This is a genomic window from Bradyrhizobium sp. BLXBL-01 (assembly GCF_051853025.1).
Classification (GTDB): Bacteria; Pseudomonadota; Alphaproteobacteria; order Rhizobiales; family Xanthobacteraceae; genus Bradyrhizobium.
Genome location: NZ_CP182471.1, coordinates 7,626,397 through 7,681,480, shown reverse-complemented (window position 1 = coordinate 7,681,480; position 55,084 = coordinate 7,626,397). Strand labels below are relative to the sequence as shown.

55 protein-coding genes and 1 tRNA gene (2 of these 56 running past the window's edge) are annotated in these 55,084 nt (G+C 64.8%); 21 read left to right on the top strand and 35 right to left on the bottom strand.

Annotated elements, in window-relative coordinates:
- Window positions 1-657: the 5' portion of an SDR family NAD(P)-dependent oxidoreductase gene (locus ACNJYA_RS35560; RefSeq protein ID WP_439401629.1), read on the bottom strand. Its footprint begins 45 nt before the window's first position; the window shows 657 of its 702 coding nt (coding positions 1-657); the start codon lies at window positions 655-657; its stop codon lies off the left edge, out of view.
- A 221-nt stretch (window positions 658-878) separates the two neighbouring features.
- Here ACNJYA_RS35560 and ACNJYA_RS35555 point away from each other — a divergent pair, with 221 nt between their 5' ends.
- A complete protein-coding gene (locus tag ACNJYA_RS35555) occupies window positions 879-2,663 on the top strand; it encodes an acyl-CoA dehydrogenase family protein (RefSeq protein WP_439401628.1) in 1,785 nt (594 codons plus the stop codon).
- Between the two features lie 201 nt (window positions 2,664-2,864).
- Window positions 2,865-3,953, top strand: a complete 1,089-nt coding sequence (locus ACNJYA_RS35550; protein ID WP_439401627.1) for a Zn-dependent alcohol dehydrogenase — start codon at window positions 2,865-2,867, stop codon at window positions 3,951-3,953.
- Window positions 3,954-4,025: 72 nt separating this feature from the next.
- Here ACNJYA_RS35550 and ACNJYA_RS35545 read toward each other — a convergent pair whose 3' ends face one another.
- The 8 genes from ACNJYA_RS35545 to ACNJYA_RS35510 form a co-directional block, all read right to left on the bottom strand.
- Window positions 4,026-4,379 carry a nuclear transport factor 2 family protein gene (locus ACNJYA_RS35545; protein ID WP_439401626.1) on the bottom strand — a complete coding sequence of 118 codons (354 nt, stop codon included), beginning with the start codon at window positions 4,377-4,379 and terminating at the stop codon, window positions 4,026-4,028.
- Between the two features lie 163 nt (window positions 4,380-4,542).
- Entirely contained in the window at window positions 4,543-6,015 is a 1,473-nt protein-coding gene (locus tag ACNJYA_RS35540; RefSeq protein WP_439401625.1) for an amidase, read from the bottom strand.
- 242 nt (window positions 6,016-6,257) lie between these two features.
- Window positions 6,258-7,229, bottom strand: coding sequence for an iron exporter MbfA (gene mbfA, locus ACNJYA_RS35535; RefSeq protein ID WP_439364736.1), 972 nt, complete (start codon window positions 7,227-7,229; stop codon window positions 6,258-6,260).
- Between the two features lie 65 nt (window positions 7,230-7,294).
- The gene (locus ACNJYA_RS35530) at window positions 7,295-8,443 is read right to left on the bottom strand and encodes an alpha/beta fold hydrolase (RefSeq protein ID WP_439364735.1); all 1,149 of its coding nucleotides are present in this window, start codon (window positions 8,441-8,443) and stop codon (window positions 7,295-7,297) included.
- 212 nt (window positions 8,444-8,655) lie between these two features.
- Window positions 8,656-9,525 (bottom strand): MBL fold metallo-hydrolase, encoded by an 870-nt coding sequence (locus tag ACNJYA_RS35525; RefSeq protein ID WP_439364734.1) that lies wholly within the window; start codon window positions 9,523-9,525, stop codon window positions 8,656-8,658.
- A 16-nt stretch (window positions 9,526-9,541) separates the two neighbouring features.
- Window positions 9,542-10,153: a glutathione S-transferase family protein gene (locus tag ACNJYA_RS35520; protein WP_212260054.1), complete on the bottom strand. Its 612-nt coding sequence runs from the start codon at window positions 10,151-10,153 to the stop codon at window positions 9,542-9,544.
- Window positions 10,154-10,318: 165 nt separating this feature from the next.
- A complete protein-coding gene (locus ACNJYA_RS35515) occupies window positions 10,319-11,161 on the bottom strand; it encodes a fumarylacetoacetate hydrolase family protein (protein WP_260381086.1) in 843 nt (280 codons plus the stop codon).
- 207 nt (window positions 11,162-11,368) lie between these two features.
- The gene (locus ACNJYA_RS35510) at window positions 11,369-12,220 is read right to left on the bottom strand and encodes an MBL fold metallo-hydrolase (RefSeq protein ID WP_439364733.1); all 852 of its coding nucleotides are present in this window, start codon (window positions 12,218-12,220) and stop codon (window positions 11,369-11,371) included.
- 127 nt (window positions 12,221-12,347) lie between these two features.
- On the opposite strand from ACNJYA_RS35510, the gene ACNJYA_RS35505 reads away from it, so the two are divergent.
- Window positions 12,348-12,824, top strand: coding sequence for a DUF3775 domain-containing protein (locus ACNJYA_RS35505; RefSeq protein ID WP_439364732.1), 477 nt, complete (start codon window positions 12,348-12,350; stop codon window positions 12,822-12,824).
- A 184-nt stretch (window positions 12,825-13,008) separates the two neighbouring features.
- On the opposite strand, the gene ACNJYA_RS35500 is transcribed toward ACNJYA_RS35505, so the two are convergent.
- Together ACNJYA_RS35500 and ACNJYA_RS35495 are read right to left on the bottom strand one after the other, a co-directional pair.
- Entirely contained in the window at window positions 13,009-13,791 is a 783-nt protein-coding gene (locus ACNJYA_RS35500; protein ID WP_122405833.1) for an SDR family oxidoreductase, read from the bottom strand.
- A 126-nt stretch (window positions 13,792-13,917) separates the two neighbouring features.
- The gene (locus ACNJYA_RS35495) at window positions 13,918-14,430 is read right to left on the bottom strand and encodes a CvpA family protein (RefSeq protein WP_439364731.1); all 513 of its coding nucleotides are present in this window, start codon (window positions 14,428-14,430) and stop codon (window positions 13,918-13,920) included.
- A 121-nt stretch (window positions 14,431-14,551) separates the two neighbouring features.
- On the opposite strand from ACNJYA_RS35495, the gene ACNJYA_RS35490 reads away from it, so the two are divergent.
- A complete protein-coding gene (locus tag ACNJYA_RS35490) occupies window positions 14,552-15,313 on the top strand; it encodes an SDR family oxidoreductase (protein WP_439364730.1) in 762 nt (253 codons plus the stop codon).
- A gap of 116 nt (window positions 15,314-15,429) precedes the next feature.
- On the opposite strand, the gene ACNJYA_RS35485 is transcribed toward ACNJYA_RS35490, so the two are convergent.
- Entirely contained in the window at window positions 15,430-17,022 is a 1,593-nt protein-coding gene (locus tag ACNJYA_RS35485; protein ID WP_439403511.1) for a GMC family oxidoreductase, read from the bottom strand.
- Between the two features lie 421 nt (window positions 17,023-17,443).
- Here ACNJYA_RS35485 and ACNJYA_RS35480 point away from each other — a divergent pair.
- A tRNA-Met gene (locus ACNJYA_RS35480) sits at window positions 17,444-17,520 on the top strand.
- Window positions 17,521-17,598: 78 nt separating this feature from the next.
- Here ACNJYA_RS35480 and ACNJYA_RS35475 read toward each other — a convergent pair.
- The 5 genes from ACNJYA_RS35475 to ACNJYA_RS35455 are packed head-to-tail and all read right to left on the bottom strand — an operon-like array spanning window position 17,599 to window position 21,569.
- Window positions 17,599-18,366: an ABC transporter permease gene (locus ACNJYA_RS35475; protein ID WP_439401624.1), complete on the bottom strand. Its 768-nt coding sequence runs from the start codon at window positions 18,364-18,366 to the stop codon at window positions 17,599-17,601.
- Complete coding sequence (locus ACNJYA_RS35470) at window positions 18,363-19,127, bottom strand: ABC transporter permease (RefSeq protein WP_212260065.1); 765 nt, start codon at window positions 19,125-19,127, stop codon at window positions 18,363-18,365. Before ACNJYA_RS35470 ends, ACNJYA_RS35475 begins: the two co-directional genes overlap by 4 nt.
- Window positions 19,124-19,930, bottom strand: a complete 807-nt coding sequence (locus ACNJYA_RS35465) for an ABC transporter ATP-binding protein (protein ID WP_212260067.1) — start codon at window positions 19,928-19,930, stop codon at window positions 19,124-19,126. The genes ACNJYA_RS35470 and ACNJYA_RS35465 overlap by 4 nt, the downstream gene beginning before the upstream one ends.
- Window positions 19,927-20,631, bottom strand: coding sequence for a GntR family transcriptional regulator (locus ACNJYA_RS35460; RefSeq protein ID WP_212260068.1), 705 nt, complete (start codon window positions 20,629-20,631; stop codon window positions 19,927-19,929). The genes ACNJYA_RS35465 and ACNJYA_RS35460 overlap by 4 nt, the downstream gene beginning before the upstream one ends.
- Before the next feature lie 11 nt (window positions 20,632-20,642).
- A complete protein-coding gene (locus ACNJYA_RS35455) occupies window positions 20,643-21,569 on the bottom strand; it encodes an ABC transporter substrate-binding protein (RefSeq protein WP_439401623.1) in 927 nt (308 codons plus the stop codon).
- 112 nt (window positions 21,570-21,681) lie between these two features.
- Here ACNJYA_RS35455 and ACNJYA_RS35450 point away from each other — a divergent pair, with 112 nt between their 5' ends.
- Window positions 21,682-22,671, top strand: coding sequence for a fumarylacetoacetate hydrolase family protein (locus ACNJYA_RS35450; protein ID WP_439403510.1), 990 nt, complete (start codon window positions 21,682-21,684; stop codon window positions 22,669-22,671).
- A gap of 73 nt (window positions 22,672-22,744) precedes the next feature.
- On the top strand, window positions 22,745-23,521 hold the full coding sequence (locus tag ACNJYA_RS35445) for a cyclase family protein (RefSeq protein ID WP_172787055.1): 777 nt from the start codon (window positions 22,745-22,747) through the stop codon (window positions 23,519-23,521).
- A gap of 356 nt (window positions 23,522-23,877) precedes the next feature.
- On the opposite strand, the gene ACNJYA_RS35440 is transcribed toward ACNJYA_RS35445, so the two are convergent.
- Both ACNJYA_RS35440 and ACNJYA_RS35435 read right to left on the bottom strand, forming a co-directional pair.
- Entirely contained in the window at window positions 23,878-24,789 is a 912-nt protein-coding gene (locus tag ACNJYA_RS35440; RefSeq protein ID WP_439401622.1) for an NmrA family NAD(P)-binding protein, read from the bottom strand.
- A gap of 346 nt (window positions 24,790-25,135) precedes the next feature.
- Window positions 25,136-25,831 carry a DUF899 family protein gene (locus ACNJYA_RS35435; protein ID WP_212260072.1) on the bottom strand — a complete coding sequence of 232 codons (696 nt, stop codon included), beginning with the start codon at window positions 25,829-25,831 and terminating at the stop codon, window positions 25,136-25,138.
- A 215-nt stretch (window positions 25,832-26,046) separates the two neighbouring features.
- On the opposite strand from ACNJYA_RS35435, the gene ACNJYA_RS35430 reads away from it, so the two are divergent.
- The 5 genes from ACNJYA_RS35430 (at window position 26,047) to ACNJYA_RS35410 (ending at window position 31,494) form a co-directional block, all read left to right on the top strand.
- Window positions 26,047-26,943: an alpha/beta fold hydrolase gene (locus ACNJYA_RS35430; RefSeq protein WP_172787058.1), complete on the top strand. Its 897-nt coding sequence runs from the start codon at window positions 26,047-26,049 to the stop codon at window positions 26,941-26,943.
- Window positions 26,944-27,131: 188 nt separating this feature from the next.
- Window positions 27,132-27,521 carry a hypothetical protein gene (locus tag ACNJYA_RS35425; RefSeq protein ID WP_439401621.1) on the top strand — a complete coding sequence of 130 codons (390 nt, stop codon included), beginning with the start codon at window positions 27,132-27,134 and terminating at the stop codon, window positions 27,519-27,521.
- A 477-nt stretch (window positions 27,522-27,998) separates the two neighbouring features.
- On the top strand, window positions 27,999-29,210 hold the full coding sequence (locus tag ACNJYA_RS35420; RefSeq protein ID WP_439401620.1) for an OpgC domain-containing protein: 1,212 nt from the start codon (window positions 27,999-28,001) through the stop codon (window positions 29,208-29,210).
- A gap of 41 nt (window positions 29,211-29,251) precedes the next feature.
- Window positions 29,252-29,740, top strand: coding sequence for a DUF2059 domain-containing protein (locus ACNJYA_RS35415; RefSeq protein WP_212260076.1), 489 nt, complete (start codon window positions 29,252-29,254; stop codon window positions 29,738-29,740).
- Between the two features lie 140 nt (window positions 29,741-29,880).
- A complete protein-coding gene (locus ACNJYA_RS35410; protein WP_439364727.1) occupies window positions 29,881-31,494 on the top strand; it encodes an acyl-CoA synthetase in 1,614 nt (537 codons plus the stop codon).
- Window positions 31,495-31,531: 37 nt separating this feature from the next.
- Here ACNJYA_RS35410 and ACNJYA_RS35405 read toward each other — a convergent pair whose 3' ends face one another.
- Both ACNJYA_RS35405 and ACNJYA_RS35400 read right to left on the bottom strand, forming a co-directional pair.
- Window positions 31,532-32,482: a helix-turn-helix domain-containing protein gene (locus tag ACNJYA_RS35405; RefSeq protein ID WP_439401619.1), complete on the bottom strand. Its 951-nt coding sequence runs from the start codon at window positions 32,480-32,482 to the stop codon at window positions 31,532-31,534.
- 203 nt (window positions 32,483-32,685) lie between these two features.
- Window positions 32,686-33,885 carry an MFS transporter gene (locus ACNJYA_RS35400; protein ID WP_439401618.1) on the bottom strand — a complete coding sequence of 400 codons (1,200 nt, stop codon included), beginning with the start codon at window positions 33,883-33,885 and terminating at the stop codon, window positions 32,686-32,688.
- A gap of 186 nt (window positions 33,886-34,071) precedes the next feature.
- Here ACNJYA_RS35400 and ACNJYA_RS35395 point away from each other — a divergent pair, with 186 nt between their 5' ends.
- The 3 genes from ACNJYA_RS35395 (at window position 34,072) to ACNJYA_RS35385 (ending at window position 37,000) form a co-directional block, all read left to right on the top strand.
- Entirely contained in the window at window positions 34,072-34,875 is an 804-nt protein-coding gene (locus tag ACNJYA_RS35395; protein WP_439401617.1) for an MBL fold metallo-hydrolase, read from the top strand.
- Between the two features lie 145 nt (window positions 34,876-35,020).
- Window positions 35,021-36,037 (top strand): alpha/beta fold hydrolase, encoded by a 1,017-nt coding sequence (locus ACNJYA_RS35390; RefSeq protein WP_439401616.1) that lies wholly within the window; start codon window positions 35,021-35,023, stop codon window positions 36,035-36,037.
- Between the two features lie 15 nt (window positions 36,038-36,052).
- Window positions 36,053-37,000: a fatty acid desaturase gene (locus ACNJYA_RS35385; RefSeq protein WP_260381070.1), complete on the top strand. Its 948-nt coding sequence runs from the start codon at window positions 36,053-36,055 to the stop codon at window positions 36,998-37,000.
- Window positions 37,001-37,056: 56 nt separating this feature from the next.
- On the opposite strand, the gene ACNJYA_RS35380 is transcribed toward ACNJYA_RS35385, so the two are convergent.
- Both ACNJYA_RS35380 and ACNJYA_RS35375 read right to left on the bottom strand, forming a co-directional pair.
- Window positions 37,057-37,305, bottom strand: coding sequence for a hypothetical protein (locus tag ACNJYA_RS35380; protein WP_027574962.1), 249 nt, complete (start codon window positions 37,303-37,305; stop codon window positions 37,057-37,059).
- 137 nt (window positions 37,306-37,442) lie between these two features.
- Window positions 37,443-38,423, bottom strand: a complete 981-nt coding sequence (locus ACNJYA_RS35375; RefSeq protein WP_260381069.1) for a helix-turn-helix transcriptional regulator — start codon at window positions 38,421-38,423, stop codon at window positions 37,443-37,445.
- Window positions 38,424-38,509: 86 nt separating this feature from the next.
- On the opposite strand from ACNJYA_RS35375, the gene ACNJYA_RS35370 reads away from it, so the two are divergent.
- Complete coding sequence (locus ACNJYA_RS35370; protein WP_439401615.1) at window positions 38,510-39,154, top strand: glutathione S-transferase family protein; 645 nt, start codon at window positions 38,510-38,512, stop codon at window positions 39,152-39,154.
- A gap of 9 nt (window positions 39,155-39,163) precedes the next feature.
- Here ACNJYA_RS35370 and ACNJYA_RS35365 read toward each other — a convergent pair whose 3' ends face one another.
- The 4 genes from ACNJYA_RS35365 to ACNJYA_RS35350 all read right to left on the bottom strand — a co-directional run bounded on the left by ACNJYA_RS35365 (window position 39,164) and on the right by ACNJYA_RS35350 (window position 43,146).
- A complete protein-coding gene (locus ACNJYA_RS35365) occupies window positions 39,164-39,949 on the bottom strand; it encodes an enoyl-CoA hydratase/isomerase family protein (RefSeq protein WP_260381067.1) in 786 nt (261 codons plus the stop codon).
- Between the two features lie 15 nt (window positions 39,950-39,964).
- Window positions 39,965-41,071, bottom strand: a complete 1,107-nt coding sequence (locus tag ACNJYA_RS35360; RefSeq protein ID WP_439401614.1) for a cyclic nucleotide-gated ion channel — start codon at window positions 41,069-41,071, stop codon at window positions 39,965-39,967.
- A 160-nt stretch (window positions 41,072-41,231) separates the two neighbouring features.
- Window positions 41,232-41,450: a hypothetical protein gene (locus ACNJYA_RS35355; protein ID WP_035997220.1), complete on the bottom strand. Its 219-nt coding sequence runs from the start codon at window positions 41,448-41,450 to the stop codon at window positions 41,232-41,234.
- Between the two features lie 250 nt (window positions 41,451-41,700).
- Entirely contained in the window at window positions 41,701-43,146 is a 1,446-nt protein-coding gene (locus ACNJYA_RS35350; RefSeq protein ID WP_439401613.1) for a TAXI family TRAP transporter solute-binding subunit, read from the bottom strand.
- A gap of 398 nt (window positions 43,147-43,544) precedes the next feature.
- Here ACNJYA_RS35350 and ACNJYA_RS35345 point away from each other — a divergent pair, with 398 nt between their 5' ends.
- Complete coding sequence (locus ACNJYA_RS35345) at window positions 43,545-43,892, top strand: DUF3307 domain-containing protein (protein WP_439403509.1); 348 nt, start codon at window positions 43,545-43,547, stop codon at window positions 43,890-43,892.
- 193 nt (window positions 43,893-44,085) lie between these two features.
- Entirely contained in the window at window positions 44,086-44,481 is a 396-nt protein-coding gene (locus ACNJYA_RS35340; RefSeq protein WP_172787073.1) for a hypothetical protein, read from the top strand.
- On the opposite strand, the gene ACNJYA_RS35335 is transcribed toward ACNJYA_RS35340, so the two are convergent.
- The gene (locus ACNJYA_RS35335; protein WP_172787074.1) at window positions 44,478-44,792 is read right to left on the bottom strand and encodes a YkgJ family cysteine cluster protein; all 315 of its coding nucleotides are present in this window, start codon (window positions 44,790-44,792) and stop codon (window positions 44,478-44,480) included. The two genes, ACNJYA_RS35340 and ACNJYA_RS35335, sit on opposite strands and share 4 nt — an antisense overlap.
- 5 nt (window positions 44,793-44,797) lie before the next feature.
- A complete protein-coding gene (locus ACNJYA_RS35330; RefSeq protein ID WP_025033709.1) occupies window positions 44,798-45,496 on the bottom strand; it encodes a helix-turn-helix transcriptional regulator in 699 nt (232 codons plus the stop codon).
- A gap of 127 nt (window positions 45,497-45,623) precedes the next feature.
- Here ACNJYA_RS35330 and ACNJYA_RS35325 point away from each other — a divergent pair, with 127 nt between their 5' ends.
- A complete protein-coding gene (locus tag ACNJYA_RS35325; RefSeq protein ID WP_212260088.1) occupies window positions 45,624-45,917 on the top strand; it encodes a hypothetical protein in 294 nt (97 codons plus the stop codon).
- 38 nt (window positions 45,918-45,955) lie between these two features.
- Window positions 45,956-46,684 carry a glutathione S-transferase family protein gene (locus ACNJYA_RS35320; RefSeq protein ID WP_172787076.1) on the top strand — a complete coding sequence of 243 codons (729 nt, stop codon included), beginning with the start codon at window positions 45,956-45,958 and terminating at the stop codon, window positions 46,682-46,684.
- 256 nt (window positions 46,685-46,940) lie between these two features.
- Here the strand turns inward: ACNJYA_RS35320 and ACNJYA_RS35315 are convergent, their stop codons facing one another.
- The 6 genes from ACNJYA_RS35315 to ACNJYA_RS35290 all read right to left on the bottom strand — a co-directional run bounded on the left by ACNJYA_RS35315 (window position 46,941) and on the right by ACNJYA_RS35290 (window position 53,456).
- Window positions 46,941-48,092, bottom strand: a complete 1,152-nt coding sequence (locus ACNJYA_RS35315; RefSeq protein ID WP_260381064.1) for an ABC transporter substrate-binding protein — start codon at window positions 48,090-48,092, stop codon at window positions 46,941-46,943.
- Between the two features lie 90 nt (window positions 48,093-48,182).
- Entirely contained in the window at window positions 48,183-48,602 is a 420-nt protein-coding gene (locus ACNJYA_RS35310; RefSeq protein WP_172787078.1) for an acyl-CoA thioesterase, read from the bottom strand.
- Window positions 48,603-48,786: 184 nt separating this feature from the next.
- The gene (locus tag ACNJYA_RS35305) at window positions 48,787-49,548 is read right to left on the bottom strand and encodes an SDR family NAD(P)-dependent oxidoreductase (RefSeq protein WP_439364721.1); all 762 of its coding nucleotides are present in this window, start codon (window positions 49,546-49,548) and stop codon (window positions 48,787-48,789) included.
- A 233-nt stretch (window positions 49,549-49,781) separates the two neighbouring features.
- On the bottom strand, window positions 49,782-51,665 hold the full coding sequence (locus tag ACNJYA_RS35300; RefSeq protein ID WP_439401612.1) for a feruloyl-CoA synthase: 1,884 nt from the start codon (window positions 51,663-51,665) through the stop codon (window positions 49,782-49,784).
- A gap of 10 nt (window positions 51,666-51,675) precedes the next feature.
- The gene (locus tag ACNJYA_RS35295; protein WP_172787081.1) at window positions 51,676-52,485 is read right to left on the bottom strand and encodes a crotonase/enoyl-CoA hydratase family protein; all 810 of its coding nucleotides are present in this window, start codon (window positions 52,483-52,485) and stop codon (window positions 51,676-51,678) included.
- 125 nt (window positions 52,486-52,610) lie between these two features.
- Window positions 52,611-53,456: an SDR family NAD(P)-dependent oxidoreductase gene (locus ACNJYA_RS35290; protein ID WP_439401611.1), complete on the bottom strand. Its 846-nt coding sequence runs from the start codon at window positions 53,454-53,456 to the stop codon at window positions 52,611-52,613.
- A 180-nt stretch (window positions 53,457-53,636) separates the two neighbouring features.
- Here ACNJYA_RS35290 and ACNJYA_RS35285 point away from each other — a divergent pair, with 180 nt between their 5' ends.
- Window positions 53,637-55,084 carry the 5' portion of an aldehyde dehydrogenase family protein gene (locus tag ACNJYA_RS35285; RefSeq protein WP_439401610.1) on the top strand. Its footprint extends 49 nt past the window's final position, so 1,448 of the gene's 1,497 nt are visible here — the first part of the coding sequence; it begins with the start codon at window positions 53,637-53,639; the stop codon falls past the right edge of the window.

The window sequence follows — 55,084 nt, the reverse complement described above, 5'->3', positions numbered from 1 at the left end:
GGCGCTGCGCGGCTGCTGCAGCACGTTCCAATAGCTCTGTGCGATCGCGTCGGGATCGAGCATCGAATCCGGCTTGTCCGCCGGCTCGCTCCGCGTCGCGCTCCTGATGCCGCCATCGATGACGAAATGCGCGACATGGATGCCCTGCGGCGACAATTCGCGCGCCATGCTCTGCGCAAGGCCCCGCAGCGCGAACTTGCCCATCGCGAAGGGAGCGGACTGCGCATAGCCCTTGACGCTGGCGGAGGCGCCGGTGAACAGGATCGCGCCGTGCTGGTTCGGCAGCATGCGCCTGGCCGCCTGCTGCGCCACCAGGAAGCCGCCATAGGCGCTGACCGCGATCGCCTGCGCGACGTCGGCGGGAACGAGGTCGACGAACGGTCCGCGCGTGCGGCCGGAGGCATTGTAGACGACGAGGTCGGGCGTGCCGATCTCGCGCTCGACCAGGCCGAACAGCCGCTCCACCTCGTCGGGCTCGGTGGCGTTGCAGGCATAGGCCTTCGCTCCGGTCTCGGTGCAGAGCGCGCCAAGCTTCTCGATCTTGCGTGCGGCGAGCGCGAGGCGGATGCCCTGCGCCGCAAGCAGGCGCGCCAGCGATGCGCTGAGGCCTTCGCCGGCACCGACGATGAGGGCGATCTTGTATTTCGGATGTTCCATTTGGTGATCTCTCGCAGACAGGAGCCGTTGATCTAGGCACGGTCCGTGCGGACAACCAGCCGGCGCGGCCACAATTCCGCAGGGCGAATTGCTCCCGCGCGGCGATCATGCCGCCCTGATATTTTGCGGCTTTATCGCTGTCCGCGACGGGAGCATGATCGACATCATCCAAAGCGGCAAGCGCAAAGAATTGCCGTGGGACGGAAACGAAGAGGACGATCATGCCCGGACCGGTCACAGCGCAGCCAAAAGATGTCGCGGCCGCACCATCCGGCCTGCTGGCGCCCGATACATCAGGCATGAATTTCTACCGCGCCGATCCTACGCTCACGGACCTGCTCCGCATTCATCTGCCGGAGAATCTGTTCCGCCACATCGAGCCGCATCTCGATCGCCTCGGCGAGCTCGCCGGCGGCCATCTCGACGAATGCGCGCGGCTTGCCGACCGCCACACGCCCATCCTGCACCAGCGCGACAAGTTCGGCCGCGACGTGCAATGGATCGAATATCACCCGGCCTATCGCGAGCTGGAGAACGCCGCGTTCGGCCAGTTCGGCATCCACGCGCTCTCGATCGCCAAGGGCATCATGGGCTGGCCGGACAAATACCCTGTTGTCGCCAAGCATGCCTTCACCTTCCTGTTCAATCAGACCGAATTCGGCATGGGCTGCCCGATCAACGTCACCGACGGCTGCGCCAAGCTCCTGGCGAATTTCGGCAGCGAGGCGCTCAAGGCGAAATATCTCGACGGCCTGACCTCGACCGACATGAGCAAGCTGACGCAGGGCGGCCAGTTCATGACCGAGAAGGAAGGCGGCTCCGACGTCGGCACGCTGACCACGCGTGCGGTGCAGGAGGGCGACCATTGGCGTCTCTATGGCGAGAAATGGTTCTGCTCGAATGCCGATGCGAAAGTCGTGATGCTGCTGGCGCGCCCCGAAGGCGCCGGTCCCGGCACGCGCGGCGTCGGCCTGTTCCTGATGCCGCGCTTCCTCGACGACCGTTCGCAAAACCACTACCGGATCGTGCGCCTCAAGGACAAGCTCGGCACGCGCTCGATGGCCTCGGGCGAGATCAAGCTCGAAGGCGCGATCGCCTATGCGGTCGGCAAGCTCGACCGCGGTTTCGCGCAGATGGCCGAGATGGTGAACTCGTCGCGGCTCTCCAACGGCGTCAAATCCACCGCGCTGATGCGCCGCGCCTATCACGACGCGATGACGGTGGCGAAGAATCGCGTGGTGTTCGGCAGCCGCATCATCGACCTGCCGCTCGGCCGGCGACAGATGCTGAAGATCATGCTCCCGGTCGAGCAGGCGTTGTCGATGAGCTTTCTCACCGCCGACGCGCTCGACCGCGCGGAAGCCGGCAGCCAGGATGCGGCGGCGCTGCTGCGCATCCTGACCCCGACGCTGAAATTCCGCGCCACGCGGGATGCGCGAAAAGTCTGCGGCGATGCGCTCGAGATGCGCGGCGGCATCGGCTACATCGAGGAATTCGCCACCGCCCGCCTGCTGCGCGATGCGCATCTCGGCTCGGTCTGGGAAGGCACCGGCAACATCGTCGCGATCGATGCGCTGCGGCGGGCGGTCGGTCGTCACGGCGCGGAATCCGCGCTCGCGGCCGATCTGCACGCCCGGCTCGACGACAGCGCCTCGGTGCCGCAGGCCTGGCGCGATCATCTGCGTGGCCTCACCGACCGCGCCGTCGGCTTCGCGCGCGAAGTCGCGGCCAAGTCTGAAAACGAGGCGGATGCGCGCCGCGCCACCAGCGTGCTCTATCACGTCGCCAGCGCAGTCGCCCTCGCCTGGGAAGCACACCGAATCCACGACATGCGCGGCGATGCGCGCCGGCTGCTGCTGTCGCGCCTCGTGATCGACCATCGCGTGACGCCGAGCGATCCGTTCCGGCTGACGGAAAATGCCGCGCAGGCGAAGATCGCCGAACTTCTGCTCGGCGATCGCGCAGCCAGCATGAGCGAGGTTGGCGAACTGGTCCTGGCGGCGTAGGCTAACTGTGGCAGCGAGCGCAGTTCACCTCTCCCGTAGGGAGAGGTCGGATCGCGTAAGCGATCCGGGTGAGGGATTACGCGCTCACGTGAGACCCGAACCCCTCACCCGGAATCGCATCTTCGATGCGCTTCCGACCTCTCCCTTCGGGAGAGGTGCAGAGTCGACGACGAGTGAAACAAAAACAACGAGGAAACACCGATGAAGGCCGCCGTCCTCTACGAAGTCAACCAGCCGCTCGTCATCGAGGACATCAGCCTGCCGAAGCCTGGCCCGCGCGAGGTGCTGATCCGCACCGCGGTCGCTGGCCTCTGCCATTCCGATCTACACTTCATGGAAGGGCTCTATCCGCATCCGCTGCCTGCGGTACTGGGGCACGAATCTGCCGGCGTGGTCGAGCAGGTCGGCTCCGACGTCACCTACGTCAAGCCGGGCGACCACGTCGTCACGTGTCTCTCCGTCTTCTGTGGCACCTGCGACAATTGCACCACCGGCCGCACCGTGCTCTGCACCGACGCGACGGTGAAGATGCTGCCGGGCGTCTCCAACCGCATGCAATGGTCGAAGCCGGAGAAGCTGCACCAATTTCTCAATCTCTCCTCCTTCGCCGAGCAGATGCTGGTGCACGAGAACGCCATCGTGAAGATCCGCAAGGACATGCCGCTCGATCTCGCCGCGCTGATCGGCTGCGGCGTGATCACCGGCTATGGTGCGGTGGTGAACACCGCGAAGGTGACGGCCGGCGAGACCGTCGCCGTGATCGGCTGCGGCGGCGTCGGCATGGCCGCGATCAACGGCGCGCAGATCGCCGGCGCCGGCCGTATCATCGCCATCGACACCAATCCGGCAAAACTCCAGCTCGCGACCAAGCTGGGCGCGACCGACATCATCAACCCGGCCGACGGCGATGTCGTGAAGCAGGTCCGCGACCTCACCAATGGCGGCGTGCATCATTCCTTCGAGGTGCTCGGCCGCAAGGAGACTGCCGAGCAGGCGTTCGGCATGCTCGCTTCCGGCGGCACCGCCACGATCGTCGGCATGATCCCGTTCGGCCAGAAGATCGAGCTGCACGGCTTCGACTTCCTGCGCGAGCGCAAGATCCAGGGCTCCTCGATGGGCTCGAACCATTTCCGCGTGGACATGCCGCGCCTGGTCGATTTCTACCTGCGCGGCCGGCTGCATCTGGAGGACTGGATCTCCGCCAAGCTGAAGCTGAGTGAGATCAACGAAGGCTTTGCCAACATGAAAGCCGGCAAGACGCTGCGCAGCGTGATCGTGTTCGATAATTAGCGGCCGTGACGGTGTCATCGCCCGGCTTGACCGGGGCATGACAGCGGAGAGTGTGTGGTCAGTGTGCCTTCTTCACCGCGACACGTGCGCCGACACTGCCAGCCACGTTCCGTTCGTCTTTGCCCAGCAATCGGTGTACCGCCCGCTCGCCTGCTGACCGTCCGTCGTCGTGTAGCTCGTCGCGGCGTGGATGATCGCGAAGTCACCCATGATGCGGATCTTGACGTCGTGTGCATGCAAATTGCGGATCGCGATCGGCCGCGCCGTCTGCTCCAGGAAGGCGGCGCGGTCGACCAGCGTCTTGTCGGGATTGGAGCAATAGAACTCCGGCGCCAGGATCTCGTCGAAGCGCCTGACGTCGCAGTTCTGCACGGCGGCGACGTAGTCGCGATTGAGTGCGGTGAGCTGCTCGAGATCCTGACTCATGGTGCTTCCTCCCCCTCATTCCAGGGCGCGCGGAGCGCGAACCTGGAATCTCGATTGTTATCTTACTCCGTCATTGCGAGCGAAGCGAAGCAATCCAGAAATGTCTCCGCGGACGCAGTCTGGATTGCTTCGTCGCAAGAGCTCCTCGCAATGACGGGAAGGACTAATCACCAAATAGTGGCGGCGGCACGAAGCCGCCGAACTCCCGCTCGATCAGCTCGGCGAGCTTGAGCGGCGTCCTGTCCTCGAGGAAGGGACCGACGATCTGCACGCCGACGGGCAGGCCGCCTTTCGACAGGCCGAGCGGAACCGCCGTCGCAGGCAAGCCCGGAAGCGTTGCGATGCCCGGCCAGGCGAGTTGGTCGGAATAGGGGTAATCCTTGCCGTCGATGCTGATCGTTCGCAGGCGCTGCTCCGGCGAATGATCGTGCGGAAAGGCCGGCGTCGGCATGATCGGGCAGATCACCGCGTCGAAGCTCTTGAACAATGCCCGCCATTGCGCGCGGAGGACAGCGCGGCTACCCGCATCGAGCACCCAGGCGCGGTGGCTCGCGGTGATGCCGCGCAGTCGCTCGGCGCCGAGGCTCATGTCCTCCGGCGAGAGCTGGCTTGCCCCTGCCTGCGCATCCGCCAGTTCGTCGGGAGGTAAGAACGCGCCGAGGAAGCCCAGCAGCATGCGCATGTAGAGCCGCGACGTCTCCGCGAAGTCCGGAAGCCGCGCGCTCTCGCGTGCGACGGTGACGCCGGCCTTCGCAAGATCGGTTGCAAGCTTGTCGATCGCGCCGCGGACATCCTGGTCGCTCGGCAGCAGCGGATGGCTGTCGATCACCAGGACACGAAAATCCCGCAGCGATTGATGCCGTGCGGCAGGCAAGTCGAGCTTGTAGGCGATCCCCCCGTCGAGCGGATCGGGTCCCGCCATGACGTCGAGCAGCAAGGACAGGTCCGCCGCCGTGCGCGCCATCGGTCCGATGACGGCGAGGTCGCCCTCGCGCGGAATCGCTGGAAACGGCGGCGGGGTCTCGCCGCGCGCCGCGCAGAGATTGATGGTCGGCTTGTGGGCGAAGACGCCGCAATGAAATGCCGGCGCACGCAGGGAGCCGCCGATGTCGGATCCGGTGGCGAGCGCGCAATAGCCTGCGGCGAGGGCTGCCGCCGATCCACCGGACGAACCGCCCGGCGTGCGGCCGAGATCGTAGGGGTTGTTGGTGGTGCCGTAGATGTCGTTGTAGCTCTGCCAGTCGCCGAGCCCGACCGGCACGTTGGTCTTGCCGAGGATCACGCCGCCGGCCTGCTTGATGCGGGCCACCGCCAGCGCGTCTTCCACGGGCTTGAAGTCCTTCTGCGGCACGAATCCCCAGGTCGTCGGCAGGCCGGCGATGTTGAAGGATTCCTTGATTGTCGTGGGCAGGCCGAGCAGCGGCTTGCGCTCGCCGCGCGCCAGCGCCGCATCCGCCTCCCGCGCCGCGACGAGCGCGCGATCGAAATCACGCACGCAGATCGCGTTGACCTTGCCGTCGTGCCGGTCGATACGCGCGATCGCATCCTGCGTGATCTCGACCGCCGAGACCTTCTTCGCATTCAATGCGGCCGACAATTCGACCGCGCTCTTGAAACTCCATTCCGATCCGGCCACGCGCTTCTCCCGCTCTGGTTGTTGAGGGATGATGCGCAGTTTGGCCCAACCTCGCAACGGCTGTTTGATCGAGATTGATATGCTGCTAGCCCTTAGCGGCACGGCCAACACCAAGTCGGTGTCATCGCCCGGCTTGACCGGGCGATCCAGTACTCCGCGGCGCCAGTTGTGTGAGTGAACTGCCGCCGCGGAATACTGGATGCCCCGGTCAAGCCGGGGCATGACAGCGAATGTGATGCGAACTACGCCGCCCCGATCACGATCCCCACCGCCAGCACGATGGCGCCGCCGAGCACGATCTGGAACACGGCCTGGAGGAACGGCGTGTCCATGTAGCGCGAGCGGATGAAGGCGATCGCCCACAATTCGAAGAACACGACGACGCAGGCGATCGCTGTTGCAATCCAGAACGCATTGGCCCAGCTGTCGGGTACCAGATAAGGCGCGGTGTGGCCGAGCCCGCCGAGCGTCGTCATCGCGCCGCAGGTGATGCCGCGCAGCCAGGGCGAGCCGCGCCCCGTCAGCGAGCCGTCGTCGGACAGCGCTTCCGCAAACCCCATGCTGATTCCGGCCCCGATCGAGGCGGCAAGGCCGACCAGGAATGTCTGCCAGTTCTGGTGCGTGGCGAACGCCGCCGCAAACAGCGGTGCCAGCGTCGAGACCGATCCGTCCATCAAGCCGGCGAGGCCCGGCTGCACATATTGCAGCACGAACATGCGCCGGCGCGTGCGGTCCTCCTCGGCGCGCACGTCGGGCTTCAGGATCTCGTCGGTCAGCCTCGCCGCGGTGTGCTCGTGGCTCTTCTCGGCCTCGGCGAGATCGCCGAGCAGCCGGCGTACGTTGACGTCCTCGGCCTGCTCGGCGGCCTTGGCATAGAAGCGCTCGGCCTCGAGCTCCATGGTCTCGACTTCCCGGCGGATCGTGTCGAGCGGCAGGTTCTTGGTCAGCCAGATCGGGCGGCGGCGCAGGAAACCCTTGACGTCCTCGCGGCGGATCGGCGGCAGGTGCTGGCCGAAGCGCTGCTCGTACATTTCCAGGAGCATGTGGCGATGGCCGCGCTCCTCCTCGGCCATCTGCTCGAACAGTTTTGCCGAGTCCGGATAGCGCTCCTTCAGATCCTCGGCGAAGGTCATGTAGATGCGGCTGTCCTCCTCCTCGGAGGAGATCGCGACCGCCAGCACCTCGCGCTCAGTCAGATCGGCAAAAGTCTTCACGGCGGCCCTGTCACTATAGTTTAGAATAGTTCTAAACTATAGAGCGCTGCCGGTTCCGGGTCAAATCAGGCCGCGTGGGCCTTTGCAAGGAAGTCGAGCAGCAGCCGGCTCACCGCGGCCGGCTGCTCCTGTTGCACCCAATGGCCGGCGCCGTCGACGAGATGGCAGCCGAGCATCTTGGTGCAGCCGCGGCCCTGCATCGCCTCGAATACGCCCGGCCGCTGATAAGTGCCCCAATCCTGCTTGCCCGAGATGAAGCAGGAGGGCACGTCGATGCTGCGGCCGGCAAACAATTGCATCTCGTTGTTGAGCATGCCCGACGTGCCGTAGCGGTACCATTGCAGCCCGCCCTGGAATCCTGTGCGGCTGTATTCGGCGCTGTAATAGGTGAGGTCGCTGTCCGGCAGCCATAGGTTCGCGGCGATTGCGGCGGGCGAGGGCATCTCCTTCGCGACCGTCTCCGCCATGGTCTCGTGCAAGTCCATCACGTAATAGGTCGGCAGCTTCGCCAGCTCCTGCGCCGACCATGCTTGCAGCGGAAAGGGCTTGTTGTCGGTCCAGTCCGCGCTCTTGTGATGATAATAGGCGCGCAGGAAATCATGCACGCCTTGCGGCGCGAGCTGCATGTCGGCGTTGGCCGGACGGGTCGCGTAGTACCATTGATAGTGCTTTCGCGGCCGCGGCAGCGCGGCGAGCTCGCGATGCACGGGGTCTTCCACCGCGGGCTTTGCCGGATTGTCGACTGTGCCGAACGGCAACGGCGGCGGTCCGCCGAACGGCGCGCTCATCAGCGTCACCGAGCGAAACACGTCGGGCCGGATCAAGGCGCACCAGGCCGCAACCGGGCTGCCGAAATCGTGCCCGGCGAGATCGACCTGCCTGTAACCGAACGCCGACACCAGGCCGAGCGCATCGCGCACGAGATTGAAGAGCGAGAACGGCGCGAGATCGTCGCCATGCTCCGCGCTCCATCCCGTCGTGCGCCCATAGCCGCGCTGGTCCGGTGCGATCACGTGGTAGCCGGCCGCGGCGAGCGCCGGCATCACCTTGCGCCAGGAGAAGGCGAGCTCGGGAAAGCCGTGCAGCAGCAGGATGCAGGGCCGGCCCTTGGTCTCGAAGCCGGCCTCCAGCACATGCATCCGCAAGCCGTTGATGCCGTCGACGTAGCGCGAGCGGATCCCGGCGGGGAGGGGGATGTCGGGGAGTGCGGTCATCGTTACCTCCACTTGAGCGTCTCTTACCCTCCCCTGGAGGGGGAGGGTCGATCGCGCGAAGCGCGAGCGGGGTGGGGTGATCTCTCCACTCGGGCAGTATTCAACGAGGATAGACCGTCACCCCACCTCGGTTCGCATTCCGCTTCGCTGCATGCGAACCGATCCTCCCCCTCCAGGGGAGGATGGGAGTTCGCCGTGCGAGCTCGGCTAAATCACACCGCCGCGCACACGAACGCGTTGCCCTTGCGCCGGATCTTCCCCACCGACGGCGAGGGAAAATGCGCCGTGCAGCACAGCGTGTCGGTGTCGCAATAGCGCTCCAGGAAGCTGCGGCGCGTTTTCGCGGCTGCAGCCGGATCGACGTCGAATTTGATCGACAGCTCCGGATAGAGCGTCTGCAGCGGCGAGTGCATGAGGTCGCCGGAGAACACCGCATCGTCCTTGCCGCGGCCCATCGTGATGGCGATATGGCCGGGCGTGTGGCCGGGTGTCGGCAGGATGCGGACGTGGTCGCCGATCTCGTGGTCGTTGCCGACGAGCTCGTGCCTGTTAGCCTCGACCACCGGCAACACGCTGTCAGCGAAAGGCGGGATCTCCGTCTTCGCATTCTGCTCGGACCAGTGATCGAATTCCTGCTTGGCGAAGATGTAACGCGCCTTGGGGAAGGTCGGTACCCAGCGGCCGTTCTGAAGCCGCGTGTTCCAGCCGACGTGGTCGACATGCAGATGTGTGCACATCACGAAGTCGATGTCGTCGACCCCGAACCCGGCGGCGCTGAGGCCGCGCAGATACGTGTCGTCAGTCTTCATGTTCCATTTCGGCCGATTGGGGCGCAGCTTGTCGTTGCCGATGCAGCTGTCGACCAGGATGGTGTGGTGCGGTGTCTTCACCACGTAGGACTGGAAGCACAGCAGCAGCACGTCCTGCTCGTCCAGCGCCTTCGCCTCGCGCATCCAGGCCCGGTTCTCGGCCAGCACGTCCGCCGTCAGTCCCGGCAGCATTTCCAGCGCCGGGACGAACGAGGTCTCCTGCTCGATGACGCGATGGATGGTGAGATCGCCGACCGAGAATTTGAGGCTCATGAGAACTCCCGAAATTTTATGCGGGCGGCGGCACCGAGATTTTCACCGAGGGCCGCTCCAGCATCTTCTGGTGGAAGGCGTCGAGCTTCGGATAGGCCTTGCGCCAGCCGCAATCGGCGAAGCGGAAGTCGGCATAGCCGAGCACGCAAACGAGGCCGATCTGCGAGATGTCGAACGGGCCGTTCAGCACGTCAGGCATGTTCTCGAAGCGCGCCATGCCGGTCCAGGCCCTGTTCCAGTGATCGTCCGACCAGGCCTGCCATTGCAGGCCCTGCGGCCGCACCATCTTCTCGTAGCGGCACAGCAGCATGGAATCGAGCATGCCGTTGATCAGCGAGTGATTGGTCTTGGCCTTCCAGCGCCGCGGGCCGTAATCCGGGATCAGGCTGCCGCCGGCCATCTCGTTGAGATATTCGACGATGACGTAGGAATCCAGGATCACGTCGCCGTCGTTGGTGATCAGCACCGGCAGCTTCTTCAGCGGCGTGATCTTCGAATAGTCCTCGTTGGCCGTGCCCGGCGCGACGCTCGCGGGCACGAGCTCGATCTTGTCGATCAGCCCGAGCTCGATCGCAGCGATGCGCACCTTGCGGGCAAAGGGCGAGGCGGGGGAGAAGGTGAGCTTCATGGGAATGTCCTGCGCGGTGACCGGCAATTGGTTTTCGTTATTGCGAGGAGCCCGCGACAAATTGCAAAGCAATTTTGCGCTGGCGACGAAGCAATCCAGAGTGTCGCCGCGGTGGGATTCTGGATTGCTTCGCTTCGCTCGCAATGACGGGGAGAGGGCGGAGGCTTACGCCGCGATGATCTCCTGGCGCTGCTCGCCGAGACCTTCGATGCCGAGCGTCACGACGTCGCCGACATTGAGGAAGGTCGGCGGCTTCATGCCGAGGCCGACGCCGGGAGGGGTGCCGGTGGTGATGACGTCGCCGGGGAGGAGCGTCATGAACTGCGAGACATAGGAGATGCACTTGGCCATCGAGAAGATCATGGTCTTGGTCGAGCCGGTCTGGCGGCGCTGGCCGTTGACGTCGAGCCACATCGACAGGTTCTGCACGTCCTTGATCTCGTCCTTGGTCGCGAGCCACGGCCCGAGCGGGCCGAACGTGTCGTGCGACTTGCCCTTGGTCCACTGGCCCAGGCGCTCGATCTGGAAGGCGCGCTCGGAGACGTCGTTGCAGACGCAATAGCCGGCGACGTGGTTCAGCGCGTCGGCTTCCGAGACGTATTTGGCGCGGGTGCCGATGATGGCGGCGATCTCGACCTCCCAGTCGAGCTTGGTCGAGCCGCGCGGCTTCTCGACCGGATCGTTCGGGCCCGACAGCGAGGTGTTGGCCTTCATGAAGATGATCGGCTCGCTCGGGATCTCCGCGCCGGTCTCCTTGGCATGATCGGAATAGTTGAGGCCGATCGCGATGAATTTCGAGATGCCGGTGACGGGCGCGCCGAACCGCGGCTTGCCGGAGACGGCGGGCAGCGAGGCGGGATCGAGCGCCGCCAGCTTCTTCAAAGATTCCGGCGAATAGGCCTCACCCGTGAAGTCCTTCACATGCGCCGACAGGTCGCGCAACTGGCCGGATCTGTCGATCAGGCCGGGCTTTTCCGCCCCCTTCTCGCCATAACGAACAAGCTTCATTCTCGTTTCTCCCTGGAGATTGGACCGATCGGTTGAATAGCTTCTTGGAACAGGGCGGCAGGAAATTCAACCGCTCAAAAGCGGCGCATTGCAGCCCCCCGATTCCGGCGCTCGTAGGGTGGGCAAAGGCGCAAGGCGCCGTGCCCACCATCTCTTCCAGTTAGCCCGGACCGGTGGGCACGCTTCGCTTTGCCCACCCTGCGAAGCCTATGATTGCAGCGCCACAAACCTGAACGCGTCCCCATCCCGCTTGATATGCCCGGCCGAATAGTGCCCGCCGATCACCAGCGTCGGCGTGTCGGCGAAGCGCGAGAACACCGCGCGCCGGCTTGCCGCCGATTGCGCGGGGTTGGTATCCACCGTCGAGCACCACTCCAGATGCGCCATCTGGCACGGATGATGGGCGACGTCGCCGGTCAGCAGCGCCTGCTCGCCGTCGGATTCGATCAGGACGCTCATATGCCCCGGGCTGTGACCGGGGGTCGGAATCAGCTTGATCTCCTCGCAGAGCCGGTGGTCGCTCGGGATCAGCTCGGCCTGGCCGGCATCGACCACCGGCTTCACGGAATCGTTGAACACCGCGACCTTGTCCGGCTCGGCCGTGTATTCACGCCAATGCTCATATTCGGTCTTGCCGAAGACATAGCGCGCCTTCGGGAAGGTCGGCACCCATCGGCCATCGACCAGTCGTGTATTCCAGCCGACATGGTCGACGTGAAGATGCGTGCACAGCACGGTGTCGATGCTGTCGGGCGGAAAGCCGGCCGCAATCATCGTCTCCAGGAACGGCGAGCTGCGGTTGTTCCAGGTGGGCACGCTGCGGCCCTGCTTGTCGTTGCCGAGGCCGGTATCGACCACGATGCGGCGCGAGGGTGTCTGCACCACGAGCGAATGGATCGACATCTTCAGTCGGCCTTCTTCTGTGGCGTAATGCGGGATCAGCCAGGGCAGCTTCTGGATCTCGTCATTGGTGGCTGCCGGCAGGATGAAGCGGGTCGAGCCGACCGTCTCCATTTCGACGAATTTCGTGATCCTGACCTTGCCGACCTTCCACTGCATCCGGCGCCTCCCCGTATTCTTGCTCTTGCGCTGGAACATGCACATTTTCTGCCATCGAGCGCAATGGATCATCTGACGCGGTGCGGCGTTATCGCCGGAACCCGAGACAGACGCCGAAGGGGAAGCCATGCCAGAGCTTGCGATTTCCGCGGAGAAGGTCGCCTTCATCATCGAGAAGGCGCGCGAATTCGACGTCAAGGAGGGGGCTTCTGATCCCGACTCCGGCTCGAACGCGGCCGATGACGATATGATGGACGTCCTCGACGATGACGGCTCCGACCCTGTCGTCCAGGAGCTCGGAAGCTTCATGATCGCCTTGAACGAGGACGAGCAACTCGATCTCGTCGCGCTGACCTGGCTCGGCCGCGGCGACGGCTCGATCGATGAATGGGACGATCTGCGCGCCCGCGCGGTGGAGGCGCGGCGCGAGTATAGCAGCCCGCGCCGCGAAACCGTGCACTATCTGCTCGGCGAGCCGATGCTGGGCGACCTGCTTGCGAACGGCCTCGACGAATTCGGCGTCGATTGGACCGATGAGCGCACCACCGCCGATTCCTCCGCTCCGAGCCAGCAGGATGAGGACGAGCCGACCAAGCAGCGGTGATGATCTTACCTCGCCCCGCTTGCGGGGAGAGGTCGGCGCGAAGCGCCGCGTGAGGGGGACTCTCCGCGAGTCCGACTGTCACCGTGTTTGCGGAGAGAGCCCCTCACCCCAACCCTCTCAGCGCGAGCGAAGCTCGTCGCGGCCCCGTAAGAATGGGGCGAGGGAGTACACCTGCGATGATGCGTTACAGCGTCCCCGGGAAAGCACCACCATCCAGCAGGATGTTCTGTCCGGTGATGAAGCCGGCCTTGGCGCCGCACAGGAAGGCGCAGGCATAGCCGAACTCGTCGGGCTGGCCGAAGCGGCCGGCGGGGTTGAGCTTGGCGCGCTCGGCCAGGATCTGCTCAGGGCTGACGCCGCGCTTGTCGGCCTCGGCCTTCGCGGTGCCGGTGAGGCGATCGGTCTCGAACGGGCCCGGCAACAAGCCATTGATGGTGACGTTATTGATGACTGTCTTGCGCGACAGGCCGGCGATGAAGCCGGTGAGGCCGGCGCGTGCGCCGTTGGAGAGGCCGAGGATGTCGATCGGCGCCTTCACCGCCGCCGAGGTGATGTTGACGATGCGGCCGAACTTGCGCGCCATCATGCCGTCCACGGTCGCCTTGATCAGCTCGATCGGGGTGAGCATGTTGGCGTCGATCGCCTTGATCCAGTCGTCGCGGGTCCAGTTGCGGAAATCGCCGGGCGGCGGGCCGCCGGCATTGTTGATCAGGATGTCGGGCTCGGGGCAGGCCTTCAGCACCGCCTCGCGGCCCGCCGGCGTCGTGATGTCGCCGACGATCTCGGTGACCGTCACGTCGGGATAGGCCTTGCGGATCTCATCGGCCGTCTTCTTCAGCGCTTCGGCGCCGCGCGCGGTCAGCGTGACGTGAACGCCGGCCTCCGCCAGCGAGATGGCGCAGGCGCGCCCGAGGCCCTTGCTGGATGCGCAGACGATGGCGCGGCGACCTTTGATCCCAAGATCCACTGTTTCACTCCCGTAACTATCAGGCAGGTTTTGGACGGGCCGCACTCTAGCCAAGTGCGACGCCGCTGATAAGGGAGGGGCTCGCACCAAAATGCATGGCGCGCGATCGGGTGATGCAAAAGCGGACTAGATCCGCCGCTCCTGCTTGAGGCGATCGATTGCGGCGGCGGCTTCTGGCGGCAGCGACTTGAAGCCCATCTGGCCCACGGTCGAGAACAGCGGCCGCAGATGCGAGCCGGCGAGGAAGGGCGGCTGGCGGTTCGTCGGCACGATCTGGTCGAACACCAGCACCAAGGTGGTGGCGACGAGGCCGACCCTGGCGGCGCCGAGCGCGGCGCCGCCGAGCCGGTCGCCGATGCCGGCCTCGCCGATCGTGTCGTTCAGCGCAATGCGGCCGATCTGGCCGAACAGCATGCCGACGACCACGAAGATGGCGAAGAACCAGATCCAGTTTTGCAGCAGCGGCGAGTTCGGATTGCCGGCGATCTGCGGTGCGATCAGCGGCATCAGCGCCACCGCGATCGGCGCCGCGAGCAGATAGGCGAGGATGGTCATGGCGCTGCGCAGCAGCCCGGTCCGAAAGCCCAAGCCGACCGCGACGGCGAGCGCGGCGTAGACGGCGAGATCGAAACTGTTCATGCGCGAAAGCCCTGCCTCGACGGAACGAATGAACGCCGAGCCGATCATTCCGGTTTCAGATCGCTAAAATCGTCTGTATTGGTGGCTCCAAAGCTCAAGGGAACCGCGCAAGGAACGCGTCATGTCAGACCTATTCGACGTCAGTAAAGAAACCATCCTCGTCACCGGTGCGAGCCAGGGGCTGGGCCGGCAATTTGCCCGGATGCTGGCGGCGCATGGCGCGGCCGTCGCGCTCGCCGCACGGCAGACCGACAAATTGAAGAGCCTGGAAGAGGAAATCCGCGGCAAGGGCGGCCGCGCCGCGGCGGTCGCGCTCGACGTCACCGACACCGCCTCGATCGCCAAGGCGGTCGATGCCGCCGAAGCCGCGCTCGGTCCCGTCACCGTGCTGATCAACAATGCCGGCATCGCCATCGAGAAGCTCGCGACCGAGCAGACCGAGGCGGATTGGGATGCGGTGATCGGCGCCAATCTCAAGGGCGCCTATTTTCTCGCGACCGAAGTGGCGCGCCGCATGATCGCGCGCAAGCAGCCGGGCAACATCGTCAACATCGCTTCCGTGCTCGGCACCGGCGTCTTGAAGGCGCTCTCGCCTTACGCGATCTCGAAGGCCGGCATCATCCAGGCGACAAGAGCGATGGCGCTGGAGCTCGCGGGCCAGAACATCCGCATCAACGCGCTCGCGCCCGGCTACATCGATACCGAGATGAACCACGCCTTCTGGTCGACGCCATCAGGCGAGCGCCTCGCCAAACGCATCCCGCAACGCCGCGTCGGCGCCGAGTCCGATCTCGACGGCGCGATTCTGCTGCTGGCGTCGAATGCGTCGCGCTACATGACGGGGAGCGTGGTGACGGTGGACGGCGGGTTTTTGCTGAGTTGAACGTGTATTCGCCGCCCTATCCACATCGTCATTGCGAGCGCAGCGAAGCAATCCAGAGTCTTTCCGCGGAGGGATTCTGGATTGCTTCGCTGCGCTCGCAATGACGCAAGGCGATGCTACCGCATCTCACCCTTGATCATATCCGCCGCCTTCTCCCCGATCATGATGGTCGGCGCATTGGTGTTGCCGCCGATCAGCGTCGGCATGATCGAGGCGTCGACGACGCGCAATCCTCCGACCCCATGGACCTTCAATGCCGGATCGACCACCGCCATCGTGTCCGCACCCATCTTGCAGGTGCCGACGGGGTGATAGACGGTGTCGACCCGCGCGCGCAGAATGGCGCGGATGTCGTCGTCCGTTCTCACGCCGGACGTGAACATGTCCTTCTTCTGTAGCGCTCGCAGCGCAGGCGTCTCCATCAGACGCCGCGTCGTCTTGAAGCCGGCGACCATCCTCTCGACATCCTCTTCCTCGCCGAGGAAATTCGGATCGATCATCGGTGCTGCCAGTGGATCGGCGCTTTTCAGCCAGATGCTGCCGCGGCTCTTCGGCCTGAGCAGGCAGACATGGCATGAGAAGCCCGCCTCCTTGTGCTTCTTGCGGCCGTGGTCGTCGAGCATCGCGATGACGAAGTGGAGCTGGATGTCCGGCACGTCGAGATCAGGCCGGGTTTTCAGGAAGCCTCCGCATTCGGCGAAATTGGTCGTCATCACGCCGCGCCGCTCGCGGCGATAGCGTTGGATGCCGCGCAGCAGGGAGGGCAGCCGACTGATCGAGGCGTGAACGAAGTGCGGATAGTCGGAGGCGTAGACGAACACGAAGTCCGGATGGTCCTGCAGATTGCGCCCGACGCCCGGCAGGTGATGCACGACGCCGATGCCGTGCGCGGCAAGCGCATCGCCGTCGCCTATTCCCGACAGCATCAATAGCTGCGGCGACTGGAAGGCACCGGCGGCGAGGATCACCTCGCGGCGGGCGCGCATCTGCTTCTTTTGTCTGCCCTGCACATATTCGATGCCGACCGCGCGCCCGCCTTCGAACAGGATCTTCGTTGCCTGCGCTCCGGTCTCGACCCGCAGATTCGGCCGCTTGTCCATGTGGGGAGCCAGATAAGCGCGCGCCGCGCTCCAGCGCTCGCCGTGGCGCTGGGTTACCTGGTAGCTGCCGAGCCCTTCATGGTCCTCTTCATTGAAGTCCTCGCGGATGCGGAACTGCGCCTCGCGCGCGGCCTGATGGAAGACGTCATGGATCGGATTGTCCGAGCGCAGCCTGTTGACGTGCAGCGGGCCACCCTTGCCGTGATATTCGCCGTCGAAATCGGCGTTGTTCTCCGACCGCTTGAAATAGGGCAGCACGTCCGCATACGACCAGCCGGCATTGCCGAGCGCGGCCCAATGGTCGTAATCCCATTTGTGGCCGCGGATGTAGACCATCGCGTTGATGGCCGAGGATCCGCCGAGGCCCTTGCCGCGCGGTTGATAGCCGATGCGGCCGTTCAAGCCCTTCTGCGGCACGGTATCGAAGGCCCAGTTGGCCGCGGCATAGGGCAAAGCGAGCCCGAATGGCGTGGTGATCCGCCAAGTGTCGTTGCGTCCGCCCGCATCGAGCAGCGCGACGGATGTCGGCGCATCCTCCGACAGCCGACCTGCGACGGTGCAGCCGCCCGAGCCCGCGCCCACGACGACGAAATCGAATGTGTCGGTCAATATTAGCCCCCCATTTCTCGTCATTCCGGGGCGCGCGAAGCGCGAACCCGGAATCCATTGAGCCGCATAACGTGCTGCGAAATGGATTCCGGGTTCGATGCTGCGCATCGCCCCGGAATGACCCAAGGCGTTTTCGCCCCTCATCTTGTTGCCGCAAGCTGGTCCTTTGTGGAACTTCTGGCAAGAGCGCGCGGAACGGCGCGGAAATTCGCTCATCCCCCTGTCACAAAGTCGAAAAAAACGTTCCCGCAGCCCTTTCCAAAGGCAGCCCGCCTTGATACATACCCCCCGCACCCGACGGGCATTGCCCGGGGGTCGCCTTCCAAGGAAGCCTTTGGGACGGAAGCGGCAAGCCAGCGCGACCAGCGCCGGCCTCAACCGACCGTCCCCAGGATTTAACCGAAGGCGCGCAAAGGTTTAACGCGGGGTGGAGCAGCCCGGTAGCTCGTCAGGCTCATAACCTGAAGGTCATAGGTTCAAATCCTATCCCCGCAACCAAATTCGGATTGACCGGATCCGAGACGACAACGGCCCGCTTGATGCGGGCCGTTTTTGTTTGGCGATGGGATCGCCGCGCTATCTCGCCGCGGTCTGCCAGGCGAGTAGCCGCTGCTCGACCAGTGACATCGCAATCGACGTCACATATCCGGTCGCGCCGAGCAGGATGACGCCGGCGAAGAGGTCGGCGGATCGGAACGCGCGCGCCGAGAGCAGGACCCAGTGACCAAGGCCATCGAGACCGGCCAGGATCTCGCAGACGACCGAGAGGATCAGCGCGACCGTCAGGCTGAGCCGCATGCCCGCGAGGATATCCGGCAATGCCGAGGGCAGGGCGATCTTGGCGATGATTGCGGTGCGCGACATCTGCAGCGAGCGGGCGACCTCATACAGCCGCGGCTCGACTGCGGCAAAGCCGTGAATAGTTGCGAGCATGATCGGCCAGATCGCGCCGAAGGCGATCACGAACAGCGCCATGCCTTGCGTCAGCCCGAGCATCGCGATCGCCACCGGGATGATCGCCGAGACCGGCAGCGGCCGCAGGAATTCCAGCGAGGGCGCGACATAGGCGCGCATCATCTTGGACGAACCGATCAGCGCGCCGAGCGCAATGCCCGCGATCGAGGCGGCGAACCAGCCATAGGCCATGTGCTCCAGCGTGCCGATCAGCTTGCCCGCGAGATCACCGCTCGAAAAGCCGCGCACCAAAGCGGCCCAGGCCCTGTCAGGACCGGGCAGGAACACCGGCGAGACCAGCTTCAGATTGGCAATGAGCTGCCACGCCGCGATGAAGCCGGCTGCGACGAGGACGCTGGCGGCACGCCAGAGGATCGCCGCGCGGTTCATGGATTGTCTCCGGCAAGCGCGGCGCGGCCGAACAGGCGGCGCTGGGCCGTGATCAACAGGATGTTCAGCGCGTAGCCGATCACGCCGATCCAAACGAGATAGGCGAGCATCAGGTCGGCGCGCAGCGCCTGCTGCGCCAGCATGATGCCGGCACCGAGGCCAATCGGATTGATCGCGATCTCGACGGTGACGGCGACGATCAGGGCGATGCCGGCCGACAGGCGGAAGGCGACGAAGATCCGCGGCAGTGCGGCCGGGATCACGATCTTCGCGATCCGTTGCGGCGCGCTCAGCCGCAAGGCCCGCGACACTTCCATCAATCGCGGCTCGATGCTGCGCACCGCGCTGCGGGTCAGGATCAGCATCGGCCAGACGCAGGCGAACGCCACGATCACGATCTCCATGCGGTAGCCGAAGCCGAGCGCGATCAACGCAATAGGCAGCAGCGCGATCGAGGGAATCGGGCGGATCGCCTCGACCGTCACCTCCATCAGCCGGTCGAGGGGACGCGAAATGCCGAAGGCGATGCCGAGCGCAAGCCCGATGGCGCTGCCGATCGCAAGGCCTGCAAAGGCGGCGAACAACGTGTCGCGGGTCGCGATCGGAATCGAGAGATCGGCAAGCGCATTGGCCAGCGCCGCGAGGATTGCGCTCGGCGGCGCCAGGCTGTCGCTTTGCAGATGGGCGAGGCGTGCCCACAGCTCGAACGCCAGCATCAGCGCCAGCGGCAGCAACAAGGGCTTCGTGCGGTCGAGGCTCAATGTTCGGTCGCCTTGATGAAGTCGAACAATTGCCGGCGCAGCCGCAGGAATTCCGGCTGCTCGCGGGTGGCGAGCTGGTCGCGCGGACGCGGCAGGTCGACGTCGAGCTCGATCCCGATCCGGCCCGGATGCGGCAACAGGCCGATGACGCGGTCGCCGAGATAGATCGCCTCGTCGAGATCGTGGGTCACGAAGATCACGGTGGTCTGGCTCGCCTGCGTCAGCGACAGCACCTCGTCCTGCAAGCCCTGCCGCGTCATCGCATCCAGCGCGCCGAACGGCTCGTCCATCAGCAGCGTGGTCGGCTCCTGCGCAAGGCAGCGCGCGATCTGCAGGCGTTGCTGCATGCCCCCCGACATCTCGGTCGGATATTTGTCGGCATGGCCGGGCAGGCCGACCTTGCGCAGCAGCGCATCGATGCGCGCGCCGCGTTCGCGCGCCGGCACGTGCGAGGCTTCCAGCGCCAGCGAGATGTTTCCGGAAGCGGTCCGCCACGGCAACAGCGCCTTGCCGTAATCCTGGAACACGATCGCGACCTCGCGCCGCGGCGCGGTGATCTCTTCGCCGTCGAACGTCACCGCGCCGCTCGTGGGGCGATAGAGGCCTGCGGCGAGCCGCAGCGCCGTGGTCTTGCCGCAGCCGGAGGCGCCGACGATGCAGAGGAATTCGCCCGGCCGGACCTGAAGATCGAGATTCTCGATGATGGTTTTGCCGCCGAGCCGCAGCGTCGCGGCATTGAACGCGATCAGCGCTTTTTGCCGCCGCGCGGCGCGCGCCTCAATGAGCTTGGCAACGACGCTCATGATTGCTCCCCGCGCATCTCCGGATAGACGAACTTGATGGTCGAGTGCAGATGCGCCGCCAGCATCTTCTGCGCGGCGGCCACGTCGCGGGCGAGCACATGGTCGGCGAGCATCTGGTGACTGCGGATGAAGCCCTCGCCGCTGTCGATGGCGCTCATCATCACGCGGCGGTAGCGGTAGGCCTGGTCGTAGAGGTCGGAATGGGCGGCCAGCATGCGCCGCGAGCCGCAGGCGGCGAGCAGCGCGGTGTGAAAGCCCTTGTGCAGCCGGTCGAAATCGGCCGCGCCCTCGCGGAATTCGTTGCCGGTGCGCTCGATGTGCCGGCGCATCTGATGCAGCGCGCTGACGATGCCGGCCTCCCAGGCGACATCACCGTGGAGGATGGCGAGCCTGACCGCCTCGATCTCGATCGCCGTTCGCATGCAGGTGATGTCGGCGAGATCCTCGCGGCTGACCTCGGCGACGCGAAAGCCGCGCTGGCCGATGCCGACGATCAGGCCGCGCGACATCAGCCGCGACAGGCCTTCGCGCAAGGGGGTGGCGCCGATCTCGTAGCGCTGCACGAGGTCGATGATGCCGAGCCGCGATCCCGGCGCGAGATCTCCGGCCAGGATGTCCTGTTCGATCAGGCTTGCGGCGCGCTCGCTCAGGGTTCCAGTCTCAGCCGGCGGGCGTTCGAGAGTGCGCTCGGGAGCAGGCATCGTCGATATCCCTAGTTCAGCACCAGTTTCGCGGTGTCGAGCTTTGATTGCAGCATCTTCTGCGACGACATCACCTCGATCCACCAGCTGAGGTTTTGCGGCTTGAGGTTCGGCTCGGACTGGTTCGGCGGCGTCGCCTTGACGAGATCGAGCGGCTGCTTGGTGAATTTGGCGATCGAGGCCGAGGCCTTCTCGGGGTCGCTGTTGACGATGATTGCGGCCTCCGCGATGGCTTCGCGGAATTTCTTCACATTCGCCGCATTCTTCTCCGCCCAGTCGCGCGATGCGGCATAGAAGATGATCGGATCGGTACGGCCGAGCTCGGCGCCGTAGCGCGCGCCGACCGAGCCGAGCCCCGCATTGCTCATGCGCGTGACGAACGGCTCGGCCGTGAGCACGGCATCGACGCCGCCTGATTTGATGATGTCGGCCATGGTCGGGAAGGTGACTTCGACGAAATTGACGCTTCGGGGATCGACGCCTTTCTCGACCAGCCATTTCACGAACAGCACGTGCAGGAAGGCGTTCAGGCCGGGCGCGCCGACCTTTTTGCCGGTGAAGTCCTTGGGATCCTTGATCGTGATGCCGTTGCGGACGAACGCCGCGATCGCGGTGTTCGAGGTCGGGTTCATGACCGAGGCGCCGGCGATCGCGACCAGGTCGAGGCCGCCGTCGACGGCCTGCAGGAAGACGGTGGAGGTGGGGCCGCCGACCTGAATCGAGTTCGACAGGATCGCCGCCGGGATGTTGGAGTTGATCGCGATCGGCGTCATCTCGACGTCCAGCCCGTGCTTTCTGAAGATGCCTTCGTCGACCGCGACCATGGCCGAAGCGCAGTCCGAGGTCGCGGTGCAGCCGATCTGGATCTTGGCCTGCGCCAGCGCTGTCGGCGTCAAGGCAACCGACACCCCGACGCCGAGCGTGAGACCTGCCAGCATGCTGCTTATCTGCGTTCGCCTCACCGCGCTCTCCCCAGTTTGTATTTTTCAGGCTTGTTTATCGATATTTTATCTGATCATATATTATGAACGATAGCAAGGGGTGCCCAAGGTGAAGCTCGCAACGTTCAGATCGGCCGGTCAGGAGAAGATCGGCGCCGTCCACGCCAATGACAGCCAGGTGTTCGACCTCGCCGCCGCGGCCGCACGGGGCGGCGGGGCCGATCCGGCCTTCGCCTCGATGCTGGCGCTGATCGACGCAGGTCCCCGCGCGCTCGATTCTGCCCGGGCCCTGCTGGACAAGCACGGCCAGGACGCGACGCTGTCGGCGGCAGTCAGCGCCGTCGACATCCTCGCGCCGGTGCCGGAGCCCCGGCAGATGCGCGACGGCATGTCGTTTCCTCTGCACATCCTGCAGGCGCCGCGCGGGCAGCGGAAGCTCGCCGCACGCGCCAGGGGCGACATGGCGGAGTTGGCGCGCATCGACGCCGAGCCACTCGGCGAGCTGCCCGAGGTCTATCGCAAGCAGCCGATCTACTACATCACCAACCGCTTCAGCGTCCGCGGCACCAACACCACGGTGAAATGGCCGCGCTACAGCAAGGTGATGGACTACGAGCTCGAGTTCGGGATCATCACCAGGAACAAGGGAGCGAACATCACGCCTGCGAAGGCTGGGGATCACATCTTCGGCTACACCATCTTCAACGATTTCTCCGCGCGCGACGCCCAGCGCATCGAGATGGAGGGGCGGCTCGGCCCGGCCAAGGGCAAGAGTTTTGACGGCGGCAACGTGATGGGTCCCTGGATCGTGACGCCGGACGAGATCGGCGATCCCTATCGTTTGAAGATGGAAGCGCGCGTCAACGGCGAGACCCGCTCCAAAGGCGTCTCCGAGGGCATGCTGTTTTCCTTCGAGGAGATCATCGCCCACGTCACCCAGGACGAGACGCTGATGCCCGGTGAATTCATCGGCTCCGGCACGGTCGGCAATGGCTGCGGCCTCGAGCTCGGCTGGTTTCTCGAGCATGGCGATACGATCGAGCTCGAGGTCGAGAAGATCGGCATTTTGAAGAACCGCGTCGAGCGGCAAGAAACCTGAAGAAGACGTCTGAAGGCGCGTCTGAAGCGACCGCCTGACGGCCGCCAACGAGAACAATCAACGAGGAAGCGCCATGACGAGCAAGCTGATCGACATCTCCGTCCCCCTCCAGAACGACGTGCCGGCCGATCCGCCCGGCAATCATCCGACGATCCAGTATATCAATCACCAGCAGGGCCTGCCGCGCATGCTGCAGTTCTTCGACGGACTGAAGGCCGAGGATCTGCCTGATGGCCAGGGCTGGGCGGTGGAGCAGGTCAGCCTCTCCACCCACAACGGCACGCATCTCGATGCGCCCTGGCATTTTCACCCGACCATGAATCGCGGCGAGCGGTCCTGGACCATCGACGAGGTACCGCTGGAATGGTGCTTCCAGCCCGGCGTGAAGCTCGACTTCCGGCACTTGCCGGACGGCTACGTCGCAACGGCGAAAGACGTCGAGGCCGAGCTCAAGCGCATCGGCCATGAGCTGAAGCCGCTCGAGATCGTCGTGGTCAACACCAGCGCCGGCGCCAAATATGGCCGGCAGGACTACGTCACGTCGGGCTGCGGCATGGGCTATGAAGCCACCATGTACCTGCTCGAGCGCGGCGTGCGCCTGACCGGCACCGACGGCTGGAGCTGGGACGCGCCGTTCGTTCACACCGCGAAGAAATACGCCGAGACGAAAGACGCCAGCCTGATCTGGGAAGGGCACAAGGCCGGCCGTCATATCGGCTATTGCCATCTCGAGAAGCTGCACAATCTCGAATCGCTGCCGCCAACCGGCTTCAAGGTGTCATGCTTCCCCGTGAAGATCGAACGAGCCTCGGCAGGATGGACAAGAGCGGTCGCGATTTTGGAGGGGTAAGTTCTCGGGCGCCTGTACGCGTCCGTAACGCTTCAAATGGCCGTCATCAGCAACGGCTATGTCCTGCCCGGCGATATCGAGAGGCGTTGGAACCAAGCCGGACAGCGATGGACCATTTGCCCGCGATGCAACATTCGCGCGTCTGGCACGCGGTCGCGGCGTCACAGGTAGGACTGGAAGATGAAGCCAGAACGGCCGCGGCTGCGCCAATGTGCCTTGTCCCGATTTGACGATCGCCCGCTTCCTGAGCACGATCCAGCTCGCATCAGCCGGAGGCTCGGAGCGCTTGCGCGAGGGGGTTGAGCAAGGCGGGTTTGCCTGAATAGGCGGTTGTCACCGCGGTGGTTGCGCCTTCCTCAATGCCAACTCTCTCGAGGCGCGCCGTGCCCCGCTGGCAGAGCGTGCGAGTCGCGCGACTTGGCGACAAGCGTGCCAATATAGTCTTCGAGAGTGGTCGTCCCGCGTTCGAAGGGCTCTGACATGGCAAAGCCGCTATCGACGCTGACTGCGGTCATTCGCGCATAAGATTCGGCCGCTGCGGCAGAGAAGCCCAGCTTTCGATAAGCCACAATCCATTGATCGCGCGGTAGGACCTCGACCTTCACCGGACTGCCGAGCGCCGCCGCGAAGACGTCCGCTACGTCCTGCGGCGAATATCGCTCGGGCCCTTCGACATAATGTACATCATGATCGCAAGGTGGCTCCAGTAGACGGCGCGCGGCCGCTTTGCCGAGATCGGCGGGCGCGACCATCGGGATCTTCATGTCTCCCGGAATCATTGTCGGCAATACGCCTCCCGTCGCGGCACTGAGCTTTTCGTCCCAGTTGCTCATGTAGTAGGCGCCTCGCTGTATGGTCGCCGGTATCGATCGCGCGGCAAGCGCCTGCTCGAAATCGTAGAGGATATTGAGATCGCCGCAGCGCTCGCCCGGCTGGGCGCCATAGGTGGATGCCGCGACGACTTTCTCGAGACCGGATCCGTCGACGGCCGCGACGATGCTCCGAACAGTAGCATGTTCCTCACGATCGGTGTCGGCCGAGACATCGGCGTTCGGGTTTAGCAGGAAAGCGCGGGTGCCCGTTCTGAACACCGCACGCAGGGCGTCGGTGTTGCGCACATCGACGACCACGGTCTGGGCGCCGCGTTTGCGCCAATCGGCTTCGTTGTTGCTGCTATGAAGCACGGCCGTGACTGGCCGACCTGCATTCAGCAACGTCGACGCCACTGCCGAGCCGACACGGCCGTTTGCTCCGATCACGATGAACATTTCTGCTCTCCATCAGGCTGAACCGGGTAAGTATTCCAGTCGCCCATGGTTCCGTAATCGAGCAAGCGGATCATAGGAAGGGCGTAAATCACAATTGCCGGAGGCACCTCGTTCCGACACCTCCTCTCAATGATTCGGCGACCGTTCGCGGCAGTGGTGCGGCCCCTCGGTGGTTGCGCATCCCCGCAACCAAGTTTGGATTTATCCGGACGCGAGACGAAATGGCTCGCATGAGCCGGGGCCATTTTTGTTTCGGGTTTTGTGACCTTATAGAGATCATCGTCCGCCAAACGACCTTTGTAGATCGGATTGCGCGGCGCGCGCGGCCAATGACAGCAGAAGGCGCTCAGTACGCGAGCTTTGGATACCAGTCGGTGCCGCGCCCCTCTGGCGTGGTGTCGAGGATGGTCCAGAGCGGATCGATGTCGGGCGCGCCGCGTGGGTCCTGTTGTGGGTCGGCCATCGTGGCCCCCATCTCGCCGGACCAGAAATGCCGGATTGTGCCGTCGCGCTGCGTGAACACGCTGTAACCGGGCACGTCGGCGTCTTCGGCGCTGACGTAATCGCGGGTGTAATCGCCGGAGATGTCGGAGAAGATCTTGTGTCGTGACCAGCCACGCGCCTTCTTTGCCTCGATCAAACGCGCGATCGGCGACCGCGCGATGAAGACGAAGGCAATACGCTGCTCGACGTCGGGCAATTTGTGCTCCCACGTGCTCATGAATGAGGTGCACATCGGGCATGGCGTCTGCCGCTGCGGCCCGAACATGTAGCTGTAGATCGCGAGCGTCTGCTTGCCGTCGAACAAGTCGGAGAAATTCGCTTTGCCGTTCTCGCCCTCGAACACGTAGTTTTTCGTCACCTCGCCGCCGGGCGGCAGCGCCCGGCGCAGTTTAGCCACACGCTCGATTTGGCGACGCAGCTCGATCTCCTCGGCCAGCAGGCTTTGCCGGGCGCGGCGGTAGTCGGCGCTTTCGTTGGGAAAATGGGCCTTGTTCGTGCGAGCGAGTTCGGAAGCAGGCCTCAGGATGGAACTATCCATGGCTTAACCTCTGGTTAGGGCCGATATCTCTGAAGACGTTCGGCGACGCCTCGTTCCGACACCTCCACTCACCTATTCGGAATGTTTTCGCGATCGCAACATCGTTCGAACGACACGATATAGCGGCGGAACCCAACCTGCATCCGGGGCGTCGATGTCAGATGGCGGGATAGGATTGCTTCTTGGTTCGCCGTCGTTCGGAAAGGGCTCGTCCCATGAAGTTTGAGGATTTTGAAGCCGCCGATGTTCAGGCCGAGGACGCGCGGATTTTCATACGCCGGGGCGGTTCTGGACCGGCCATTCTCCTGCTGCACGGATTTCCCCAGACGCATTTGATGTGGCGAGACGTTGCGCCGTTGCTCGCGCAAGACTTCACCGTCGTTTGTGCCGATCTTCGCGGATATGGTCGCAGCGCTTGTCCGCCCTCCAGCCCGGACCACGCGCCATATTCGAAACGGGCGATGGCAAAGGACATGGTGTCCGTCATGACAAAGCTTGGCTTCACCCGTTTCTCGGTAGCGGGCCATGATCGCGGCGGCCGCGTCGCTTATCGGCTTGCGCTCGACCATGGCGAACGCGTGGAACGGCTCGCCGTCCTCGACGTCGTTCCGATCGCCGATGCCTGGGAACGCGCCGACAAGAAACTGGCCGTCGGCTATTGGCCTTGGTCATTGCTCGCGCAGCCTGAGCCGCTCCCCGAGCGCCTCTTGTCCGCAGCACCGGATGCCGTCGTCGACAATGCGCTCCATGGTTGGGGGTCGAGCGCAGACAGTTTCAGTTCAGCCGTACGGGCGGCCTACGTCGAGGCGTTGCGCGATGAGGCGCATGTTCATGCGATCTGCGAGGAATATCGCGCGGCGGCGACAATTGATCACGAGCACGATCTGGCCGATCGCAATTCCGGCCGTCGGATCGATTGCCCTGTTCTCGTCCTCTGGAGCGGCCGCGGACCGTTGAATTCATGGTATGCGGGCGCGGGTGGCCCCTTGGGGTTATGGCGAAACTGGGCCGGCGACGTGCAAGGAAAGCCGCTCGATGGAGGACATTTCTTCCCGGAGGAGCTTCCGCAGCAGACCGCCGACGAGTTGAACCGGTTCTGCGGCATGCGCTAACGGCGTGGCCGACATGCCGCCACCGTGATTCCTTGCGGCCAAACGCAATGGTCCTGCCACGGACAGTCGAGCATCACGCCAGAGCTGAATCAGCCGTTTCGCGCCACGAAAACCGCGGAAGGCTCCACCTCGATGAGGAACTCCTCTCTGGCAAGGCTTGGCACGCCAATCCAGGTTGTACACGGCGGATGATCGCCGAACGCCGCTTTGAGGGCGCAGCTGATGGCTTTGCCTTCGTGGAGGTGACTCTGCTTGATGTAGAGCCGCAACGCACCCACGTGGTCGAGTTTCGCACCAACGGATGCCAACGCAGCGCCAAGGTTTTCCAAGCTCTTGCTGAGTTAACGGCCGATGTCGCCAGCGCCGACGATGTTCTGTTCTGCGTCCCAGGCAACCTGGCCGGACACATACACGACGTCGCCAAACGGCGTGGGGACGGTCGCAACCTGCGCAAACCCGTAGCGCAGGCTATCGAAAATTCCGACAGGAACATGCACCGATCGGCTCATGAACGCTTCCCCTGGCCAGAGCGCCAGTCGGCGGCGCCATCAGTAGCGCAGAAAGCCAGCAAGCGGTGAAACGCAGCAGCCCGACCCCCGGCCTGTCCGACCTCCTGCGATGATGCCACTATGCTCCTGTTTTGCCCGACGAAGCAAATCGCGGGAGACGTCATTCGGAATGGGCGGCAACGATCGCGGCCAATTCTCCTCGGCTCGCTTGGGCGCGCCGGACGGGCGAGTCAAACCACGATCCCTTGGCTTTTTGGCTCCTGAAATCCTGCCCGACCCGCAGCCAATCCCGCGTCCCACCTAACCCATTGATCTTGCAACCATCGTCTACTGTGCATGGGGTTGTTTTCGCAGTTTTGAGGTCGGGCTCGCCTGTTGCAGCGCAAGAGCGCAGCTGGCTGCCCCACAAGTCCCTTGCGTGGCTCCCGGGGTCGGCTACCGTTGCCGGGCTAGCCAATGCGGCAGTCGACCTTTTGATTCACGTTTTTTAGCATCCGATTGTTCGGCGCCGCTCTTGGCGCGACGCCCAGCGAACGAGGCGGGGCCATGATCACACGGGACCAGTCGGCATTGTTGGCGCCGGTCGAGCGCGATTTGCGGCTCGATCTCTTCCGCGGCATCGGCTTGTGGATGATCTTCCTCGACCACATCCCGCACGATGTCGTGGCCTGGCTGACGCTGCGCAATTTCGGCTTCAGCGATGCCGCCGAGTTCTTCGTCTTCATCTCCGGCTATCTCGTCGGCTGGATCTACGGGCCGATCGTCGCCGGCGGCTGGTTCCTCGCCGCGCTCAAGCGGCTGTGGCGCCGCGCGGCGGAGATGTACGTCGCCCACATCATGCTGTTCCTGTTGTTCACCGCGCAGATCGCCCGCACCGCGCGCCGCTTCGACAATCCGATGTACGAGCACGAGTTCAACGTGTTCAATTTCCTGGCGCATCCGGACGAGCTGATCGGGCAGGCGATCCTGTTGAAATACAAGCCGGTCAATCTCGACGTGCTGCCGCTCTACATCACGCTGGTGTTGGCCGCGCCCTTCATCGTGTGGGGCCTGGTGCGGCGGCCGAACCTGACGCTCGCCGGCTCCGTGGTGCTCTACGTGCTGTCGCGCTGGTTCGACTGGAACGTGGCGTCCTATCCGCCCGGCAGCCACTGGTACTTCAATCCGTTCTGCTGGCAGCTGATGTTCGTGTTCGCGGCCTGGTGCGGCATCGGCCAGATCGACCAGATCGCCCGATGGGTGTGGTCGAAGCCGGCGATGGCGCTGGCCGCGGCCTGGCTGGTCTTTGCGCTGCTGATCGTGATGACCTGGCACGTCCACGCGCTGGAAGCCCTGATCCCGAAATGGATGATCAAGGCGATCTACCCGATCGACAAGACCGACCTCGACATGCTGCGCTTCACCCATTTCCTGGCGCTGGCGATCTGGGTGACCCATTTCATTTCGCGCAAATGGCGGCCGCTGTACCGCGGCTGGCTGCGCCCCGTGATCCTCTGCGGCCAGCATTCGCTGCCGATCTTCTGCCTAGGCGTGTTCTTGTCGTTCTCGGCGCACTGGATCCTCACTCAGTACAACAAGGGCATCTGGGAGCAGCTTGCCGTCTCTATCGCCGGCATCGTCATCATGATTGGCGCGGCCTGGCTGCTCGACCGGGCCAAGCGGGTGCCGAACCTGTTCGTGAAGGTGACGGAGGTCGAGGAGACGGCATTGCAAAGCACGCCGGCGGCGACGGCCGCGGCAGTGCCTGCGGCTCGTTGAAACATCGCGCATCCGGCTTCCACGTGGCGAAGGAGAGATTCATGTCGAGACGTGTGTTGACCATCGCCGGCGTCCTGCTGCTCCTCACCTGCGCTGCATCGGCACAGACGCCCTCGCCGGAGGCGATGGACGCGGCGCGCAAGCTCGTGGTCACCTTGAAGATCGCGGACCCCTATCGCGCGCTATTGCCGCAGCTGCTGCTCAAGCTCCGCCCGGTGGTCGCGCAGGACCGGCCGGAGATCGAGCGCGACTATGACGCGATGACGGCCGCCGGCTCCGAGATCTACGCTCCGGCCCTTGCGGCGATCACCGACCAGATCGCCGCGCTCTATGCTGCGAGTTTCAGCGTCGACGAGTTGCGCCAGATCGAGGCGTTCTATGCCCAGCCCGTGGGGCAGAAGTTCCTGGCGAAGTCGGATGCGCTGGCGCAGGCGAGCGCGCAGGTCGGCCAGGACGTCAGCCAGAAGGTCGCCGACGACCTGAAGCTGCGTCTGATCGAGACGCTCCGGCAGAAGGGGCGCAAGCCCTGAGCCCTACTGATGTGCGGCATCCGTCGCGCAGATCCATTCAGCTGCGGCCTCAGTTTGACGGCGCTGACAGCGCCGACTACGCTCCGCGGAACACGAAAGCTCGCGGCATTTGTGCCGAGCGAAAATTCCACGGGGAAGAAATGACCGTCGACACCGCAGCCACCATCTCGAAAGCGCGCGAGCATTCCATCGGCGATCTCCTGCGCCGCTCCGCGAGCCGCGAGCCGAACAAGCTCGCGCTGAGCTGCGGCGACGTGAGCTGGAGCTTTGCCGAGATGGACGCGATCTGCAACCGGCTCGGCCGCGGCCTGCTCGGGCTCGGCGTGAAGAAGGGCGACCGCCTCGCGGTGCTCTCGCGCAACTCGCACGCCTTCGCGGCGCTGCGCTTCGCCGTGGCACGGATCGGCGCCGTGCTGGTGCCGATCAACTTCATGCTCAATCCGGACGAGATCAATTTCATCCTGAAGAGCTCCGGCGCAAAGCTGCTCGCGACCGGTCCCGACTTCGTCGAGCCGGCACGCGCGGCGAGCGCGAAGGATTGTGCGGTTGAGAAGATGATCTGGCTGCCGGGCGAGGATCCCGCAACCGCGCCCGCGGGCCTCACCACCTTCGACGATCTCTTGCATGCCGACGGCTCGTTCCTGGACGCGTCGGTCGACAGCCGCGATCTCGCGCAGATCGTCTACACCTCAGGCACGGAATCGCTGCCCAAGGGCGCGATGCTGACCCATGACGCCGTGATGTGGCAATATGTCAGCTGCATCATCGACGGCGGCATGAGTGCGGACGACAAGTTCCTGCACGCTTTGCCGCTCTATCATTGCGCCCAGCTGGATGTGTTCCTGGGCCCGCAGGTTTATCTCGGCGCCTCCGGGGTGATCACGGGCAAGCCGACCGCGGACAACATCCTGGCGCTGATCCAGGCGCACAGGATCACCTCGTTCTTCGCGCCGCCGACGATCTGGATCGCGATGCTGCGCTCGCCGAACTTCGACAAGACTGATCTGTCGACCTTGCAGAAGGGCTATTACGGCGCCTCGATCATGCCGGTGGAAGTCCTGCTCGAGCTTCAGCGCCGCCTGCCCGCCGTGAAATTCTGGAATTTCTACGGCCAGACCGAGATCGCGCCGCTCGCGACCGTGCTGCGGCCGGAGGATCAGCTCCGCAAGGCCGGGTCGGCCGGCAAGCCCGTGATCAATGTCGAGACGCGGGTCGTCAACACGGCGATGGATGACGTCAAGGTCGGCGAAGTCGGCGAGATCGTGCATCGCTCGCCGCATCTGCTCTCCGGCTATTACAACGATCCGGTCAAAACCGCGGCGGCATTCGCCGGCGGCTGGTTTCACTCCGGCGATCTCGCCACCGTCGACGAGGAAGGCCACATCACCGTGGTCGACCGCGTCAAGGACATGATCAAGACCGGCGGCGAGAATGTCGCGAGCCGCGAGGTCGAGGAGATGGTCTACAAGATTCCGGCAGTCTCCGAAGTTGCCGTGGTCGGCCTGCCCGATCCGCGCTGGATCGAGGCGGTCACCGCGATTGTCGTGGTCAAGACCGGGGAAAAACTCGACGAAGACACCGTCATCAAGCATTGCGCCGGCCAGATGGCGCATTTCAAGGTCCCCAAGCGCGTGATCTTCGTGGACAGCCTGCCGAAGAATCCGAGCGGCAAGCTGCTCAAGCGCGAGCTGCGCCAGCGCTTCGTCGGCGGCGAGACGCTCGACAAGGCGGTGCAGAAGAGCTTCGGGACATAACAGGCATCGTTCCGGCGCCGTCGCGGCGGAAGCGGCTTTATTCGGCCTCGCTGGCCAGCTTCCTGACATCGTCGGGTGTCGCCTCGAAACGGCGGCGAAACGCGCGATGGAAGTAGGAGACGTCGTGAAATCCAGCGAGGTGCGCGATCTCGATGATCTTGCGCGAGCGCAGGCCCGGGTTCCGAAGCAGCCGCTCGGCGCGCAGCAGACGTTGCTCGAGCACGAAGCCACTATAGGTGATGCCGGCCTTCTCGAACAGCAGCTGGATCGTGCGCGCTCTGATGCGGTGCGTGGCCGCAATGTCGGACAGCGACAGCGCGGCGCTGTCCAGCTGCGCCAGGATGTCGGCCTTGATGGCTTCGAAACGCGCCGCCGCAAGGCCGCGCAGTCGCGCCTCCTCGGCGACATCGCCGCGCGCTCCGATCATCAGCACGGCGAGGTCGAACAGGTGCTGCGAGACCGCATCGAGCTCCGCGGGGGCGAGCTTGTCGGCATGCGCGTGTGCGAGGTCGTAATACCGCAGGAACATCGACGTGATCGGGTTGGCGCCAGGAATCGCGCGTGCAATCAGGTCCTCGGCGTTCGGGCACGCGCGCAGCAGCGCCTTGCGCGGCAGCAGCGCGGTCTGGAAATTGCCATGCGTTATCTGCGTGATGCGGGCGCCCTTGATCGAGGGATCGCCAATCGTGACGTCGCCCGCCGCGATCTCCAGCGGGCGCTTGCCCATCGCCCCGCTCAAGGCCGAATTGGGCGACATCGTAACGATCAACTCATCGTTCGTCCCCAATGACACGAAAGACATCGGCGTGCCGAACGAGGCCGAGAGTCTGAGGCGGGGAAGAATGGCCGGCGCAATGGTCCGGTGAACCCGTCCTTCGCCGACCGGCACGAAATCGACGTTCGCCACCTGCCGACAGAACTGCTCGCGCCATTGTTCATAGGCTGCACCGTTCGGGTCGCCATCGAATGAGAGCTGCGGCTGGGTCATCGATCGCCGGAACGCCTATTGCCGATTCATTGCGGTTCGCACTTTCGTCGGCGCGCCGGGGATGCGGCAACTCAAAAAGCACCGGATTGCGCGAAAAACCACTCGCAACTACGCGCCGAGCCAGCGACCAGGTGCCGCAGCCTGCTTATTGGGCAGATCGAAGGCGGGCAGTTTGCGCCGCGCCCGGCGTGCGGCGCTGTGGCTCAATACTTCTTCACCGCCGCGCCGAAAGTCAGCCATAGCGCGATCGACGCAAGGCCAAAGCCGCCAAGCAGCAGGAAGGTCGGCCCATAGCCGATCCATTGCGCGATCCAGCCGCCGAGGGCGGGACTAAGGCTGGCGCCGACGCCCTGCACGGTGATCACGGCGCCCTGGCCGAGATTGATGCGGCCGGTGCCGTTGAGCGAGCGCGCGACCATGCCGGGGACGGCGACGGTCTGCAGTCCGGTGCCGATGCCGTCGAGCACCTGCATCGGCACCACGCCCCACCATCCCGTGACGAAGAAGGCGAGCACGCCGCGGACCGGCAAGAACATGAAAGACACCAGGATCACCGGCCAGTAGTTGCGCTTGCTCGCGGCCTTCATCGCGATCAGCGACGTCACGGTCATCACGCCTTGTGCGATCACCACGGTGGTTGCGACGAAGCTCGGCCCGTTGGCTTGTCCCTCGGCGACCGCGGCAAGTCCGTACAGCGGCACGATCGCGGCATTGCCGAGATGGAACAGCGCGAGGGCGAGAGCCAGCACGAGCAGCGCCTTGTGCTTCAGCAGCATCGCCATCGCATCCGGCGGCGCCTTGGAATCGTCTTCCTTGCTGCCGCGCGCGGCACGGTCGTCGATCGCCTGGGCTGGAATCATCATGACGCAGGCGATGGCGATGGCACCGAACACGGCCGCCAGCGCGAACACGGCGACATAGCCGAACTTGTAGCCGAGATAGCCCGACAATGCGGCGCCAACCATGTTGCCGGCATGGTTGAAGGCCTGGTTGCGGCCGTTGAGCGCATTGAAGCCCTTCTGCTTGGCGATGCCGAGCGTGATGCCCGTGACCGCCGGCACGATTGCGGCGCTCGCCAGCGATTGCGCGACTTGCGAGAACGTCACCGCCCAGAAATTTTGCGAGATCAGGATGATCGCGGATGCGAGGACGACGCAGATGCCGGGAATGACGACCCAGAGCCGCTTGTTGCGGCTGGAATCGATGAAGCCGCCGATCGGCGTGGTGATCAGCATGCCGGCGACATTGCCGATGGTCATGGCGGTGCCGATCAGCCCGCTGGCCCAGCCGCGCTCCTGGAGGAACACCCCGACGAACGGCCCGATGCCCGACTGCATGTCGGCCATGAAGAAGTTGAGCGCGAACAGGGGCCAGATGCGAGACGTTGAAGGGCGCGATGTCATCGAGACGCTGAACTTGATGCTGCCGATCGAATCGGATCTCGCATGAGGCGGGGTCGGCGGGCGCTGCGGGTGCCCGAGGCGGACCAGAACTTAACCTGCTCTCATCGCATTGGTTCCGGTTGCTCTTGCGATCCGACGACTGCGACGTCATGTCTTGCAACGATGGATTCATGATGGATCACTGCAATGGCCTTCTGGACCTGCGCAACCTGCGGCGCTCAATTCCCGGATAGCAGAAATCCCCCTGCGGCCTGTCCGATCTGCGAGGACGAGCGCCAGTTCGTCGGCTGGAGCGGTCAGGCCTTCCTCACGCGCGAGGAGCTCGCGCGCGAGCACCGACTGGTGGTGCGCGACGATCTCGGCCTGACCGGGATCGGGATGGAGCCCAGCTTTGCCATTGGTCAGCGCGCGCTGCTGGTGCCCGACAGCAACGGCTGCGTGATGTGGGATTGCCTTCCGCTCGCGACCGATGGGGTCAACCAGCACGTCGCAGCACTCGGCGGCCTCAAGGCAATCGCGATCTCGCATCCGCATTACTATGGCGCGGCCGCCGACTGGAGCGACACGTTCGGCGGCGTGCCGGTCTATCTGCACGCCGACGATCGCGCCTTCGTCACGCGGCCTCATCCGGCGATCGTGCACTGGACCGGTGAAAGCCATCGCCTCTCCGACGACGTGCTGCTGCTGCGCACCGGTGGTCATTTCGCCGGCGCCACGGTGCTGCACTATGCGCATGGTGCGGACGGGAAGGGCGCGCTGCTCACGGGGGATATCGCGCAAGTCACGATGGACCGGCGCTTCGTCAGCTTCATGTATTCCTATCCGAACTACATGCCGCTCAACGCCGCCGCGGTGCGGCGCATTGCGTCAGGCGTCGAGCCGCTCGCTTTCGACCGGATCTACGGCGCCTGGTGGGGCCGTAACATCGCCAGCGGTGCCAAGGCCGCGTTTGCTGCGTCCGTCGCACGCTATCTCGCGGCCATCGCCTGAGCCGGGCTGAGGATCGGATTTATCTTGCCGCTCTCGAATAACTGTACTAAAGGTACATTATAAGGCAGAGCGGCGCGTCCGCGAAAGCCGGCATGATCGATGCATCGCGACGCAGAGAAGGCCGCCGTGAGCGGGAGCTGGGTGCATGACGGCGCAACGCGATTACGAGATTTTCAAGGCCGGCGACGTCACGCTCCAGTCCGGGACCGTGTTTCCCGCGCTGAAGCTCGCCTACAAGACCTACGGCACGCTGAGCGCCGACAGGGACAACGTCATTCTCTATCCGACCTCGTTCAGCGCGCAGCACACCGACATTGAATGGCTGATCGGTCCCGACGGCGTGCTCGATCCCACGCGTTATTTCATCATCATCCCGAACCTGTTCGGCAATGGCCTGTCATCCTCGCCCTCGAACACGCCCGCGCCCTTCCCCGAGGTGAGCTATCACGATGCCATCGCGGTCCAGCACCGGCTGCTCACCGAACGCTTCGGCATCTCGAAGCTTGCGCTGGTCTATGGCTGGTCGATGGGTGGCATGCAGGCCTATCACTGGTCGGCGCTGCATCCCGACATGGTCGCGCGCGCCGCGGTCGTCTGCGGCAGCGCCCGCTGTGCCCCCTACAACCACGTCTTCCTCGAAAGCGTGAAGGCCGCGCTCTCGACCGATCCCGCCTTCCGCGACGGCCGTTTCGTGGAAAGACCTGTCGCCGGCTATCGTGCCATGGGGCGCGTCTATGCCGGCTGGGCGATGTCGCACGGTTTCTATCGCGACGAAGTCTGGCGCGAAGCTGGCTTCACCTCACTCGAGGAATATCTCACCCGCGCCTGGGATGCGACCTTCGCGCGGCGCGATGCCAACGATCTTCTCGCGCAGATTGGCATCTGGCAGCGTGGCGACATCAGCCGCTGTGCGGCCTTCGCCGGCGATCTCGACCGCGCGCTGGCGGCGATCAAGGCCCACATGCTCCTGTTGCCTGGCGCGACCGACCGCTATTTCGACCTCCGCGATAACGAGGACGAGCTCGGCAAGCTCGTCAATGCAAAGTCAGCCGTGCTGCATCCGATCCCATCGCTGCATGGCCACCGCGCCGGCAACCCCGTCAACAATCCGCACGACCAGGCCTTCATCAAGGCCGAGATCGCCGAGCTTCTCCGCAAATAGGGCACGCAACCGATCATGAGCGACGCAACCAATTCGGACGCCGGCCATCGCCTGAAGCCGTTGACGCCGGCCACGCTGCGCGAATTGTCGGTTCGCTCCAACGTCAGAGGTTCGGTGCAGAGCCTCGGCCATTACGGCGCGATTATGCTGATGGGCGCGCTGATCTTTTTCGTTTCGTCGAGCTGGGGCGTGCTCTGGGCGCTGCCGCTGATGGTGGTGCAGGGCTATGTCGTCGCCTTCCTGTTCATGGCGGTGCACGAGACCGCGCACAAGACCGCGTTCAGGAGCCGCGGCCTCAATCTCGGCGTCGGTTATCTCTCGGCATTCATCATCGGGCTGCCTTACGAATATTACTGCCTGTTTCACTGGGACCATCATCGCTACACGCAGGATCCGGAAAGGGATCCCGAGCTGATCGTTGGCGTGAAGCCGACGTCCGACACCCAGCTTGCGCTCGCCTATAGCGGCCTGCTCCAGGTCGCCGGCCGTCTGCGGCTGATGCTGGGCCATGCGATCACCGGCAAGGTCGTCGTGCCATGGATACCCGAGAGCAAGCGCAGCACCATCGTGGCCGAGGCGCGGGCCTATGTCGCGCTCTACGCCCTGCTGCTCGCGCTCTCGCTGTGGTTCTCTTCAGCGCTGCTGCTCTGGGTCTGGATCGTGCCGCTGATCATCGGGCAGTGCTTCCTGCGGCCCTATCTCTATGCCGAGCATACCGGCTGCGACCGCACCCGCAGCGCCTTTCAGAACACCCGCACCACCTATACCGGTGCCATCGTCAAATGGTTCGCGTGGAACATGCCCTATCATGTCGAGCACCACGCTTATCCCTCGATCCCCTTTCACGCGCTGCCGAAGCTCAACGCGATCGTCGATGGCGAGATCGTCCATCGCGGCCGCGGCTACATCAGAACGACGCGCGAGACCTGGGCCTGGTTTCGCCGGCAGCGGCAGGCGGGCTAGCTCAATGCAAAACTCCGGCCGCGATGCGACCGGAGCTTTGTCGTGAAGGCGAGATATCAGTAGATCCCGTAGGCGCAGACATTCACGACGCGCACGCGCAGGCCGTGACGGGTCTGGACCAGGCGCTCCTGGTAGCAATTGCTGACGCCGGTGTTGACATAGACGCCGCCGAAGCCCCAGCCGGGACCCCAGTGATGACCCCAGTGGTGATGATGGAAGCCACCGGCCGAAGCGGCGGTGGGCGCGAGAGCGGCAACGCCGAGCGAACCGGCGGCGATCAGACCAAGTGCAAGCTTACGAAACATCTTCATTCTCCATTCGGCGCTAGGGCCAGTGTTGCGTCCCTGGCTTTCGGTCGAGACGAGACGCGATCGCGTTCATGGCAGGCGCGAAGAATCGTGTTTCAGGAATGTTTCGTCGGCTGCAGCAAAATGTGCCGCGATCAGGCTTTGCGCGCCGCGGGATAGCGCGCGGCCATCGCTTGCGTCATCTCGGCCATCTTGTCGCGGAGATCGGCGGGTTCCAGCACTTCGGCCTCCGGGCCAAGCCGCAGCAGTTCGGCCGCTGCGTGCCACGACGTCTTGCCGACCGGGACGCGCGCAATGCGCCAGCCGTCTGCGTCGGTCGTCTCCTCGAGCTGCGTGCGCGCCTTGACGTAGGGCTGGCTCAGCGCGTCGAGCAGCTTGACGCCGAACGGCGACAGCCGGACGATCGCGACATTGGGATGCATCTCGGCTTCGAGACGAAGTGTCGCAGCGTGCCAGTAAGCAGCGAGATCGAAATCGGCGGGGCGGTCGAAGCGGTCATCGAGCGCCGCGCAGTCGAGCACGCGTGCGACGCGATAGGTGCGCACGCTGCCGTCGACTTGTCCTGCGAGATACCAACTGCCGCCCTTCAGCACGAGGCCGAGCGGTGCGACACGGCGCTGCTTTTCCGCACGCCAGCTCTGGTACCGAATCCTGATCAGCGTCCCGCGCAGCACCGCGCCGGCGATGGTGCGCAGGTGCTTCGGGTCTTCCGCTTCGCCGAACCAGCCGGGCGCGTCCAGGTGGAAACGCTCCTGCATCCGCCCGGCATCCTCGCGCAAATTCGCAGGCAGGGCCGCCATCAGCTTGTTTTGGGCGGCGATCATCGCGGCATCGAGCCCGAGCGCCGCGGCCGGGCCTGGCAACCCCGCCAGGAACAGCGCGCCGGCCTCGCTCTGCGACAGCCCGTTCAGCCGCACGCGATAGCCGTCGAGCAGGCGATAGCCGCCTTCCGCGCCACGGTCGGCGTAAACGGGAACGCCGGACGCCGCGAGCGCGTCGATGTCGCGATAGATCGTGCGCACCGACACTTCGCAGGCCTCCGCGAGTTCGGGCGCGGTGACCTGTCCCCTGGCCTGGAGGGTGGTGAGGATCGACAGCATCCGGCTCGCGCGCATGATCCCTTAAACCATACCTGACACAGGATGTCAGGTATGGTTCGCTACAAGGCTCGCCTCGCCAGACGGCACCGAGGAGACCCGCCATGACCGATTCGAACCGCATCACGCTGTATTATTCGCCCCAGACGCGCGCCACCGGGACGCGGGTGCTGCTGGAGGAGCTGGGTGCGCCCTACGATCTCCATGTCCTCAACATGAAGGCCGGCGAGCAGCGCAAGCCCGCCTATCTCGCCATCAACCCGCTCGGCAAGGTGCCTGCGGTTCGCCACGGCGAGGCGCTGGTGACCGAGCAGGTTGCGATCACCATCTATCTCGCCGATCTGTTCCCGCAGGCGGGGTTGACGCCCGCTCTGAACGATCCGCTGCGCGGGCCTTATCTGCGCTGGATCGCCTATTACGGGTCGTCGTTCGAGCCGGCCTTGATCGACAAGTTCATGCAGCGTGAGCCAGCGCCGATCACGCAATCGCCTTATGCCGATTACGATACGATGCTGGGTGCGCTCGAGGCCCAGCTGGCGAAAGGACCCTATCTGCTCGGCGAGCGCATGACGGCGGCGGACGTATTGTGGGGCGTCGCCTTCAGCTGGACCATGATGTTCGGCATCGTGCCGAAGAAGGACGTCTTCGTCCGTTACGCCGACCGCATGACGGCGCGGCCGGCGTTCCAGCGCATCACCGCGGCGGATGAGGAGATGGCGGCGCAGCATGCCGCTGTGGCGGGCGGATGAGGGGGCGCTTCAAAACCGCGGTGCCCGCTTCTCGGCGAATGCCTTGATGCCTTCCTTGATCTCGTCGCCGCGCATGCTGTCGCGGTGGCGCCGGTCGGCGGCGGCTTCGTCGAGCTCGCCGCGGGCGAACTCGTTGATCGCGCGCTTCATGCCGCGCATCGCCTGCGGCGCGTTGCCGGCGAGGATCGCAGCGAGCTTGTCGACCTCCTCGTCCAGGAATTCGATCGGCACCATCGCCGTGAGATAGCCGATGCGCAGCATCTCCGGCGCGCTGATCTTCTGCGCGGTCAGGAACAGCTTCTTCGCATTGTCGACGCCGAGGCGGGTGACGTAGCGTTTGATCCCGCTCGGGTAATAATGCAGGCCGAGCCGCGCCGCCGGCATGAACATTTCCGCGGTATCGACGCCGATGCGGAAATCGCAAGCGAGTGCGAGGTCGGTCGAGCCGCCATAGACCCCGCCATTGAGCCGACAGATCGTTGGTACGCCGAGATCCTCGAGCCGGTTGACCACCGCCTCGAAGGCGGAGCCCGCGCTTTGCTGCTCGCTCGCGCTGACCGCGCGTTCCGCCACCGAATTGAGATCGTAGCCGGCGGAGAAGGCGCGCCCGGTTCCGGTCAGCACCAGCACGTGAATTGCGGGGTCGGCCTCGATCCGGTCGAACAGTCTGACGAGCTCGTCGAGATCCTCCGCCTGCAGCCGGTTGAGATGTTTCGGCCGGTTGAGGCGGATGGTGGCGCGGGCGCCGGTGACTTCGAGCAGCGGGCCGGTGGCTGCGTCGGCTGTGTCCGACATTCTTGTCTCCATTACTTACTTGTTTTCGTGCGCGCGCCGCTTTGCTTCCGCATCGATGGTTTCGGCGAGATCCGGATGCCGTGCCATCAGCACGCGGAAATCGACGAGGTCGAGCACCAGCAGCTGCGACACCTTCGTGGTCGAGACGTTGGCCCCGCGCTTGTTGTTGCCGAGCAGCGCCATCTCGCCGAAGAAGGCGCCTTCGCCGAGCTGCACCTTCTTGCCGGGCAGATCGACCTCGACCTCGCCGGCGGCGATGAAATACATGCAGTCGCCCTGCGCACCTTTGCGGATGATCGTGGTGCGCGCCGGCAGCTCGATGGTGCGCAGCATGTGGGTGACGTCGGCGATCGCCGCCGGTCCCAGGGTTGCGAAGAACGGCACCTTGCTGACGGATTCCCAGGTCTTGAGGAAATTGTCGCGCCGTGTCTCCGCGGCAAAGCCGGTCGCCAGGATACCGGTCCAGAGGCCGAACACGCCGAGGCCCGAGATCATCACCAGCGCTGCCACCAAGCGGCCAAGCGGGGTGACCGGCACGACGTCGCCATAGCCGGTCGTGGTCAGGGTCACCACCGCCCACCACAATGCGCTCGGGACGCTGCCGAATGTCTGCGGCTGCACGTCCCGCTCCAGGAAATATTCAGCGACGGAGGCGAGGAAGACCACCATCAGGAAGATCACGAGCACGCTGACTAACGGCCCCGATTCCAGCACCAGAACGCGGCGCAGCTGCCGCAGGCCGGGAATGCCCGGCACCACCTTCAGCACCCAGAGCACGCTGAGCAACCAGGCCGTCTTCGGCTCGACGCCGAGGAGAAGCGCGGCCGGTACGGCCAGCGCCCCGATCGCATCGACGATGCCGGCGGAGGAGGAGACGTAGAGCGAAAGCCGCCCTTGCCGCGCCATATGGCGCAGCCGCACCAGCCATTCGAACACGAAATAGGCGAGGCAGGTCCAGAGCAGGGCGCCGACCCAGCCCCACGCCTCTTTGGCCCGGTTGTCCGTCAGCAGCACCATGCCGAGCACGCCGACGGTCACCGCGACATAGGCCGCCTTGGTCATGTTGCGGCCGGCCGTGGCGGCCGCGAACTGGGCCAGAGCGGAGATCAGCGGCTTGGACATGCGAAGAAGGCTATTCGGTCTCGGGGCAGGTCTCGAGGCCCCGGATGGACGTCGGCGCCAAAGTGCCTGCCCGGGCGGAGGCCGTCAACGACGGTGCAGGTCGTTTTGCCGGCGTCACTGCGCCGGGCCCGCCGTCGGTGCCGCCATCGCCGGCGGGGTGCTACCTGAAATGTGGCGGCTCGTCGTAGCCGCGGCGACTGCTGAAGAACAGCAGCACCATCAGCCCGACGCCGACGATGACGGAAAACCCCGCGCCCAGCGCCAGTGCCACATAGCCTTCCGTCGGGATCGGCTCACCTTCGACCGCCATTGCGGAATAGGCGAAGTAGCCGGCCGCCGCCAGCATTGCCAGAAGGAGGATGATGAGGAGTGCACGCATGCCGCGTTCTCCGGTTGCAACCGGAAACCAACGGTTGCGAATGGGCAGGGTTCCAGGCGGCTGATCGGACGGGAAGCCTCCGTGTCGTGCCCCGGACGCGGCGCAGCACGAAGTGATGCGTCGCAGAGCCGGGGCCCATGTGGCAACGCATACCGTGGTCGGTTCCTGGGTCCCGGCTCAGCGCTGCAACGCCTTCGGCATTGCAGCTTGTCCGGGACACGAAAGTTTCTACTTGTCCAATCCGGCGGTATCAGGCGCTCTGGGCGGTCTTCACCACCACGACGTTGCTGTCGTCCAGCGGAGCCGGCCCGGCATCGCGCCCCGTCTTGTCAGCCTCGCCGGCATGACGTTTCAGATAGTCGCGGCGCATGCCGATCTCGTCGCGGACGAACTCGTAGCCGAGCTTGAAGGTGTCGAGCCCGTCGGTACTGATCGTGCCGTCCCTGAGGCCGATGACGGCACCGCGCAAGATGGTCTCGAGCTCATCCTGGAGACATTCGAGCTGATCCAGCGAGTGGGCGTGCTCGATCCGCTCGCCGATGTCGAGGATGGCGGTCGAGAGCTCGCTGGCCTTCTCCGGCGCGATACGGGTGATCTTGGCGTAGATCGCGGCGAAGATCGAGCCGATGATGCTGAGCGCTGCGGCGCCCAGATACATCAGGTCGCTGTATTTATCCATGAACGACTTGGTATCGTCGTTGATGTAGTCGGCGGCGCCCCGATGCGCGATCACGAAGGCGTCCTTCTCGACCGAGGCCGGCTCGATCCTGGTGGCAAAGCCGTTGTCGAGCCCGAGCGCCGACTTGTTCTCGTAGACGATGCGCGCGAGCTCGCCGGCCGTGGTCGGGGACATCCTGGATTGCGCGACCAGCAGCCATTCGAGCCCGATCGTGTCGAGATCGTCGTCGGGAATCTGCGGGGACGTCGACACCGAGCCCGCTGTCACGGTCTCGTCGGAAATGCCGGGGAATTTGCGCGCCAGCGTCTTGGCTTCGTCGATGGCGTTCAGCGTGAAGCCGCCGCGCTTGGCGGCTTGCTCGTAGGATTTGTCCCGGATCGCCTTCGAAGCGTGGACGATGGCGATCACTGCGCTGAAGCCGTTTGCCGGGGCAAACAGCTTGTCGAGCGTCGCGCCCTGCGGCGCCATCTGGATTTTCGCAGCCTCGGGACCATCGGGGACGTCGAGGATGCTGCGCACGAAGGCGAGCGAGGATTCGTTCTCGGCGACGACGGCGACTTTCTTCTTCTTCAATTCGGCGAGCGACTTGATCTTCTTGTTGCCGGGACCGAGCAGGAGCACGAGATCGTGCTCGAGGATCGCGAGTGTGCGCGCCCGCAGCGGCACCTTTGCGTCCGTGCGCAGCACGGCGAGGTCGGCCTGCTTGCGGTCGAACTGCGCGAGCGCCTTGGCATTGTCGGCGTTGCTGACGATGTTGATCCGGAAGCGCGATGCGTTGTTCTTGAGGAGGGCGGCGAGCTTGGCTGCGAACAGCGCCTCGTCGCTGTTGGGACCGCCGACGGCGAAGGTCAGCGTCTCCGAATTGTGCACCAGCGTGCGGCCGGCCCAGACGGTGGCAAGCGACAGCAGCAGGGTCAGCACGACGTATAGGAAAACCTGCTGCTGGTTGGTCTTGATCACCTTGGGACGCCGGGGCGGTGGCACGGTCGGCGATGCAGTGGGGCCTTCAGTACTCATGGCAGCACTCTGGCCTTATCGTTTGGATGACGGCGCCTGGCTTGGAAGCGCAGCCGGCCCGGTAATTCGTAAACGCCTGAAAAAAGAACGTTATTCCCGATCGCCGATGATAGCGCGAAGGGAGCCGAATGCAAATTTCGAGCCGGAGGTAACCTTACTCGAGATGTCCGCGGCGATTGGTCATCCTATCACCAGTTAGCCACACTTGGCGATTTTCCAGTTCCACCCGGCTGCATTCCGCCGCGGGAGATGTCATAAATCACGCGTCCCGGCGATTTGACCGGTCCAAGAAGAAGTTGCGCTGAACGCTCCAATTCTTCTCGTCACGTCAATGAGGCGTCAGCTTGTCGTTTCCACCCATGTCATCGGCGATTCCGGTTGAAGCGCTCATTGGCTGGATGTCGCTGCTCACCTTCAAGCACGTCATCGCCGATTTCGTTCTTCAAACCGCCTGGATGGCGCACGGCAAGGACCAGAAGCATGGCTGGGCCCTGCCGCTCCTGGTGCACTGCCTGGTCCACCTTGCCGTCGCGCTGCCGCTGATCGTGATGGTGGCGCCGAGATTCTGGTTCGTCGCCTTCATCGACTTCGCGATCCACATCACGATCGACCGCGCCAAGGGATTCGTCTCCGCCAATTTCGGCGTCGACCTCGCCCATCCCTGGTTCTGGACCCTGATCGGCGTCGACCAGGCGCTGCATCACCTGACCGGCTTCGGCCTCTCCATCTTCATGGCGGCGAACTGAGGCCTGCGGCCCAGTGGCCAGACGTGGATGGCCGGGACAAGTCCCGGCCATGACGCTGTGGTGGCGTTTGCGCTCCACTGCGCCACTCTGATTCACGGCAAGGGCGCAAGCACCCCGGGTGACTACCGGGCAGCGTGGTTAACCTTTCGTTAGAGAATTGCGCTGCATCTTCCCCACACGAGGGAGAACTGCAATGTTTTCAAGCCGCGATGCCTTTGAAAGCGATTTCTGCCCGGTCCGCGACGAGCTCCTTGGCGAGATGTATCGCGCCAGCGAGAGTGGCCTGCCGAGGCTGGTTGAGAGTGTTTCCCCTGACGTGCGCGCCAGGCTGGCGCTGTTCTGCTACCACCGCAGCCATTTGCACTCGCTGGCGGTCGCGATCGCAGCGAGCTGCAGCGAGCGCGACCTGATCGAGAATGGCGGCCGCGTCGGCTCGACGCTCTTCGCGCTGTCGCGCGAACGCACGGCGAAAGCTTCAACGTCGCTGTCGGGAGGGCGCAAGCCGATCACGCTGTCGACCAAGCCGCTCTCGGTGCTTGCACCGCTCGATGACGAGCTCGACGACGAGATCGAAGCGGTTCCGGCCTAAGAGATCTCGATAACGGGCAGGCCGAACTTCCGCCGCGCCATCGCGCATTCGGCGTCGCCCGGCATGCAGGTGCGGCACACCTCCGGCCGCACGTCATAGATACCGCAGGCCGTCGTCTTTCCGATCTCGCCTTGCAACGCCGCGCAGCGATCGCCCTCGCAGCGCATGCCCGATTGCCGGTCGTTGACGAGCGCCGCCGGGATCAGCGCAAGCTCCTCGTCGCTCTCGATCGAGAAGCGCGGCCAGTTCTGCGAATAGCCGCAGCAGGCACCGCAGCCCTGGCAACAGCTCGACAGCTCGGTCTCGTCCATCGTCCTCACGTGTCCTTCGGCGGACCCCAGACCAGGCTCTGCCGCCATCTCGCGCGCAGCACGTCGCGCCGCTCCGGGTATTTCTCGTCGAGATAGGTCGCCTCGACCACGCGGTCGGTGCGGAAGCTGCGGAAGTCGCCGCGCAGCTCGCACCAGGCCGCCAGCAGCCGCACCGCTTCGAGATAGCCGACCGAGATCGGCCAGATCATGCGCTCGCTGGGGCGGCCCTGCTCGTCACGATAACGCAGCATGATCTTCTTGCCTTCGTGGATCTGGGTGCGGGTGCGCGCCATGTCCAGGCGGTCGGGTTCCCGGTTCCAGCTCGGCCGCGCCCGGCTCGCCGGCTCCAGCACGAAGGGGCGCAGGCGCTCCGGCACGGTGTCGGCGATCTTGGCCATCAAGTCTTCGGCCGCGCGCGCCAGCGCGGAATCGGCGTGCCCGGCGACCCATTGCGCGCCCAGCACGGCCGCCTCGATCTCGTCGGGCGTCAGCATCAAGGGCGGCAGGTCGAAACCCTTTTCCAGGATGTAACCCATGCCGGCTTCGCCGCGGATCGGCACGCGCTGGCCGATCAGGGTTGCGATGTCGCGATAGATGGTGCGCTTCGAAGTCTCGAGCTCGGCCGCGATCGCGTCCGCCGTCAACGGCTTACGCGTGCGTCTCAGCACCTGGATGATTTGAAACAGCCGGTCGGCGCGTCTCATGACAGGTCTCTTGTCGCTGCTTTTTCTAAGGTGGTGTTTTCAGAAGGCGGCGCGCGGCTGCTGACAGGATGTTGGCAGCAGGGGAGTTCTATACCGGGACAACACATCGACTGAAGAGGATTTGTCCATGATCATTCCAACCCATTTCGGCCAGGCCGGCCCGTTGTGGCGGAGCCAGCCTTTCCAGGTCCAGCCTTTCCAGGTCAAGGCACGGCAGGCTTGGGCCTTCAGCCGCCTCGTCTCGCTTGACGTCACAACAATTGTCGACCTCCGCCTTGCGCTCGCGACCGCCGCGACGCGATCGCTGGTCCATGCTGCGGACGCGCTGGTCCGCCATGTGATGGGCCGCGCCTGGCGAGGGGCCCGCTTCGCAGAAGATATCACGGCTGCTGCCACCATGGTGGCAGCAGCCGGCCGCTAGGTTCCTTCCACTCGTTCGACAGGTTCAGGAGAGCTTGCATGATCACGCTTTACGGCTTTGGCGCCGGCTTCGGCCTGCCGGAAATCAGCCCCTTCGTCACCAAGACCGAGGTGCAGCTCAAGATGGCAGGACTGCCTTACCGGAAAGAGCGGGCGATGCCGCCGGCTTCGCCCAAGGGGCAGCTGCCCTTCATCGACGACGGCGGCGAGGCTGTGGCCGATTCCACGTTCATCCGGGCCCATATCGAGCGCCGCTACGGCTTCGATTTCGACGCCGGCCTCTCCCTGGCTGAGCGCGCGCAGGCCTGGGCGTTCGAGCGCATGATCGAGCATCACGTCTATTGGGCACTGGTCGGCGCGCGCTGGGTCGATCCGGTCAATTTCGCCAAGGGTCCTGCGCATTTCTTCGACGGCGCGCCCGAGCACAATCGCGAGAAGCTGCGCGAGGATGCGCAGTTCCGCGTCGCCGAGAACTATCTGCTCTCCGGTCTCGGCCGTCACGCGCCGGATGACGACGTCGATCTTGCCGTGCGTTCGCTGTTCGCGCTGTCGGTGCAGCTCGGCGACAAGGCGTACCTGATGGGCAACAGGCCCTGCGGCGTCGACGCGACCGCCTTCGGCGCGCTGGCCGGAATCCTGACGCCGTTCTTCGAATCCGCCTTGCGCGAGCGCACAGAGGGATTTCCGAACCTCACCGCCTATGTCGACCGCATGATGGACGATTATTATCCGGAGTTCGCCTGGACCCCGCTGCGGCAGGCGGCGTAGCCCCGGTGCATCGGCAGACCCGGTGTAACCTCTCCCGCTTTCGGGAGAGGTCGGCGCGAAGCGCCGGGTGAGGGCTTTCTCCTCTGGGGATTGTCTCTGCAGGCCTCGGACGGTCCCAACGCGGAGGCACCCTCTCCCCAACCCTCTCCCGCAAGCGGGAGAGGGGGCGCAGGAACGCTCGTAGCCGCAGCTCGATCCACACATGAAAAGAGCCGGCCCATCGGGCCGGCTCTCGTCGCCTCAAATCTCGCTACGCCTACTTCACCAGCGTGTACTTGCCGTCCTTCACGGTGAGCAGGATGCGCGAACGCTCGTCGAGGCCGTAGCGGTCCTTTTCGGTGAAGTTGTAGACGCCCTGGCTCGCCGCGAGTTCCTTCTCCGTCAGCAAGGCCTGGCGGATCGCTTCGCGGAATTCCGGCGTGCCGGGTTTTGCGGTCTTCAGCGCGGTCGGGATGATGCGCTTGAGGATCTCGAAGGCATCGTAGGAGTGACCTGCGAACTGGCTGCGGCTGTTCGGGCCATATTTGGCCTCATAGGCCGAGTTGAGCGCGAGACCCGGCTTCTTGGTGGCGGCTTCATCCGGCTGGTCCTCGGGATCCATGACGGGACCGGAGGCCATCAGCACGCCCTCGGCCGCTTTGCCGGCGATGCGGATGAAGTCCATGCTGGCGGCGCCATGGGTCTGGTAGATCAGGCCCTTGTAGCCGCGTTCGCGCAGCTCGGTCTGCGGCAGCGCGGCCGCGGTGCCGGAGGCACCGACCAGGATGGCATCGGGATTGGCGGCGACGAGCTTGAGCACCTGGCCGGTCACCGAAGTGTCGGGACGGGCGAAGCGCTCCTCGTCGACGATGGTCATGCCCATCGGCACGGCCTGCGCCTTCAAATCGTTGAACCAGAGGTCGCCGTAGGAATCGGAATAGCCGATGTAACCGAGCGTCTTCACGCCCTTGGCCTTCATGTGGTCGTACAGCACCTTGCCGACGATCGGAATCGGCTGCGGCATCGCCACCGACCACTTCATGCGCTCGGGCGTGATCGGGAACGGCGCCAGACCAAAGTGCGGGATACCGGCTTCATTGGCGACGTTGGAGACAGCAATGGTCGGCGGCGTCAGCGCCGAGCCCATGATGATGTCGGCCTTGGATTCGGTGACGAAGCGGCGGGCGTTGGTGGTGGCGGTGGTGGGATCGCCGCCGTCGTCGAGCACGATCACCTTCAGCGGCACGCCGCCGATCTCCTTCGGCACGAATTCCAGCGCGTTGCGCTCGGGAATGCCGAGGGCTGCACCCGGGCCGGTCGTGGTGGTGGTGATGCCGATGGTGACTTCGCTGGTCTGGGCCAGCGCGGGCAGCACTGGCAGCGCCAGCGCAGCCGCAGTGATGGCAGCGGTCAAATAAAAGCGTTTCATCTATTCCTCCCTTGACGTGTTTATTTGAAAGCAGAAATCGCGGGGTAATTCAGCCCCCTCTTTCGGTGATGCGGCGATTTAGCTCCGGACTTAACTCCCCGTGAATTTGGTGACCATTTCCGCCGGGAATGGTGCGGATTTCAGCTTGTCGGGATTATCGGGATCGCGGCCGACCAGGACGCGGGTCTCGAAACCCTCGATCGCGAGCGCCTCGCCCTTGTAGACGTTGTGCTTCACCTCGAAGCTCGAGCGCTTGATGCTCTCGATTCTGGTCTCGATGGTGATCCAGTCGCCATAGGTCGAAGGGATGTAGAACTTGGCCCGCGTGTCGACCATGGGGATGCCCACCAGGCCGTATTTGCGGACCAGGTCCTGCTTGGAGAAGCCGGCGGCCTCGAACAGGGTCGAGGTCGAATCGTCGAACATCGCGAAATAGCGCGGGTAATAGACGATGTTGGCGGGGTCGCAATCGCCCCACTGGATCTGGACCTCGCGCCGGTTCACGAACATGGCTTATGCATCCACTAGCGCTGTGCCACACCTCTCCCGGAGGGAGAGGTCGAATTGCGCAGCAATTCGGGTGAGGGATTCCAGTCCCTCGATAGGGCAGGGCCCCTCACCCGGCGCTGCGCGCCGACCTCCTCCCAATGGGAGAGGTAAGGTCGAAGTCGCTGCTGCAATCCCGCTCATCAGTTTACTTCGGCGCCATGCGCAGCGATCCGTCGAGGCGCACCACTTCGCCGTTCAGATAGGCGTTCTCGACCATGTGCAGCGCGAGCGCGGCGAACTCGTCGGCCTGGCCGAGCCGGCGCGGGAAGGGGATGGCGGCGGCGAGCGAGTCCTGGGCCTCCTGCGGCAGGTTCGCGAGCAGCGGCGTCAGGAACAGGCCGGGCGCAATCGTCAGCACGCGGACGCCGAACTGCGCGAGCTCGCGCGCGATCGGCAGCGTCATGCCGACGATGCCGCCCTTGGAGGCCGAATAGGCGGATTGGCCGATCTGGCCGTCATAGGCGGCAACGGAGGCAGTGTTGATGATGACGCCGCGCTCGCCGGTCGCCTGCGGCTCCAGCTTGGACATTTCGGTGGCGGCCAGACGCAGCATGTTGAAGGTGCCGATCAGGTTGACCTTGATCACCTTGTCGAAATCGGCAAGCGCCATCGGACCGTCGCGGCCGACCACGCGCTTGGCAACGCCGATGCCGGCGCAATTGACCAGCACGCGCGCCGGGCCATGGGCCTTGATCGCCTGCGCGATCGCGGCTTCAGCGGAGGCGGCATCCGAGACGTCGCAGGTGACGGCAACGCCCTTGATCTCGGCGGCAACGGATTCCGCAAGCTTGGTGTTGAGGTCGCACACCGCGACCTTGGCGCCCTGCGCGGCCAGCTTTCTTGCGGTGGCCGCGCCAAGTCCTGATGCGCCGCCGGTGACGATGGCTGCCTGATCCTTCAACAACATGGCGTTCTCCTTTGATCGTTCTTATTAGGTGCGACCGGATCGGCCGGTCTGCTCCCTCTCCCCGTTCTTACGGGGAGAGGGTTGGGGTGAGGGGCTTGCTTCCGCGAATGCGGTGGCAGTGGGACTCGCGGCGGCTCCCCGTCACCCGAATTTGCGCTTTGCGCAAATTCGACCTCTCCCCGCAAGCGGGGAGAGGTGAAGAAAGAGCCGACTGGTTCATCCCAATTGTCATCTTAGCCGACCGATATCACACGGTTCGACGGATTGGCAGCGTAGAGCTCCTCGATCAGCTCGCCGCGATGCTCAAGCACCGCGCGCTGGTTGATCGAGCCCTTGTCGGTGACTTCGCCCTTGTCGATCGAGAGCGGCGTGTCCATCAGGATCGCGCGCGTGATCCGCGTCGAGGAACCCGTGGCCTGGCCGAGGAAACGGGTCAGGCGCTCGCGGAAAGCCTCGCGCACCAGGCGGTCGCGTGTCGCGACGACGAGATCGTCGGGCGGCAGCGTCGGGTTGATCAGGCGGCAGCCGTCGAGATCGAGCACGACCAGCGCGGAGACCTCGTCGCGGTTGATCCCGGCGATGACGACGTCGCGCACCAGCGGCGCGCAGGCCGCGGTGAGGCGCGCGCGCAGCGGGCCGACGCTGACCCAGGTGCCGCTCGCGAGCTTGAAGTCCTCGCTGACGCGGCCGTCGAAATCGAAGCCGGCATTGAAGTCATCGGGATCGGCGGGCTTGAGCGCGTCGCCCATCTTGTAAAATCCTTCCTCGTCGAAGGATTTTGCGGTGATGTCGCCTTGGCGCCAGTAGCCGGGCATCACGTTCGGCCCTTTGGCACGCACCTCCAGCTTGCCGTTGTTCGGCACCAGCTTGGCGTCGTTGCCGGAGACGGGCAGGCCGACATGGCCGGAGCGGCTGGTGCGCGGATTGACCGACATGAAGAACGGCGCGGTCTCGGTCGCACCGAGACCGGTCAGCATCGGCACGCGATAGCCCTTCTCCTTCGCCGCGAGCTCGTCGAGGCTGTTCCAGACGAACGGCGACAGCGCCGCGCCGGAGAAGAACATCGCATGCAGCCGGTCGAAGAACTTGGCGCGCAAGCCCTGGTCGTCGCGCAAATAGGGCAGCAGCGATTCGTAGCCCTTGGGCACGTTGAAATAGACCGTCGGCGAAATTTCCCGGAGATTGCGCACGGTCTCCTCGATGCCGCCAGGCACCGGCTTTCCGGCGTCCAGATACATCGAGCCGCCGTTGTAGAGCGTCAGGCCGATATTGTGATTACCGCCAAAGGTGTGATTCCACGGCAACCAATCGATGATGACCGGCGGCTCGTCCTTCAGGAAGGCGAGCGTTTCGCGCAGCATCACCTGGTTAGCGCAGATCATGCGCTGGGTGTTGATGACGGCCTTGGGATTGCCGGTCGAACCCGAGGTCAGCAGGAATTTTGCGATCGTGTCGGGGCCGATCCTGGCGTGGACGTCGTCGAGATCGCCACGGATCGGCGTCGCCATGAGATCGGCGAGCAGGGTGACGTCGCGGCCCGGCACGTGCCCATAGGACGCGGCGATCTCGGTGCCGAGCGAGACGTTCGCGGCGAGCGCATCGGCGAACTTGTCGGCATCGTCGGCGAAGACGAGGCCCGGCGTCAGCAGCTTCATCAGATAGGACAGCTTGCCGTAGTCCTTCGACACCAGCGAATAGGCCGGCGACACCGGGCAGAACGGAACGCCGGCGTAGAACGCGCCGAAAGCGAGGAGCGCGTGGTCGATCGAATTGCCCGAGAGGATGACGACCGGCCGCTCCGCCGACAGGCCGCGCGCAATCAGGCTTGAAGCGATGTGCCGGCTCGCGGTGAGCAGCTCGGCATAGGTGATCTTGCGCCAGCCGCGACCACCTTCGCGCTCGGCCATGAAGACGCGGTCCGGCGTCGTCGTGGCCCAATGATGCAGGCGGTCGGTGATGCGGACCGGGTAGTCGCCGAGCGGCTGCTTTGGCCGCAAGTAAATCGTGCCGTCGTTGCGCCGCTCGATGTTGACGACGGGATCGCCGAACGAGATGGGCCGCAGCGGGAAATCGCTCGCGCCGCGCTCCATGCCGGAAGAGGATGGCTCCGCGCTCATGACTTTACGCTCATGATTTGGGCTTCACCTTCGCGGTCTTGTGCTCGAGGAATTCGCGGATCCGCCGTTTGGCCTCCTTGTCGCTCTGCGCGACGGTGGCCATCAGCGACTCCATCAACAGGCCGGTCTGCGGATTGGCCTCTGCGATCATCGGCAGCGCCTGGAGCACGGCAAAATTCGTCAGCGGGGCATTGGACGCCACCTTGGTCGCAAGCTCAAGCGCCTTCCCGAGCCCGTTGCCGGCCTCCGTCAGATATTGCGCGAAGCCGTAGGACGCGCCCTCGGTCGCGCTGTAGACGCGTCCCGTCAGCATCATGTCCATCATCCGGGCAACGCCGATCAGCCGCGGCAGCCGCACCGAGCCGCCACCGCCGACGAAAATGCCGCGCTGCCCCTCTGGCAGCGCGAAATAGGTCGAGGGCTCGGCGACGCGGATATGGGCCGCGCAGGCAAGCTCCAGCCCGCCGCCGATCACGGCGCCCCTGAGCGCTGCGATCACGGGCACGCGGCTGTACTGGATGCGGTCGAACACCCGGTGCCACATCTGGGAATGCAGCAGCCCGCCGGTGGCGTCGTGCTCGGTCAGCTCGGAGAGGTCGAGGCCGCTGGAAAAATGGTCGCCGATGCCGTGGATGACGACCGCGCCGATGTCCTCGGGCAGGTTCGCAAAGCACTCGCCGATTTCCAGGATGATGCCGTCATTGAGCGCATTGCGCTTGGCCGGCCGGTTCAGACCCACGGTCAGAACCCGGTCCGCCCGCTCGATCCTCAAAAGCCCGGAGGCGCCCGCGTCCGCGGTCTCGGCGTTTCCCTGTGTCATTTGCGTCCTTGTCAGAATAGTTATGTTGTATAACGAATTTTGAGGGAGTCAAGGTGGGGGCACAGCCAGGTGGCGGGGCCCACCCTCTCCGCGAGCACCGGGGCCAGCGACAGAGCGGTGCGGGCCTACTCTTGCGCCACAAACTTGGCGAACGCGTCGGCGTAATCCGGGTGCCATCGCGACAGCGGCGGGCGGTTCTCGACGATGTCGCCGGCGGCCCACAGCATGCGCTTCTCGTCGAGCGCCCGCGGCACGTCATTGTCCGGGCAGAGAATGTAGAAATCGCCGGCCTCCAGCCGCGCCAGCATGAAATCGACCGTCTGCTCCGGCGTCCAGGCGCCGGCCGGCTTCTCGGTGCGGCCCTTCGCGGTCAGGCCGGTGAAGACGAAGCCTGGGATCAGCAGGTGTGCCGTGACGCGACAGTCCTTCGTGTTGCGCAACTCGTGCTGGAGCGCCTCGGTGAACGCCTTCACGCCGGCCTTCGAGACATTGTAGGCGGGGTCGCCCGGCGGCGTGGTGATGCCCTGCTTGGAGCCGGTGTTGATGATGAGGCCGCATTTGCCGCGCGCGATCATGTTCGGTGCAAAGATGCGCGAGCCGTTGATGATGCCCCACATGTTGACGGCGATGATGCGCTGCCAATTGTCCGGCGCGTCGAACAACGTGCTGCCGGGCTGAATGCCGGCATTGTTCATGAGGACGTCGGTGCCGCCGAACCGCTCATGGACTGCGCGCTCGAGTTCCGTCGCGCTCTCGATCTTGCTGACATCGACGGCCGAGGTCATCACGTTCGCGGCCGACGTAACGGATGACAGTTTTGTTGCAGCTTCTGCCAGGCGTGCCTCGTCGACATCCGCGATACACACTTTCATTCCAGCGCGCGCAAAGGCCGCAGCGGCGGCAAATCCGATGCCTGCTGCGCCACCCGTGATCACGGCAACATTGTCTTTGACGATGGCGGGATGTGACATGGATCGTCTCCGTGGAAAGCCTTCAGTCGAGCTATAGCATGGCAGCGATGCGACCCTGCACAAGTCGGCATGGGAGGTCTTCGTTCCGCGCTGCCTTTACGCTGATCAGGCACGGCTGTATCCTTTGCAGAACGATCCCGCCCAGATCGAACCAACCAATAACCGACAGGGAGTGCAGCCATGGCTGTGTCGCAGGCTATTCCGATCGCGCGCCATCCGTTCGCAAACGGGTCCTACAAGCAGATGCTGATCGACGGGAAGTGGGTCGATGCAGCCTCGGGCAAGCGCTTCGAGACCCGCAATCCCGCCACCGGCGAGCTGCTCGCAACCGTCGCCGAGGGCGACAAGGAAGACATCAATCGTGCGGTTGCCGCTGCCCGCCGCGCCTTCGAAGGTCCGTGGAGCAAGGTCAAGCCGTTCGAGCGGCAGAACCTGCTTCTGAGGCTCGCCGACCTCGTCGAGAAGAATTTCGACGAATTGTCGCAGCTCGACACGCTCGACATGGGCGCGCCGCTGAGCCGCACCCGTGCCTACCGCCTGCGCGCCGTCGGCATGCTGCGCTATTACGCCGGCCAGACCACGGCGATCCACGGCGAGACCATCGAGAACTCGCTGCCCGGCGAAATCTTCTCCTACACGCTGAAGGAACCGGTCGGCGTCGTCGGCGCGATCATCCCCTGGAATGGCCCGCTCACGGCGACGATCTGGAAGATCGGTCCTGCGATCGCGACCGGCTGCACCGTGGTGCTCAAGCCGGCCGAAGAAGCACCGCTGACCTCGCTGCGCATCGCCGAGCTTGCGATGGAAGCGGGCGTGCCGCCCGGCGTCATCAACGTCGTTCCCGGCTATGGCGAGACCGCGGGCGCGGCGCTCGCTTCGCATCACGACGTCGACAAGGTCGCCTTCACCGGCTCGCATGTCACGGGCCAGTCGATCATCCGTGCCTCGGCCGGCAACCTCAAGCGCGTCTCGCTCGAGCTCGGCGGCAAGTCGCCGGACATCGTGTTCGCCGATGCCGATCTCGACGCCGCCGTGCCGGGCGCGGCGATGGCGGTGTTCGCCAATTCGGGGCAGATCTGCAGCGCCGGCACGCGCCTGTTCGTCGAGCAGTCGATCTACGAGGAGTTCGTCGGCCGCGTCGCCGAGTTCGGCAAGAAGCTGCAGGTCGGCAACGGCCTCGATCCCAACGTGCAGATCGGCCCGCTGGTCTCCGAGCAGCAGCTCGAGCGCGTCACCGGCTATCTCGATATCGGTCAGAAGGAAGGCGCCCAGGCGCTCGCCGGCGGCGGCCGCGTCACCGAAGGCGCATTGTCGAAGGGCTTCTTCGTCTCGCCGACGGTGTTCGCGGGCGTCCAGGACAACATGCGCATCGCGCAGGAGGAGATTTTTGGCCCCGTCATCTCCGCGATCGCGTTCAAGGACATGGACGAGCTGGTCAAGCGCGCCAACAACACCACGTTCGGCCTCGGCTCCGGCCTCTGGACGCGCGACGTCAGCAAGGCCCATGCGGTGGCGAAACGCTTGCGTGCCGGCTCGGTGTGGGTCAACTGCTACCAGGCGATGGATCCGGCCGTGCCGTTCGGCGGCTACAAGATGAGCGGCTATGGCCGCGAGTCCGGCAAGCAGCA

Excerpts from the sequence above, each read along its gene's own strand:
- ACNJYA_RS35555 (WP_439401628.1), top strand. The coding sequence starts at position 879 with ATGCCCGGACCGGTCACAGCGCAGCCAAAAGATGTCGCGGCCGCACCA.
- ACNJYA_RS35550 (WP_439401627.1), top strand. The coding sequence starts at position 2,865 with ATGAAGGCCGCCGTCCTCTACGAAGTCAACCAGCCGCTCGTCATCGAG.
- ACNJYA_RS35545 (WP_439401626.1), bottom strand. The coding sequence starts at position 4,379 with ATGAGTCAGGATCTCGAGCAGCTCACCGCACTCAATCGCGACTACGTC.
- ACNJYA_RS35530 (WP_439364735.1), bottom strand. The coding sequence starts at position 8,443 with ATGACCGCACTCCCCGACATCCCCCTCCCCGCCGGGATCCGCTCGCGC.
- ACNJYA_RS35525 (WP_439364734.1), bottom strand. The coding sequence starts at position 9,525 with ATGAGCCTCAAATTCTCGGTCGGCGATCTCACCATCCATCGCGTCATC.
- ACNJYA_RS35520 (WP_212260054.1), bottom strand. The coding sequence starts at position 10,153 with ATGAAGCTCACCTTCTCCCCCGCCTCGCCCTTTGCCCGCAAGGTGCGC.
- ACNJYA_RS35515 (WP_260381086.1), bottom strand. The coding sequence starts at position 11,161 with ATGAAGCTTGTTCGTTATGGCGAGAAGGGGGCGGAAAAGCCCGGCCTG.
- ACNJYA_RS35510 (WP_439364733.1), bottom strand. The coding sequence starts at position 12,220 with ATGCAGTGGAAGGTCGGCAAGGTCAGGATCACGAAATTCGTCGAAATG.
- ACNJYA_RS35505 (WP_439364732.1), top strand. The coding sequence starts at position 12,348 with ATGCCAGAGCTTGCGATTTCCGCGGAGAAGGTCGCCTTCATCATCGAG.
- ACNJYA_RS35495 (WP_439364731.1), bottom strand. The coding sequence starts at position 14,430 with ATGAACAGTTTCGATCTCGCCGTCTACGCCGCGCTCGCCGTCGCGGTC.
- ACNJYA_RS35490 (WP_439364730.1), top strand. The coding sequence starts at position 14,552 with ATGTCAGACCTATTCGACGTCAGTAAAGAAACCATCCTCGTCACCGGT.
- ACNJYA_RS35475 (WP_439401624.1), bottom strand. The coding sequence starts at position 18,366 with ATGAACCGCGCGGCGATCCTCTGGCGTGCCGCCAGCGTCCTCGTCGCA.
- ACNJYA_RS35465 (WP_212260067.1), bottom strand. The coding sequence starts at position 19,930 with ATGAGCGTCGTTGCCAAGCTCATTGAGGCGCGCGCCGCGCGGCGGCAA.
- ACNJYA_RS35460 (WP_212260068.1), bottom strand. The coding sequence starts at position 20,631 with ATGCCTGCTCCCGAGCGCACTCTCGAACGCCCGCCGGCTGAGACTGGA.
- ACNJYA_RS35455 (WP_439401623.1), bottom strand. The coding sequence starts at position 21,569 with ATGCTGGCAGGTCTCACGCTCGGCGTCGGGGTGTCGGTTGCCTTGACG.
- ACNJYA_RS35445 (WP_172787055.1), top strand. The coding sequence starts at position 22,745 with ATGACGAGCAAGCTGATCGACATCTCCGTCCCCCTCCAGAACGACGTG.
- ACNJYA_RS35440 (WP_439401622.1), bottom strand. The coding sequence starts at position 24,789 with ATGTTCATCGTGATCGGAGCAAACGGCCGTGTCGGCTCGGCAGTGGCG.
- ACNJYA_RS35435 (WP_212260072.1), bottom strand. The coding sequence starts at position 25,831 with ATGGATAGTTCCATCCTGAGGCCTGCTTCCGAACTCGCTCGCACGAAC.
- ACNJYA_RS35430 (WP_172787058.1), top strand. The coding sequence starts at position 26,047 with ATGAAGTTTGAGGATTTTGAAGCCGCCGATGTTCAGGCCGAGGACGCG.
- ACNJYA_RS35425 (WP_439401621.1), top strand. The coding sequence starts at position 27,132 with ATGATCGCCGAACGCCGCTTTGAGGGCGCAGCTGATGGCTTTGCCTTC.
- ACNJYA_RS35420 (WP_439401620.1), top strand. The coding sequence starts at position 27,999 with ATGATCACACGGGACCAGTCGGCATTGTTGGCGCCGGTCGAGCGCGAT.
- ACNJYA_RS35415 (WP_212260076.1), top strand. The coding sequence starts at position 29,252 with ATGTCGAGACGTGTGTTGACCATCGCCGGCGTCCTGCTGCTCCTCACC.
- ACNJYA_RS35410 (WP_439364727.1), top strand. The coding sequence starts at position 29,881 with ATGACCGTCGACACCGCAGCCACCATCTCGAAAGCGCGCGAGCATTCC.
- ACNJYA_RS35405 (WP_439401619.1), bottom strand. The coding sequence starts at position 32,482 with ATGACCCAGCCGCAGCTCTCATTCGATGGCGACCCGAACGGTGCAGCC.
- ACNJYA_RS35400 (WP_439401618.1), bottom strand. The coding sequence starts at position 33,885 with ATGACATCGCGCCCTTCAACGTCTCGCATCTGGCCCCTGTTCGCGCTC.
- ACNJYA_RS35395 (WP_439401617.1), top strand. The coding sequence starts at position 34,072 with ATGGCCTTCTGGACCTGCGCAACCTGCGGCGCTCAATTCCCGGATAGC.
- ACNJYA_RS35390 (WP_439401616.1), top strand. The coding sequence starts at position 35,021 with ATGACGGCGCAACGCGATTACGAGATTTTCAAGGCCGGCGACGTCACG.
- ACNJYA_RS35385 (WP_260381070.1), top strand. The coding sequence starts at position 36,053 with ATGAGCGACGCAACCAATTCGGACGCCGGCCATCGCCTGAAGCCGTTG.
- ACNJYA_RS35380 (WP_027574962.1), bottom strand. The coding sequence starts at position 37,305 with ATGTTTCGTAAGCTTGCACTTGGTCTGATCGCCGCCGGTTCGCTCGGC.
- ACNJYA_RS35375 (WP_260381069.1), bottom strand. The coding sequence starts at position 38,423 with ATGCGCGCGAGCCGGATGCTGTCGATCCTCACCACCCTCCAGGCCAGG.
- ACNJYA_RS35370 (WP_439401615.1), top strand. The coding sequence starts at position 38,510 with ATGACCGATTCGAACCGCATCACGCTGTATTATTCGCCCCAGACGCGC.
- ACNJYA_RS35365 (WP_260381067.1), bottom strand. The coding sequence starts at position 39,949 with ATGTCGGACACAGCCGACGCAGCCACCGGCCCGCTGCTCGAAGTCACC.
- ACNJYA_RS35360 (WP_439401614.1), bottom strand. The coding sequence starts at position 41,071 with ATGTCCAAGCCGCTGATCTCCGCTCTGGCCCAGTTCGCGGCCGCCACG.
- ACNJYA_RS35355 (WP_035997220.1), bottom strand. The coding sequence starts at position 41,450 with ATGCGTGCACTCCTCATCATCCTCCTTCTGGCAATGCTGGCGGCGGCC.
- ACNJYA_RS35350 (WP_439401613.1), bottom strand. The coding sequence starts at position 43,146 with ATGAGTACTGAAGGCCCCACTGCATCGCCGACCGTGCCACCGCCCCGG.
- ACNJYA_RS35345 (WP_439403509.1), top strand. The coding sequence starts at position 43,545 with ATGTCGCTGCTCACCTTCAAGCACGTCATCGCCGATTTCGTTCTTCAA.
- ACNJYA_RS35340 (WP_172787073.1), top strand. The coding sequence starts at position 44,086 with ATGTTTTCAAGCCGCGATGCCTTTGAAAGCGATTTCTGCCCGGTCCGC.
- ACNJYA_RS35335 (WP_172787074.1), bottom strand. The coding sequence starts at position 44,792 with ATGGACGAGACCGAGCTGTCGAGCTGTTGCCAGGGCTGCGGTGCCTGC.
- ACNJYA_RS35330 (WP_025033709.1), bottom strand. The coding sequence starts at position 45,496 with ATGAGACGCGCCGACCGGCTGTTTCAAATCATCCAGGTGCTGAGACGC.
- ACNJYA_RS35325 (WP_212260088.1), top strand. The coding sequence starts at position 45,624 with ATGATCATTCCAACCCATTTCGGCCAGGCCGGCCCGTTGTGGCGGAGC.
- ACNJYA_RS35320 (WP_172787076.1), top strand. The coding sequence starts at position 45,956 with ATGATCACGCTTTACGGCTTTGGCGCCGGCTTCGGCCTGCCGGAAATC.
- ACNJYA_RS35315 (WP_260381064.1), bottom strand. The coding sequence starts at position 48,092 with ATGAAACGCTTTTATTTGACCGCTGCCATCACTGCGGCTGCGCTGGCG.
- ACNJYA_RS35310 (WP_172787078.1), bottom strand. The coding sequence starts at position 48,602 with ATGTTCGTGAACCGGCGCGAGGTCCAGATCCAGTGGGGCGATTGCGAC.
- ACNJYA_RS35305 (WP_439364721.1), bottom strand. The coding sequence starts at position 49,548 with ATGTTGTTGAAGGATCAGGCAGCCATCGTCACCGGCGGCGCATCAGGA.
- ACNJYA_RS35300 (WP_439401612.1), bottom strand. The coding sequence starts at position 51,665 with ATGAGCGCGGAGCCATCCTCTTCCGGCATGGAGCGCGGCGCGAGCGAT.
- ACNJYA_RS35295 (WP_172787081.1), bottom strand. The coding sequence starts at position 52,485 with ATGACACAGGGAAACGCCGAGACCGCGGACGCGGGCGCCTCCGGGCTT.
- ACNJYA_RS35290 (WP_439401611.1), bottom strand. The coding sequence starts at position 53,456 with ATGTCACATCCCGCCATCGTCAAAGACAATGTTGCCGTGATCACGGGT.